This is a genomic window from Sphingobium yanoikuyae, from assembly GCF_034424525.1.
GTDB lineage: Bacteria > Pseudomonadota > Alphaproteobacteria > Sphingomonadales > Sphingomonadaceae > Sphingobium > Sphingobium yanoikuyae.
On sequence record NZ_CP139979.1, the window covers coordinates 3,978,236 to 4,035,906 of the forward strand.

The 57,671-nt window shown below is 66.3% G+C and carries 49 protein-coding genes (2 of these 49 running past the window's edge); 32 read left to right on the forward strand and 17 right to left on the reverse strand.

Translation table 11 applies throughout. From position 1 onward, the window contains the following. The 4 genes in view from U0025_RS18415 to U0025_RS18430 are tightly spaced (at most 51 nt apart) and all read left to right on the forward strand, a layout consistent with a single transcriptional unit that may run on beyond the window. Positions 1 to 118, forward strand: partial view of a nucleotidyltransferase family protein gene (locus U0025_RS18415; protein WP_004208946.1) — the 3' portion only. It extends 179 nt beyond the left edge of the window; 118 of the gene's 297 nt are visible here — the last part of the coding sequence; its start codon lies beyond the left edge, outside the window; it ends in the stop codon at positions 116 to 118. Next, positions 108 to 455: a HepT-like ribonuclease domain-containing protein gene (locus tag U0025_RS18420; protein WP_004208947.1), complete on the forward strand. Its 348-nt coding sequence runs from the start codon at positions 108 to 110 to the stop codon at positions 453 to 455. Before U0025_RS18415 ends, U0025_RS18420 begins: the two co-directional genes overlap by 11 nt. Next, positions 452 to 2,278 carry a cobaltochelatase subunit CobT gene (gene cobT, locus U0025_RS18425; RefSeq protein WP_004208948.1) on the forward strand — a complete coding sequence of 609 codons (1,827 nt, stop codon included), beginning with the start codon at positions 452 to 454 and terminating at the stop codon, positions 2,276 to 2,278. The genes U0025_RS18420 and cobT overlap by 4 nt, the downstream gene beginning before the upstream one ends. Before the next feature lie 51 nt (positions 2,279 to 2,329). Continuing rightward, positions 2,330 to 2,800: a GreA/GreB family elongation factor gene (locus U0025_RS18430; protein ID WP_004208949.1), complete on the forward strand. Its 471-nt coding sequence runs from the start codon at positions 2,330 to 2,332 to the stop codon at positions 2,798 to 2,800. Positions 2,801 to 2,896: 96 nt separating this feature from the next. Here U0025_RS18430 and U0025_RS18435 read toward each other — a convergent pair whose 3' ends face one another. The 3 genes from U0025_RS18435 to U0025_RS18445 all read right to left on the reverse strand — a co-directional run bounded on the left by U0025_RS18435 (position 2,897) and on the right by U0025_RS18445 (position 4,412). Beyond that, the gene (locus U0025_RS18435; RefSeq protein ID WP_004208950.1) at positions 2,897 to 3,388 is read right to left on the reverse strand and encodes a Dps family protein; all 492 of its coding nucleotides are present in this window, start codon (positions 3,386 to 3,388) and stop codon (positions 2,897 to 2,899) included. Between the two features lie 122 nt (positions 3,389 to 3,510). Continuing rightward, the gene (locus U0025_RS18440; protein WP_004208951.1) at positions 3,511 to 4,077 is read right to left on the reverse strand and encodes a TMEM165/GDT1 family protein; all 567 of its coding nucleotides are present in this window, start codon (positions 4,075 to 4,077) and stop codon (positions 3,511 to 3,513) included. Between the two features lie 11 nt (positions 4,078 to 4,088). Next, complete coding sequence (locus U0025_RS18445) at positions 4,089 to 4,412, reverse strand: hypothetical protein (protein WP_004208952.1); 324 nt, start codon at positions 4,410 to 4,412, stop codon at positions 4,089 to 4,091. Positions 4,413 to 4,613: 201 nt separating this feature from the next. Here U0025_RS18445 and rpmG point away from each other — a divergent pair, with 201 nt between their 5' ends. Continuing rightward, positions 4,614 to 4,781: a 50S ribosomal protein L33 gene (rpmG, locus tag U0025_RS18450; RefSeq protein ID WP_004208953.1), complete on the forward strand. Its 168-nt coding sequence runs from the start codon at positions 4,614 to 4,616 to the stop codon at positions 4,779 to 4,781. 135 nt (positions 4,782 to 4,916) lie between these two features. Here rpmG and U0025_RS18455 read toward each other — a convergent pair whose 3' ends face one another. After that, the gene (locus tag U0025_RS18455; protein ID WP_004208954.1) at positions 4,917 to 6,803 is read right to left on the reverse strand and encodes a PhoX family protein; all 1,887 of its coding nucleotides are present in this window, start codon (positions 6,801 to 6,803) and stop codon (positions 4,917 to 4,919) included. A 149-nt stretch (positions 6,804 to 6,952) separates the two neighbouring features. Further along, positions 6,953 to 7,315 (reverse strand): response regulator, encoded by a 363-nt coding sequence (locus U0025_RS18460; protein WP_004208955.1) that lies wholly within the window; start codon positions 7,313 to 7,315, stop codon positions 6,953 to 6,955. A gap of 68 nt (positions 7,316 to 7,383) precedes the next feature. Here U0025_RS18460 and U0025_RS18465 point away from each other — a divergent pair, with 68 nt between their 5' ends. The 5 genes from U0025_RS18465 to U0025_RS18485 are packed head-to-tail and all read left to right on the forward strand — an operon-like array spanning position 7,384 to position 10,618. Next, entirely contained in the window at positions 7,384 to 7,671 is a 288-nt protein-coding gene (locus tag U0025_RS18465) for a DUF3572 domain-containing protein (protein ID WP_004208956.1), read from the forward strand. Continuing rightward, a complete protein-coding gene (locus U0025_RS18470; protein WP_004208957.1) occupies positions 7,668 to 8,324 on the forward strand; it encodes a hypothetical protein in 657 nt (218 codons plus the stop codon). The genes U0025_RS18465 and U0025_RS18470 overlap by 4 nt, the downstream gene beginning before the upstream one ends. After that, the gene (locus U0025_RS18475; protein WP_004208958.1) at positions 8,321 to 8,788 is read left to right on the forward strand and encodes a RidA family protein; all 468 of its coding nucleotides are present in this window, start codon (positions 8,321 to 8,323) and stop codon (positions 8,786 to 8,788) included. Before U0025_RS18470 ends, U0025_RS18475 begins: the two co-directional genes overlap by 4 nt. Continuing rightward, on the forward strand, positions 8,781 to 9,488 hold the full coding sequence (locus tag U0025_RS18480) for a glycerophosphodiester phosphodiesterase family protein (RefSeq protein WP_072895177.1): 708 nt from the start codon (positions 8,781 to 8,783) through the stop codon (positions 9,486 to 9,488). The genes U0025_RS18475 and U0025_RS18480 overlap by 8 nt, the downstream gene beginning before the upstream one ends. Continuing rightward, entirely contained in the window at positions 9,485 to 10,618 is a 1,134-nt protein-coding gene (locus U0025_RS18485) for a GNAT family N-acetyltransferase (protein ID WP_004208960.1), read from the forward strand. The genes U0025_RS18480 and U0025_RS18485 overlap by 4 nt, the downstream gene beginning before the upstream one ends. On the opposite strand, the gene U0025_RS18490 is transcribed toward U0025_RS18485, so the two are convergent. After that, positions 10,619 to 10,915, reverse strand: coding sequence for an SEL1-like repeat protein (locus tag U0025_RS18490; RefSeq protein ID WP_004208961.1), 297 nt, complete (start codon positions 10,913 to 10,915; stop codon positions 10,619 to 10,621). It abuts the gene before it with no gap. Positions 10,916 to 11,152: 237 nt separating this feature from the next. Here U0025_RS18490 and U0025_RS18495 point away from each other — a divergent pair, with 237 nt between their 5' ends. Beyond that, entirely contained in the window at positions 11,153 to 12,424 is a 1,272-nt protein-coding gene (locus U0025_RS18495; protein WP_004208963.1) for a multidrug effflux MFS transporter, read from the forward strand. Positions 12,425 to 12,532: 108 nt separating this feature from the next. Here the strand turns inward: U0025_RS18495 and U0025_RS18500 are convergent, their stop codons facing one another. The 3 genes from U0025_RS18500 to U0025_RS18510 form a co-directional block, all read right to left on the reverse strand. Next, positions 12,533 to 14,701, reverse strand: a complete 2,169-nt coding sequence (locus tag U0025_RS18500; RefSeq protein ID WP_004208964.1) for a TonB-dependent receptor — start codon at positions 14,699 to 14,701, stop codon at positions 12,533 to 12,535. Positions 14,702 to 14,788: 87 nt separating this feature from the next. Further along, positions 14,789 to 15,187: a DUF2946 family protein gene (locus tag U0025_RS18505; protein WP_004208965.1), complete on the reverse strand. Its 399-nt coding sequence runs from the start codon at positions 15,185 to 15,187 to the stop codon at positions 14,789 to 14,791. Between the two features lie 127 nt (positions 15,188 to 15,314). Further along, positions 15,315 to 16,877 carry an amino acid permease gene (locus tag U0025_RS18510; protein ID WP_004208966.1) on the reverse strand — a complete coding sequence of 521 codons (1,563 nt, stop codon included), beginning with the start codon at positions 16,875 to 16,877 and terminating at the stop codon, positions 15,315 to 15,317. 152 nt (positions 16,878 to 17,029) lie between these two features. On the opposite strand from U0025_RS18510, the gene pgeF reads away from it, so the two are divergent. The 7 genes from pgeF (at position 17,030) to U0025_RS18545 (ending at position 25,587) form a co-directional block, all read left to right on the forward strand. Then, a complete protein-coding gene (gene pgeF, locus U0025_RS18515; protein ID WP_004208967.1) occupies positions 17,030 to 17,791 on the forward strand; it encodes a peptidoglycan editing factor PgeF in 762 nt (253 codons plus the stop codon). 44 nt (positions 17,792 to 17,835) lie between these two features. Then, positions 17,836 to 18,621 (forward strand): FadR/GntR family transcriptional regulator, encoded by a 786-nt coding sequence (locus tag U0025_RS18520; RefSeq protein WP_004208968.1) that lies wholly within the window; start codon positions 17,836 to 17,838, stop codon positions 18,619 to 18,621. 154 nt (positions 18,622 to 18,775) lie between these two features. Further along, a complete protein-coding gene (locus U0025_RS18525) occupies positions 18,776 to 20,863 on the forward strand; it encodes a PQQ-dependent dehydrogenase, methanol/ethanol family (RefSeq protein ID WP_004208969.1) in 2,088 nt (695 codons plus the stop codon). After that, a complete protein-coding gene (locus U0025_RS18530) occupies positions 20,863 to 21,534 on the forward strand; it encodes a CoxG family protein (RefSeq protein ID WP_004208971.1) in 672 nt (223 codons plus the stop codon). The genes U0025_RS18525 and U0025_RS18530 overlap by 1 nt, the downstream gene beginning before the upstream one ends. Next, a complete protein-coding gene (locus U0025_RS18535) occupies positions 21,531 to 22,400 on the forward strand; it encodes an FAD binding domain-containing protein (protein WP_004208972.1) in 870 nt (289 codons plus the stop codon). Before U0025_RS18530 ends, U0025_RS18535 begins: the two co-directional genes overlap by 4 nt. Continuing rightward, positions 22,397 to 22,876, forward strand: a complete 480-nt coding sequence (locus U0025_RS18540; protein WP_004208973.1) for a (2Fe-2S)-binding protein — start codon at positions 22,397 to 22,399, stop codon at positions 22,874 to 22,876. The genes U0025_RS18535 and U0025_RS18540 overlap by 4 nt, the downstream gene beginning before the upstream one ends. Beyond that, on the forward strand, positions 22,873 to 25,587 hold the full coding sequence (locus tag U0025_RS18545) for a xanthine dehydrogenase family protein molybdopterin-binding subunit (RefSeq protein ID WP_004208974.1): 2,715 nt from the start codon (positions 22,873 to 22,875) through the stop codon (positions 25,585 to 25,587). Before U0025_RS18540 ends, U0025_RS18545 begins: the two co-directional genes overlap by 4 nt. Here the strand turns inward: U0025_RS18545 and U0025_RS18550 are convergent. Continuing rightward, on the reverse strand, positions 25,584 to 26,708 hold the full coding sequence (locus tag U0025_RS18550; RefSeq protein WP_004208975.1) for a CaiB/BaiF CoA transferase family protein: 1,125 nt from the start codon (positions 26,706 to 26,708) through the stop codon (positions 25,584 to 25,586). The genes U0025_RS18545 and U0025_RS18550 overlap by 4 nt on opposite strands. After that, positions 26,705 to 27,811, reverse strand: coding sequence for an extracellular solute-binding protein (locus tag U0025_RS18555; protein ID WP_037490640.1), 1,107 nt, complete (start codon positions 27,809 to 27,811; stop codon positions 26,705 to 26,707). The genes U0025_RS18550 and U0025_RS18555 overlap by 4 nt, the downstream gene beginning before the upstream one ends. 109 nt (positions 27,812 to 27,920) lie before the next feature. On the opposite strand from U0025_RS18555, the gene U0025_RS18560 reads away from it, so the two are divergent. Genes U0025_RS18560 through U0025_RS18605 form a run of 10 tightly spaced genes read left to right on the forward strand, consistent with a single transcriptional unit; the run spans position 27,921 to position 38,415 of the window. After that, a complete protein-coding gene (locus tag U0025_RS18560; RefSeq protein WP_004208978.1) occupies positions 27,921 to 29,096 on the forward strand; it encodes a CaiB/BaiF CoA transferase family protein in 1,176 nt (391 codons plus the stop codon). Next, positions 29,093 to 29,539: a MaoC family dehydratase gene (locus tag U0025_RS18565; RefSeq protein ID WP_004208979.1), complete on the forward strand. Its 447-nt coding sequence runs from the start codon at positions 29,093 to 29,095 to the stop codon at positions 29,537 to 29,539. Before U0025_RS18560 ends, U0025_RS18565 begins: the two co-directional genes overlap by 4 nt. 3 nt (positions 29,540 to 29,542) lie before the next feature. Then, positions 29,543 to 30,559: a sugar ABC transporter substrate-binding protein gene (locus tag U0025_RS18570; protein WP_004208981.1), complete on the forward strand. Its 1,017-nt coding sequence runs from the start codon at positions 29,543 to 29,545 to the stop codon at positions 30,557 to 30,559. Next, positions 30,559 to 32,049, forward strand: a complete 1,491-nt coding sequence (locus tag U0025_RS18575) for a sugar ABC transporter ATP-binding protein (RefSeq protein WP_004208982.1) — start codon at positions 30,559 to 30,561, stop codon at positions 32,047 to 32,049. Before U0025_RS18570 ends, U0025_RS18575 begins: the two co-directional genes overlap by 1 nt. Then, complete coding sequence (locus U0025_RS18580) at positions 32,046 to 33,167, forward strand: ABC transporter permease (protein WP_004208983.1); 1,122 nt, start codon at positions 32,046 to 32,048, stop codon at positions 33,165 to 33,167. The genes U0025_RS18575 and U0025_RS18580 overlap by 4 nt, the downstream gene beginning before the upstream one ends. Beyond that, on the forward strand, positions 33,164 to 34,357 hold the full coding sequence (locus U0025_RS18585) for an ABC transporter substrate-binding protein (protein WP_004208984.1): 1,194 nt from the start codon (positions 33,164 to 33,166) through the stop codon (positions 34,355 to 34,357). Before U0025_RS18580 ends, U0025_RS18585 begins: the two co-directional genes overlap by 4 nt. Further along, positions 34,354 to 35,418, forward strand: a complete 1,065-nt coding sequence (locus U0025_RS18590; RefSeq protein ID WP_004208985.1) for a Gfo/Idh/MocA family protein — start codon at positions 34,354 to 34,356, stop codon at positions 35,416 to 35,418. Before U0025_RS18585 ends, U0025_RS18590 begins: the two co-directional genes overlap by 4 nt. After that, on the forward strand, positions 35,415 to 36,143 hold the full coding sequence (locus U0025_RS18595) for an SDR family oxidoreductase (protein WP_004208986.1): 729 nt from the start codon (positions 35,415 to 35,417) through the stop codon (positions 36,141 to 36,143). Before U0025_RS18590 ends, U0025_RS18595 begins: the two co-directional genes overlap by 4 nt. Further along, positions 36,143 to 37,351 (forward strand): SGNH/GDSL hydrolase family protein, encoded by a 1,209-nt coding sequence (locus U0025_RS18600; RefSeq protein ID WP_004208988.1) that lies wholly within the window; start codon positions 36,143 to 36,145, stop codon positions 37,349 to 37,351. The genes U0025_RS18595 and U0025_RS18600 overlap by 1 nt, the downstream gene beginning before the upstream one ends. A gap of 11 nt (positions 37,352 to 37,362) precedes the next feature. Beyond that, complete coding sequence (locus U0025_RS18605) at positions 37,363 to 38,415, forward strand: glycoside hydrolase family protein (RefSeq protein WP_257010958.1); 1,053 nt, start codon at positions 37,363 to 37,365, stop codon at positions 38,413 to 38,415. A gap of 235 nt (positions 38,416 to 38,650) precedes the next feature. On the opposite strand, the gene U0025_RS18610 is transcribed toward U0025_RS18605, so the two are convergent. Further along, positions 38,651 to 40,723, reverse strand: coding sequence for a beta-galactosidase (locus tag U0025_RS18610; protein WP_004208990.1), 2,073 nt, complete (start codon positions 40,721 to 40,723; stop codon positions 38,651 to 38,653). A gap of 96 nt (positions 40,724 to 40,819) precedes the next feature. On the opposite strand from U0025_RS18610, the gene U0025_RS18615 reads away from it, so the two are divergent. From U0025_RS18615 to U0025_RS18625, 3 genes are read left to right on the forward strand one after another with little or no spacing between them, the layout of a single operon-like run. Further along, a complete protein-coding gene (locus tag U0025_RS18615) occupies positions 40,820 to 42,670 on the forward strand; it encodes a beta-L-arabinofuranosidase domain-containing protein (RefSeq protein WP_004208991.1) in 1,851 nt (616 codons plus the stop codon). 2 nt (positions 42,671 to 42,672) lie between these two features. Further along, positions 42,673 to 43,941, forward strand: a complete 1,269-nt coding sequence (locus U0025_RS18620) for a ribulose-bisphosphate carboxylase large subunit family protein (protein WP_004208992.1) — start codon at positions 42,673 to 42,675, stop codon at positions 43,939 to 43,941. Then, positions 43,938 to 45,236, forward strand: coding sequence for a four-carbon acid sugar kinase family protein (locus U0025_RS18625; RefSeq protein WP_004208993.1), 1,299 nt, complete (start codon positions 43,938 to 43,940; stop codon positions 45,234 to 45,236). The genes U0025_RS18620 and U0025_RS18625 overlap by 4 nt, the downstream gene beginning before the upstream one ends. 22 nt (positions 45,237 to 45,258) lie before the next feature. On the opposite strand, the gene U0025_RS18630 is transcribed toward U0025_RS18625, so the two are convergent. From U0025_RS18630 to U0025_RS18645, 4 genes are read right to left on the reverse strand one after another with little or no spacing between them, the layout of a single operon-like run. Then, positions 45,259 to 46,530, reverse strand: a complete 1,272-nt coding sequence (locus tag U0025_RS18630; protein ID WP_004208994.1) for an MFS transporter — start codon at positions 46,528 to 46,530, stop codon at positions 45,259 to 45,261. Beyond that, a complete protein-coding gene (locus U0025_RS18635) occupies positions 46,527 to 47,195 on the reverse strand; it encodes an aspartate/glutamate racemase family protein (RefSeq protein WP_004208995.1) in 669 nt (222 codons plus the stop codon). Before U0025_RS18635 ends, U0025_RS18630 begins: the two co-directional genes overlap by 4 nt. 15 nt (positions 47,196 to 47,210) lie before the next feature. Further along, positions 47,211 to 48,812, reverse strand: a complete 1,602-nt coding sequence (locus U0025_RS18640) for an alpha-L-fucosidase (RefSeq protein WP_004208996.1) — start codon at positions 48,810 to 48,812, stop codon at positions 47,211 to 47,213. Further along, entirely contained in the window at positions 48,809 to 50,872 is a 2,064-nt protein-coding gene (locus U0025_RS18645; protein WP_037491820.1) for a beta-galactosidase, read from the reverse strand. The genes U0025_RS18640 and U0025_RS18645 overlap by 4 nt, the downstream gene beginning before the upstream one ends. A gap of 218 nt (positions 50,873 to 51,090) precedes the next feature. Here U0025_RS18645 and U0025_RS18650 point away from each other — a divergent pair, with 218 nt between their 5' ends. Next, complete coding sequence (locus U0025_RS18650; protein ID WP_004208998.1) at positions 51,091 to 55,125, forward strand: glycosyl hydrolase; 4,035 nt, start codon at positions 51,091 to 51,093, stop codon at positions 55,123 to 55,125. A gap of 435 nt (positions 55,126 to 55,560) precedes the next feature. On the opposite strand, the gene U0025_RS18655 is transcribed toward U0025_RS18650, so the two are convergent. After that, positions 55,561 to 57,671: the 3' portion of a TonB-dependent receptor gene (locus U0025_RS18655; RefSeq protein WP_004208999.1), read on the reverse strand. 481 nt of this gene lie beyond the right edge of the window; the window shows 2,111 of its 2,592 coding nt (coding positions 482–2,592); the start codon falls outside the window, past its right edge; the stop codon is at positions 55,561 to 55,563.

Genomic DNA, 57,671 nt, shown 5'->3' on the forward strand with positions numbered 1-57,671 from the left:
CGCGATCGGCGAAGCGGTGCGCGAGGCGCTGGGCGTCGCCGTCGACATGGTCACCGAACCGGCCCGCAAGGCACGACTGCAACACGAGATCGATCGGGATCGCGTCTGTGTCTTCTAGCCGCGAAGCCCAGAGGTTGCAGGATATTGTCGAGAATATCGACGCGGCCCGTTCCTATGTCGGCGACATGGCGATCGTGGCCTTCATCGCCGATCGCAAGACGGTGGATGCCTGCGAACGCTGCCTGCAACGGATAACCGAAGCGGTGATCAAGATCGGCGAGGACCGGATGGAGGAGATTGCGCCTGCAATCCCCGCCAGGGCCATTCGCGGCCTGGGCAATGTCCTGCGGCATGAGTATGATTCGATCGACCTCCGCTATATTCTCATCACGATCCAGCGTGACCTGCCGCCGCTGCGTGCGGCCTGCATCGCCGCGCTGAAGGACTTGCCATGACCGAACGTTCCCCCCTCGACGCCTTCAAGGATGTGCTGGCTGGTACTGCGCGGGCGATGACGCGCGACATGGAGGTGGAGGTGAGCTTCACCGCCGACACGCCGCACATGGTGGGCAAGGCGATCAAGGTGCCGACGCCCAGCCGCGCTTTGCCCGCCGATCAGGTGGCACTGGCGCGCGGTTTTGCCGACGCCAATGCGCTGAAGCTGCGCCACCATAATGCCAAACTGCACAATGCGATGGCGCCGGGCGAAGCGGTGGCGCGCGCGGTGTTCGACGCGGTCGAGCAGGCGCGGGTCGAGGCGATCGGTTCGCGGGCGCTGGATGGCGTGCGCGCGAACCTGAACGAGGCGCTGGCGATGCGCCTGAAGTCCGACCCGATCCGCCGGGCACGGGCGGCGGACGAGGTGCCGCTGTCGACCGCGCTGGCGCTGAAGGTGCGCGAGCGGCTGACCGGCCAGGCGGTGCCCGAGGAATTGCAGCCGGCGATGAAGCTGGTCGACCAGTGGATCGAGGACAAGGCCGGCACCGATCTGGATGCACTGGGGCTGGCGATCGACGATCAGCGCGCCTTCCAGAAGCTGACCCAGGCGATGCTGGAGCATCTGCAGCTGGTCGATGCCGACGTGCCGCCCGAAACCGACGATCCCGAGCCCGAGGATGAGGGCGAGGACAAGGAGGAAGAGCAGGAAGAAGGCGATTCCGGTCAGGAGGAATCGGGCGACAGCGACATGAACGCCGAAGCCCGGTCCGAGGATCAGGGCGGCGAGACCGAAGAGGGCGACACCGACTATAGCGAGGAGTTCGACGCCGACGCGGAAGACGGCGCCGACGACATGGGCGAGGAAGGCATGATGCCGGTGCGGCCCAATCGGCCGACATCCGACCTGCCCCCCGGCTTCGACTATAAATCCTATACCCAGAAGCATGACGAGGTCGTCACCGCCGACGACCTGTGCGACGAGGATGAACTGAATCGCCTGCGCGGCTTTCTGGACCAGCAGTTGGTGTCCTTGCAGGGCGCGGTGACCAAGCTCGCCAACCGGTTGCAACGCCGGTTGATGGCGCAGCAGCTTCGCTCCTGGGATTTCGACCAGGAGGAAGGGATTCTCGACGCAGCGCGGCTGGCGCGGATCGTGATCGACCCGACCCGGTCGCTGACCTACAAGATCGAGCGCGACACCGAGTTCCGCGACACCGTCGTCACCCTGTTGATCGACAATTCAGGATCGATGCGCGGCCGGCCGATCAGTATCGCCGCGATCAGCGCCGACATCATGGCCCGCACGCTGGAACGCTGCGGCGTGAAGACCGAAATTCTCGGCTTCACCACGCGCGCCTGGAAGGGCGGGCAGAGCCGCGAGGACTGGCTGGCGGCGGGGCGTCCGCCGATGCCGGGACGGCTCAACGACCTGCGCCACATCATCTACAAGAAGGCCGACGAACCCTGGCGCCGGGCGCGCAGGAATCTGGGCCTGATGATGCGCGAAGGGCTGCTGAAGGAAAATATAGACGGCGAGGCGCTGCTCTGGGCGCATGCGCGGTTGATCGCGCGGCCCGAGGAGCGGCGCATATTGATGGTGATTTCCGACGGTGCGCCGGTCGACGACAGCACCCTGTCGGTCAATAGCGGCACCTATCTGGAACGGCATCTGCGCCAGGTGATCGACTGGATCGAGAACCGGTCGCCGGTGCAACTGGTGGCGATCGGCATCGGCCATGACGTCACCCGTTACTATCGCCGCGCCGTGACCATCATGGACGCCGAACAATTGGGCGGCACGATGGTTGAACAGCTTGCGGGCCTGTTCGACGAGGATTGACCGGCCACCTCGGCCCATCGTCCCGCATTATTGAAATTCTGGAGAGGCAAGATGAGTGTCGCCTTTCGTCGCGAGAGCGACGATGAGCATATGGAGCCCAAGTTCGAGCTGCCGATCCCGCTGGGGCCGAACTGGGTCACGGCGCGCGGATTGCGGCTGACGCAGGAACAAGTGGCGGCGCTGGAAGCGATCGACACCGCAGCGATGGACGAGGAAGCTGCCAAGAAGCACAAGCGGGTGCTGCGCTACTGGCGCATGCGACTGGCGACGGCGGAACTGCGCCCGGCGGCCGATGGCGAGACGGTCGCGTTCGGGACGCGGGTGACCTATCGGCTGAACCGGCAGGAGAAGACCGTGGCGATCGTGGGCGATGACGAGGCCGATCCGCATGAGGGGCGGATCAGCTTTTCCGCGCCGCTGGCCCGCGCGATGATGGACGCCGAGATCGGCGAGGCGGTCGATTTTGCCGGCAAGGAAAGCGCGATCGAGATCATGGAGATCGGAGTGGTGGACGAGGCGTAGCGCTTTACGCTTCTCGACAGGCTCGAAGCGAACGGCTTTTGGGCAATCGCATATAGAAGGGCCTCCCGGTGACGTGCCGGGAGGCCCTTTTCAGATTCAGGCGCCGCGGGCGGCTTCGAACAGGAACCAGGCGCGCTGTTCGGCCTGGTCGGTCCAGTCGTCGACAATGCCTTCGGTCGCATTGTCGCCTGCCTCGGTCGCGGCGGCCTTCACCGCGCGGAAGGTTTCGACCAGCGCCAGATTGTCGTCGCGCAGTTCCTTGAGCATGTCGGCCGGGCTGACGAAATCGGCGTCATTGTCCTTCACGCTCTGGTGACGGGCGACGTCGCCGATCGAGCGCAGCGTGGTGTTGCCGGTCTTGCGCACGCGCTCGGCGATCAGGTCGGTCACGCCCAGAATCTCGGTCGCCTGCTCGTCGAACATCAGATGATAGTCGCGGAAATGCGGGCCGGAGACGTGCCAGTGGAAATTCTTGGTCTTGAGATAGAGGGCAAAGCTGTCGGCCAGGGCGCCGTTCAGCGCCTCTGCGACCGACTTGGTGGCATTGCTCTTGAGGTCGGTGGGCGTCTTGAGATCGGGGGCGGTCATGCATTGTCCTCCTGTTGGGGCGGAATTGATTTCGGACATATAATGATTGTCCGTCAATAAGGTGCCCCCGCAAGTGGGAAATCTTTGGGCAATTTATCGGTCAGGCTGATGAAGGGAATCGATCAGAGCCGCCCGATCGCGCTCATCGCCATGCCCGCACCCGCCAATATGGCGATGCCGCCGCCGACCAGCCGAATCGCGCGCACCGGCAGCACGGAGAGGAACCGGTCGCGCATCAGGATCACCGGCACGCTGGCGGCGATCACGCCGATCGCGCCGCCGATCGCGGCCAGCGCCGGGTCGGCCGTGCGGGTGGCGATGCCCAGGATCAGGAATTGCGGGCCGTCGCCAAAGCCGAGGATGAAGACGCCGAGCGCAGTGGTGAGGAACGGCCCGATGCGCCAGTCGTCGAGCGTGTCGGGCATCTTCACCGGCCAGAGCAGGCCGACGCCCAGGAACAGCAGCGACAGCGCCATGAACAGGAGGCGCGCGTCATGGCCGAGCATCGGCCCGATCCAGGCGCCCGCTGCCGCGGAAAGGGCAGCATTGGCGATGGCGGCAACGGCGACGCCGGCGATGATCGCCCCGTCACGCTGGTAACGATGGGCGAGCGCCAGCACAAGCAACTGCCCCTTGTCGCCGATTTCCCCGAACAGGCAGCCCAGCAGGGCGATCAACAAGGCGTCCATTCCAAATCCCGTCAGGCGTGCAGGCGATGCACCGTAGCGGGCGCGGCGGCCGGCGGCAAAATATTGTCGAGCGGCGGCAGTTCGTCGGCGATCGCGTCCCGCATCCGGTCGAGATAGGAGAGGACGACCGAATCGAGCCCGTCGAGCGAGAGGACCGACTGGAGCGTGGCGGCCAGGTCGCCGACGCTATCGACGCGGAAGGCGCGCGCGATATGGCGGATCTGGTCGACCTCGTCATGCAGGCGCGGCACCGACACATGGCCGCGCTGGGCGGCGAGTCCGTCGACCCGCCGCAGCAGGTCCGCCAGAATCGCCAGTTTCGGATCATGTCGCATGGAGCCATCTCCCTTCATCCGTGCCCCGCCTGGCAGCATGCGCGCATAGGGTTAAAGGGCCGTAAAGCCTGTTGCACAGCCTCCATTGGGCGCGCGAGCCTTGACATCGGGGCGAATCTGCCCCAAGGGGCACCGCTGAAACGGGGCGGTCCGACAGGGCCGCTTTTCTTTTTACGCTATTTCAAGACCAGGGACCAAGCCATGGCCAAGCCGGCAACTGTCAAGATCCGCCTCGTCAGCACGGCTGACACTGGCTTCTTCTACGTCACCAAGAAGAACCCGCGCACCACGACCGAAAAGCTGAGCTTCAGCAAGTATGACCCGGTCGTGCGCAAGCATGTCGAGTTCAAGGAAGCCAAGATCAAGTAAGCCGCAGCGGGCTTCGCGCCCGCGCGCCTGATCTTTCGGCACCGAAAAAGGCCCGTCCCTGTTGGGAGCGGGCCTTTTCCTGTTGGCATTCGCGCCGGAGAGGCCCCCGATCCGAAGATCGGGAGCCCGATGTCGTCAGTTGCCGACCGGCTGGCCGTCGGTACGACGCACCACGATGGTCGAGGAGCGCGGCTGCTGCCCCGCCACCGGCCAGTTGCCGGTCGGATGCTGGATGTTGATGAAGAAGTTCTTGAGGTCCGGCGTATAGGCGATGCCGGTGATCTCACAGCCCGCCGGGCCGACCAGGAAGCGCTTCGACTGTTTGCTGGTCTGGTCGATATAATACATCGAATTATTGCCGAAGGCGCCGGTCATGTTGGTGGCAGCACCGTTCAGCGTGCCGGCATTGCCGGTCAGATTATGGTCGGTCTGGACCCACAGGCGCCCCTGGGGATCGATGCGGATGCCATCGGGGCTGGAGAAATAGTCGCCGCTGATATTGCCCTTGAGATTATCCTCCGCGAGCGCGGGGTTGCCCGCCAGCAGGAAGATTTCCCAGGTGAAGGCGGTCGCCAGCGGCGAGTCGCCATTTTCGCGGAACTTGAGGATATGGCCATGCAGGTTGGTCACGCGCGGATCGGGCGCATCGGTGACGCGGCGGCCGCTATTGTTGGTCAGCGTGACGAAGATCGCCTGCTTGTTGGGCGCAACCGTGATCCATTCCGGACGGTCCATGATGGTACCGCCAGCGACGCGGGCGGCCGACTGGGTGTTGACCAGCACATCGGCCTGGTTGGTGAAATTGACCGTCGTCGGGGTCGGCGGCGTGGTCGACTGGCTGACATTGCCCGGATCCTGGGCACCCGCGACCAGACCATTTTGACCCTGGACCAGCGGACGCCATTCGCCCGTGCCGTCGGCATTGAAGCGCGCGACATAGAGGGTGCCATAATCGAGCAGGTCGGTGTTGGCGGCACGGTTGCTGCTGCTGAAGGCACGGTCCGGCACGAACTTGTAGACGCAGCCCGGCGTCGAATCGTCACCCATGTAGAAGGCGACGCGGTTGTTGGCGTCGGTCATGTGGGCGACATTTTCATGGCTGAAACGGCCGAGCGCGGTGCGCTTGGTCGCGGGGGCAAGTTCCTGGAACGGGTCAATCTCGACCACCCAGCCATAGCTGGTGTTGGGCTGGGTCGGATCGAGATAGTTGTTCGTCGTTTCCTCGCAGGTGAGGTAGGTGCCCCAGGGGGTGCGACCCGACGAGCAGTTGTTGAGCATGCCGCGGATCGTGCCGGGCAGGACGCCCGCAGCAGGGCCGCCGACGCGATAGTCGGTGTTGCCGCTGTAGCGCTTGTTATATTTCGAGCCGGCCTTGACCGCGAACTTGCCGTCCGTGCCCTTGGTCACTTCGACCACGGCGATGCCGACGGCCGAGAGCGCGATCGCCTTCTGATCGGCGGTGGCGGTCGATGCGTTATAGCTGCCGCTGGAGAAGAGGATATTATAGTCGGGCAGTTCGAAGTTGATCGCGAGCAGGCCGCCGCTGTTGGCGTCGGTGCCGGTCAGTTCGAAATATTCCATGCCGTCATGATTGCCGCCGGCCCAGGCCGCGGTCTGGCTGACGCTGGTCGGGAAGGTGCCGTTGGCAAAGGCGGTGCCGGCTTCGACCAGATCGCCGGCCTTGAGCAGCACATCGACAGTATAGCCCGACGGCACGGTCACGGTGTCGTTGGTGTTGATCGCGACCGAGGTGAAGTTGATGCCATAGCTGGGCGTCGGAGTCGGCGTGGGGGTGGGCGTCGGCGTCGGCGTGGGTGCCGGCGTGCTGTCGTCGTCATCATCGTCGCAGGCGGCGAGCGCGCCGAGCATCGGCAGCACGGACAGGCCCAGCAGGCCGTTCTTCAGGACGGAGCGGCGGCCCGGATTGGCCGCGACGATGGCTTCCAGGCTATCTTCGCCCGAAACAATCTTGGGCTGCGCATCGCGGAAGGCCGCGCGCGCCTCGTCGGTCAGATGAGACATGATAAAATACCCCTGTGCATCCGAGCGTCGGCATGACCGCCGCGCCCTTGGCGCGCATGACGTGACAGAGGAGGATGACGCGCAAACTGCGCTATGATGTCAGAGCAGCGACCGAATGATGACGCATCAGTGACGCTGTTGCCGGTGGGTTACAGCAGCGCGTTCACCTGCTCCACGAACCGCAGGACCGAAATCGGCTTGGACACATAGGCGTCGGCGCCGGCGGCGCGGATGCGGTCCTCATCGCCCTTCCCGGCATAGGCGGTGACCGCCATGATCGGCACCGCCGACAGGCTGTCATCGCCCTTGAGCGACACGATCAGGTCATAGCCGCTGACATGGGGCAGATGGATGTCGGTGATGACCAGGTCCGGCGCGAACTCGCGCGCCTGCGCCAGCACGTCGCGGCCGTCGCGCAGCGGCAGCACGTCATGCCCGTGCGCGCGCAGCAGGTCGCAAAAAAGTTTCAGATTGAGTTCGTTGTCCTCGACAACGAGCACGCGCTTTGCCACGAGTCACCCGCGTTCCAGAGAAGCCCCTTGGTGCGCGCCTATAGCCGCCCATTCCGCGAGAGCCAATCATGCGACCCGAGACCCAGAATGGCAAGCCGGATAGCGCCGCCGATGCCGAAATTTTGGCATTGATGGCAATGGGATGGACGCTGATCGATGGTCGCAGGGCCGATCGGCTGCTGGCGCTGACCGGACTGGATGCCGATGCGCTGCGCGCAGGCGTCGGCAATCGCGCGATCCTGGCCGCGGTGCTGGCCTTTCTGGCCGACCATGAACCCGATCTGGTTGCCTGTGCCGAGGCGATCGACAGCAGCCCGGCGGCCCTGATCGCCGCGAAGGAGAATCTGAGCCGATGAGCCGTCCGCTGATCATCACCGACTGCGACGAGGTATTGCTGCACATGGTCGTGCCGTTCCGCCACTGGCTGGACGAGACGCATGACGTGCATTTCGACATGCGCGAACAGGGTTTTGCCGAGGCGCTGCGCCACAAGAACAGCGGCATCCCGCTGGAACGCGAACTGGTGTGGGAATTGCTGATCGCCTTTTTCGATACCGAAATGGCGCGCCAGACCCCGATCAGCGGCGCGGTCGAGGCGCTGCACGGGCTGGCACAGATCGCCGACATCGAGGTGCTGACCAATATCGGCGAGCGCCACCACCAGCTGCGCATCAAGCAGCTCGCAAGCCATGGCCTGCACCTGCCGGTCCACTGGAACCATGGCGGCAAGGGGCGCAAGCTGGCCAATATCCTGGCCGAGCGCCAGCCGAGCTGCGCCCTGTTCATCGACGATCTGGGCGAGCATCATGCGTCGGTCGCGCGTCATGCGCCCGATGTGTGGCGGCTGCACATGGTCGGCGAGCCCGAGATCGCCGGCGACATCCCGGTCGCGGACAAGGCCCATGCCCGGATCGACGATTGGGCCAGCGCCGAAAAATGGATCATCGCCCGCCTGGCCGAAGGGCCGGCACCCGCTATTTCAACGCCCCTGAATGGAGCCATTGCATGAGCATCGACGCCCGCCTTGCCGAACTAGGCATCACCCTGCCCGCCGCCGCCGCGCCGGTCGCCGCCTATGTGCCGGCGGTCGAGGTGAACGGCCTGCTGCATATTTCCGGCCAGATCGCGCTGAAGGACGGGCAGTTGATGACCGGCCGCCTGGGCGAAGACCGCGACCTCGATTATGGCGTCGAAGCCGCGCGCGCCTGTGGCCTGAACCTCATCGCCCAGATGAAGGCGGCGCTGGGCGGCGACCTCGACCGGGTCGAGCGGATCGTCAAGCTGGGCGCCTTCATCGCCAGCGCGCCGGGCTTCACCGACCAGCCCAAGATCGCCAATGGCGCGTCGGAACTGATGGTCGCGGTGTTCGGCGAAGCCGGCAAGCATGCCCGCAGCGCCGTCGGCGTACCGGTGCTGCCGCTGGGCGCCGCCGTCGAGATCGACGCGATCGTGCAGGTTCGCCCCGCTGCATAAGCGGCCCGACTGGCTGACCGCCCGCCCCTTCGCCCATCGCGGGCTGCATCGGACGGGCATCAGCGAAAATGGCATGGCGGCGTTCGATGCCGCCATCGCCAGGGGACTGGGCATCGAATGTGATGTCCGGCTGAGCCGGGACGGCCGGCCCTTCGTCTTTCATGACGCCAGCCTGATGCGGATGGCCGGGCAAGCGGGCGCCATGGCGGATCGCGATGCGACAGAGCTGGACGCGCTGCGCCTGCCCGATGGCGGCGCGATCCCGCGCCTAACCGCACTGCTGGACGCCTGTATCGCGACGCCGCTGCTGATCGAGATAAAGGTCGAGGGACGCGATGTCGCGCCGATCTGCGCTGCGGTGGCAAGGGCGCTCGACGGCCGCGACCAGCCGGTGGCGGTGATGTCGTTCAACCCGCTGGCGATGCGCTGGTTTGCGCGACATCGGCCGGACATGGTGCGCGGGCTGGTGAGCAGCAGCCAGAACAAGGGGCGGCTGCGCGCGCTTTTCGACCGCACCCTTGCACTTTGGCTGGCCAATCCCGATTTTCTGGCCTGTGATATCCGTGACTTGCCCTTCCGCTTCGCCGCTGCCGCCCGTCGCCGGGGACTGCCGGTGTTGAGCTGGACGGTGCGCAGCGCGGCGCAGCGGACGATCGCTGCGGCCCATGTCGACCAGATCATCTTCGAGGGACCAGCATGAGCGAATTTGTCGCGCGCATCGCCGGTGGCGTCGCCGACCTGCCCAGGGCGCAATGGGATGCCTGTGCCGGCAGCGCCAATCCGTTCGTCAGCTGGGATTTCCTGACCGCGCTGGAACGGTCTGGAAGCGTCGGGCCGGGCACCGGATGGCAACCCTTGCCGATCGTCATCGACGGGCCGGACGGGACGATCGCGGCGGCCGCGCCGCTCTATGCCAAGACCCACAGCCAGGGCGAATATGTGTTCGACCATGGCTGGGCCGATGCCTGGGAACGGGCGGGCGGCCAATATTATCCGAAAATACAGATCGCCGCCCCCTTCTCCCCCGTGCCCGGCCCCCGATTGCTGCTGCGCGATTCGACGCTGGGGCCGGCGCTGATCGCGGGAATCGAGACTTTGGTCGAGCGCAACGCGCTGTCATCGGCGCATGCGACCTTCGTCGATCCCGAGCAGATCGCCCTGTTCGAGGCGGCGGGCTGGCTGATTCGCGAGGACAGCCAGTTCCATTGGCATAACAAGGGCTATGCCGGATTCGAGGATTTCCTGGCCGAGCTGTCGAGCGAGAAACGCAAGAATATCCGCAAGGAAAGGCGGCGTGCGGTCGAGGGGCTGGAGATCGTCCACCTGACCGGGCGCGACCTGACCGAGGCGCATTGGGACATATTCTGGGATTTCTATCAGGATACCGGCGCGCGCAAATGGGGCAGGCCCTATCTGACCCGGTCCTTCTTCTCGATCCTGGGCGAGACGATGGCGGACAAGATATTGCTGATGCTGGCGCTGCGCGACGGACAGGCGATTGCAGGCGCGCTGAACCTGATCGGCGAAGACACGCTCTATGGCCGCTATTGGGGATGCCGCGAGGACGTGCCCAACCTGCATTTCGAACTATGCTATTATCAGGCGATCGATGCGGCGATCGCGCGCGGGCTCGACCGGGTCGAGGCGGGCGCGCAGGGCGGCCACAAGCTGGCGCGCGGCTATGCGCCGCAACCCACCTATTCGGCGCATCATATTCCCAATGCGGGCTTTCGCCGGGCGGTGGCGGGGTTCCTCGACGCCGAGCGGGAGGAAGTGCAGCGCGACCGTATGTGGCTCAATGAAAGAACGCCCTTCCGCAAGGAAGGCTGATCAGGCGGCGCGGACTTCGGTCGCGACGATCCAGGCACGGGCCTGGCGCTGGGCCTCGGCAATCTCGCGCGCGGTCATTTCCTCGGCGATTTCGGCGCGCATGCTCTGGCCGGCTTCGCTGCCGCCACGGGCCGCAAGGTTGAACCATTTATGCGCCTCGACCAGGTCGATCGGCATGCCCCCGGTGCCGCAGCTATAGGCGACGCCCAGTTCGAAACAGGCCTCTGCCGAGCCGTGGGCCGCACCGGCCAGACGACTATCCATCAAAAACTGCGCACTTTTGAGACTATTTGCCATGATCTTCCCCTGTATCCCTAACCCAATGTTCCAACCTTTGGTTTGCGAGTGGGGGCAGAATGCCCGGCAGGCCGTAAAAAATGGTTAACGGCAAAATCGGCATATTTGCGCAGTTTGCCCGAAGCGGCTGGATGCGGCAGGGTTAATGCCCGGTGGGCGACGACAGGCGGGCGATGAGGGGCGGAAATAAGCGCGTTGGGGCTGGCGCCGCCGGGCGATTGTCCGCATAGGCCAGTGATGGCCGAAAATTCCCCCATGGGCGCGCAGCCTGCCGCAAAGGATATTCATTTCCGCGAGTTCGTGCTGCTGTGTGCGTGCCTGATGGCGATGAATGCGCTGTCGATCGACCCGATGCTGCCGGCCCTGCCCGACATTGGCCGCGACCTGCATATCGCCAACCCCAATGACCGGCAGCTGATCATCAGCTTCTATTTCATGGGGCTGGGCGTGGGATCGCTGCTGTTCGGCGTGCTGTCCGACCAGTTCGGGCGCAAGAAGGTGCTGGGCGGGGCGATGATCTTGTTCATCCTGTCCTCGATCGCCTGTGCCGGGGCGCACAGCTTCACTATGTTGCTGATCGCCCGCACCAGCGCCGGCTTCTTTGCCGGGGCGAGCCGCGTCATCACCGTCGGCATCATCCGCGACCGGTTCAAGGGCGACGCGATGGCGCGGGTCATGTCGCTGATCTTCGCGGTGTTCATGCTGATCCCGGTGATGGCACCCAGCTTTGGCCAGGCGATCCTCTGGATCGCGCCGTGGCGCTGGATCTTCTGGGTGCTGGCGATCCTGGCGACCGCGATCCTGGGCTGGATGGCGATCCGCCTGCCCGAGACGCTGCATCCCGACAATCGCATCCGCATCAATCCGCGCACCATCCTCCAGACGGTCGGCACGATCTTTCGCACGCGCAGCTCGATCGGTTACATGCTGGCGAGCGGCGTGGTGATGAGCGGCCTCATCGGCTTCATCCTGTCGGTGCAGCAGATCTTCTTCGACGTGTTCCATGCGCAGAAGATCTTCCCGCTCGCCTTTGCGACGATCGCCGGGAGCATGGGCATCGGCAGCCTGGTCAACAGCCGGCTGGTCTCGCGCTTCGGCGCGCGGCGGCTGAGCCAGAGCGCGCTGATCGCCTTCATCCTGATCGCGGCGGTGCATCTGGCGGTGATCCTGGCCGGGCAGGAAACGATCGTCACCTTCATGGTGCTGCAGGCGATGACGATGATGACGGTGGCGTTCACCGCGTCCAATTTCAGCGCGATCTCGATGGAGCCCTTTTCCAAGGGGGCAGGCGTTGCCTCGTCGTTCCAGGCGTTCCTGACGACTGCGGTGTCGAGCGCGCTGGGCAGCCTGGTCGGGCGCGCCTTCGACGGGACCACCCTGCCCTTCACGCTGGGGCTGCTGGTGTTCGGATCGGGATCGCTGTTGATCGTCTTCTGGGCGGAGCGCGGCAAGCTGTTCACCCGGCCGCACCTCAACGCGCTGCGCGAGGAATATGAGGCGATGCACTGACTTTCTGTTTGGAAAGTCCGCACCGGCCCACAGCCCCACCCGACCGCCCACAGAGTATATCCTGATTGGGAGGTCGGGCGCACCGACACGATGCGCCCGACCGGTTCGTCAGAAGCGCGTGCTGAGGCCCAGATTGATCGAGCGGCCCATACCCGGCACCGGGCGCAGCACGCCGGTCGCGCCATAATCGCCCAGCGACATGCCGCCGAGCGGCAGGTCATAGCCGGCATCGAAGAGATTCTTCGCCTCGACCGTCAGCTTCAGCCCCCTGGCCCAGAGCGGCAACGTATAGCCGGCGCGCAGGTCGACCAGGGCATAGCCGCGCGTGCGCGGTTCGTTGCGGGTGGCGTCGACGCGATTCTTGTCGGCGACAAATTCGACATCCGCGCCCAGTTCCAGCGCGTCGATGCGATGGGCGAGGCCCATCTTCAGGTCGAGCGGCATCTGGCGATAGAGCGGGCCGCCATCCGACAGATTCTGGCCATGGACGTAAGCAGCGCTGGCGGTGAAGCTGGTTTCGACATGGGCGCTGCGCTGGAGCGGCACACTGGCGCTGACATCGACGCCGTAAAATTCGGCGTCCTGATTGGCGAATTGCAGCTGCACGAAGCCGCTGGGCATGCCCATCATGTCGGTCAGATCCTGGAGATGGACCGCGTCGATATAGTCGTTCACGCGGGTATAATAGGGCGAGATCTTCAGCGTCGCCCCGCCCTTCGCGGTCAGACGCAGCGCAGCGCTGACCGTATCGGCCTGTTCCGACTTGAGGTCGAGATTGCCGACATAACCATTGCCGTCGCCATACCAGCCGATCATCTGGCTGGCCATCGCGCCCCGGCCCCAGGCATAGCGTTCGTAGAGATTGGGCGCGCGGCTCTTGTGCGCATAGCCGAGTTCAAAGGCGAGCAGGTCGGACGCCTGCCAGCTCGCCAGCGCGGTCGCGCTCCAGTTGTTGTCGGTGCGGCGATGGCTGCGCGCGTTGAAGGCTTCGGCCGCCATCGCGTCGGCCATGTTCATCATGCCGGTGCCATAGGGCTGGACGTCGCCAGTGTTCATCCGCACCCGATCGAAGCGCGCGCCGATCGAGGTGGAGAGCCGGTCGGTCCAGTGCGATTCCCATTCGCCGAACAGGCCGAGCCGGTCGCGCCGGCCATTGTTGATGTTGATATAGGGATTGGGGCCCATCATCATCGATCCGGCGACCGGCGGCCACCAGTCGTCCATGCCCTGATGCTGATAGTCCCCGCCCACGCGCAGCGTGTCGTGCGGGCCGACCGGCAGGCTCAGCTTCACCGCCGAAGTGAAGCTGTGGATCTGCGTGTTCATCGGCATGGAGCCCGGCTGCTTGTCGGCGAGGAAGTCCATCCGATGGGCGGTGTCGCGATAGCCGATGCTGGCATCGACATCGCCCCAGGCGAAGGTACCGCGATAGCGGCCGTTGAGGAACCAGGACCTGTTCGAGGTCATGTCCATATATTGGTTCGGGAAGCCCTCATAGGGCGAGAAATGATAGCCGCCCTTCAGTTCGAACAGGCCAAGGCGGGTCTGGGCGGCGAGCGCCAGTTGATGGTCGGTCTTGGCATATTCGGTCGAGCGGACCACGCCCCGGTTGCCGCCACCGTCATAGTTATCCGACTGGGTGTAGGAGCCGCTATAGGTGGCGCTGATCCGCTTGCCCGCGACCGTCAGCGTGACGCCGCCGCCAAAGGCGTCGCCATTGCTGCGATAGAAGCTGGATGCCTCCCCCGTGACCAGGGTGCCGCCATCGACGGCGAAGCGCGGCATCGCGCTTTCGACGGCAATGATGCCGGCGATATTGTCACCGCCCATGCTGACCGGCGAGACGCCCGGCACGACCGCGATGCTGCCGACCGTCTGCGGATCGGTATAGGAAAGCGGCGTGTTCATGTCGTTGGGGCAGGCGATATCGACCGGGATGCCGTCGAGCGTTATGCGAATCCGCTGTTCGGTCAGGCCACGCAGCGCCGGCATGGAGGAAAAGCCGCCGCCACCATTGGCCGCGACGCCGGGCAGGCTGGCGAGGATGGCGGCGGTGTCGCTGCTCGACACGGCACGACGGCGCAATGTGCCGCTGCCGAGCCGGGCGCCGTTGAGCGGCGCGCTGCCGATATCGAGCGCAGCCGCGTCGAAGCGGGTCTGGAGCGGCGGGGCCGCGTCATCGGCGATGGGGGTATCGGCCGGCAGGCTGTCCTGCGCGGCGACATGGGTGGGGAGCAATGCCAGCGATGCGGCGATTGCGACGAGAGATGTCTTCATCGGAAACCCTGTTTGCGCGCGCCTGCCTTCCCGGCAGGGGCGCTTGATCTGAAAGAAAGGCCGCGCGGCGGCACGGCCATGGTCAGATCAGGCGGGCGGTCCGCGTAAAGGGGGACGCAGATGGCTGATGCGCACAAGCGCGGGCGGCCGCACCGGCGCAAAGCCGAGCAGCAGTACGAAGGCGATCGCCAGCGCCAGGATCAGCGGATCGGCGCCGCCGAGCGAGGCCATCGAGAGCGCGCCATAGGGACATGTGCGCTTGGCCGCGTCGGCCGGCTGATGATCGGGATCGGCCTGCAAGGGCACGATCAGTTGCGAGGCGGTGCTGCCGATCGCGGCGTCATGGCAGAACTGGATGACCAGGGTGCGCTGTTGCTGCGCCAGCATGAAGCCGCCGGGCAGCAAGGCCTTCATGCACAGCGCCAGCAGGACAAGCGCCAGCGCTTGCCCCCGATGCTGCTGAAGATAGGCGCGCAGGCTCCCCATGGGGACGGCCTAGCCCGGCCCCCGCCCGCTGTCACCAAGACAAAAGGTCGCAGGGTTCGGGCCGGCAGCGGCACCCAAGAAAAAGGGGCGGTCGCCCGCCCCTTCCTTCCATCGATCGTCAGGCCGATCAGGCGTCCTGGCCGCCCGGCGTGTGCGCGCCCGGCAGCGGCGGCACCGGCTGGGGCGGGATGCCCGCGCCAGCCTCCGCCACATCGACAATCCCGCGGCCGACATGGCTGCGGCTGCGGCTATAGGCGAAATAGACGATCAGGCCGAGCGTCGCCCAGCCGACGAACATCAGCTTGGTTTCGACGCCCAGGCTCCAGAAGAGATAGGCGCAGCCGGCGATCGCGATCGGCGCGGTGACGTAGATGGCCGGGGTGCGGAACGGACGCTTGCGGTCCGCATCGGTCTTGCGCAGGCGCATCACCGCGATCGACACGGCGGCGAAGGCGAACAGCGTGCCCGAGTTGGAGATGTCCGCCAGGATGCCGACCGGGAAGAAGGCGGCGAACAGCGCCACGAAGATGCCGGTCAGGATGGTGATGACGTGCGGCGTCTTGTAGGTCGGATGCACCTTCGAGAAGAGTTCCGGCAGCAAGCCGTCGCGGCTCATGACGAAGAAGATGCGGGTCTGGCCGAACATCATCATCAGGATGACCGAAGGCAAAGCCAGGCCGGCGGCGAGGCCGAGCAGGTTGCCGATCTGGGGCCAGCCGATTTCACGCAGGGTCCAGGCCAGCGCTTCCTTCGAGCAGGTGACGGCTTCGGTGCCGGCAGCGGCCAGCGCGGCGCACTGCTGCGACAAAGCGGTCGAGCCGGGAGCCAGCACTTCGCCGGCCGGGCCATAGACCGGCTGCGCACCGACGGTGCCGATCACGCCGGCGGCCACCAGCATGTAGAAGATGGTGCAGATGGCGAGCGAGCCAATGAGGCCGATCGGCATGTTGCGCTGCGGATTCTTGGTTTCCTCCGCTGCGGTCGAAACCGCGTCGAAGCCGACATAGGCGAAGAAGATCGAGGCGGCAGCGGCCGACACGCCCGAGAAGCCGAGCGGCATGAACGGGGTGAAGCCCTTCATGTTCATGACCGGCACCGACAGGACGATGAACAGGGTCAGCGCCGACACCTTGATCGCGACCAGCACCGCGTTGACGGTGGCGCTTTCCTTGGTGCCGATGACCAGCAGCCAGGTGACGAGCGACGCGATCAGCATCGCCGGCAGGTTGACCATGCCGCCATCGAACGGCCCGCGCGTCAGCAGATCGGGTATGTCGAGATGGAAGGTATGTTCAATGAGGCCGACCACATAGCCGGACCAGCCCACCGACACGGCGCCGGCAGCGACCGCATATTCGAGGATCAGCGCCCAGCCGACCATCCAGGCGATGAGTTCGCCCATCACGGCGTAGCTATAGGTATAGGCCGAACCCGAGACCGGGACCATCGCCGCCATTTCGGCATAGCAGAGCGCGGCGACCGCGCAGACGAAGCCGGCAATGACGAAGGAGAGCATCATGCCCGGCCCCGCCTTTTGCGCGGCTTCGGCCGTCAGCACGAAAATGCCGGTGCCGATGACGGCGCCGATGCCCAGCATGGTGAGTTGGAATGCGCCCAGTGAGCGATGCAGTGATTTTTTCTCTGCCGTCGCCAATATGGCGTCGAGAGGCTTAACGCGCCCGAAAATCATCAATGAAACCCTTTATTGGAGTCTTCTGCCCGGGCGACGCGTTAGCCGCCCCCCCTTTTCTGTGGGACGGGAGACTATCGCCTAATCCGCCATGCGCAAGTATGTTGCGCTTCTGAGACATGCTTCTTCACTGAACGCGCGAAGGAAATTTTATGATCGAGTTGCTGCGGGCGCCCGCGCTGGGCGATGTCCCGCATGGCTTTGCCGGACGACAGGGGGGCGTATCGACCGGGGTGTGCGCCGGTTTGAATGTCGGGCTGGGGTCGGAGGATGACCGGCTGGCGATCCTGCGCAACCGCGATCTGGCGCGTGACGCGCTGCTGCCCGGCGCCACGCTGGTGACGGTGCGACAGGTCCATTCGCCCGATGTCGTGACCGTGACCGCGCCGATCGCCGAGGATGAACGGCCCGAGGCGGATGCGATGGTCACCCGCACGCCGGGGCTGATCCTGGGCATATTGACCGCCGACTGCGTGCCGGTGCTGTTCGCCGACAAGGAAGCCGGCGTGATCGGAGCGGCCCATGCCGGCTGGAAGGGCGCGATCAGCGGCGTCACCGACCGGACGATCGCGGCGATGGAGACGCTGGGCGCGACGCGCGCGGGCATTGCCTGCGCCATCGGCCCCTGCATCGGGCGTGCTTCCTACGAGGTGACTTTGGACTTTGCCGAACGGTTCGAGCGGGACGACGCGGACAATGCGCGATTCTTCAGCGCCGGGCGGCCCGGCCACTGCCAGTTCGACATCGCCGCCTATGTCGCGTCGCGGCTGCAGGCGGCGGGGATCGGGCGGATCAGCCTGCTGGACGAGGACACCTATAGCCAGGCCGATCGCTTCTTCAGCTATCGCCGGTCCTGCCATGCGCAGGAAGGTGATTATGGCCGGCAGATATCGATGATCGCCCTGCCCGGCTGAGGGGCTTCAAAAGCCGGGCAGAGTAGCGCATGAGAGGGGCTGACATGACCAGTTCTTCCCAGACCCTGCCGGACGTCGGCGATGGCAGCCGCCTTTATCAGCAACTCGCCCGGCGGTTGCTCGCGGACCTGGCGGGTGGCCGCTATGCCGTGGGCGACCGGCTGCCGCCCGAGCGCGAGCTGGCGATCGAGCATGATGTCAGCCGCCCGACCGTGCGCGAAGCGATCATCGCGCTGGAGGTGCAGGGACTGGTCGAGGTGCGGGTCGGATCGGGCGCCTATGTGGTGCGGATTCCCGGCACCGATCGCCAGGCGGCCGAGGCGCCGCGGTTCAGCATCACCGCCTTCGAACTGATGGAAGCGCGACTGGCGATCGAGGGCGAGGCAGCGGCGCTGGCGGCACTGCATGCCCGACCGGACGAGCTGGACGAACTGGACCGGCTGGTCGAACAGATCGCCAGCGAGAATCTGCGCGATGGCGATGCCTATGCCGTCGACCAGCAATTCCACATGCTGATCGCGCAGGCGACCCGCAACGCGGCGCTGGTCGACAGTGTCGCGCGGCTGTGGGAAATGCGGGCGAGCGCGCCGGAATCGCGGCTGCTGCTCGCCAAGGCCCGTGCCGCCAAGGTGACGCCGGTTGTCGAGGAGCATCGCGTCATCGCCCAGGCGATCCGGGCGCGTGATCCGGCGGCGGCGCGCGCGGCGATGCGCGGCCATCTGGCGGCGGTGATCGACCATCTGCTGTTCGCGACCGAGGAGGCCGCCGTCGAGGAAGCGCGCAAGGCGGCGCAATCGACCCGCGCCCGCTTCGCCCCCGGCGCGGACTGATCCCGACAGGGCAAAATTGACAGCGATGATGACAGCACCGGGGCGATGCCCGCGGGCGATGGCCTGCGCCTGCTTGACCGGCTGAGCGACAAAAACTAAACACCTGTTCAGTCAAACAGGCATCGCGGCAAGCGGGCAGGACGGGAGAGAGCGGATGCGGGGGACGCGCGGGCTGTTTCTGGTGCGGACGGTGGCGGGACTGGCGCTGGCGGCGTCGGCCGCCGGACTGGTGGCGCAGCAGGCGGCGCAGACCGGCACGGGGGCTGACTGGCCGGGCGTGGGCGGCAGCGCCGACGAGAGCGGCTATAGCCAGCTGAGCGCGATCAACACCGCCAATATCCGCAAGCTGGGCCTGGCCTGGTCGCTCGACCTGGAGGGCGAGGTATCGCTGGAGGCGACCCCGCTGGCGGTGAACGGCATCCTCTATTTCAGCGGCAGCTATGGCGCGGTCTATGCCGTCGACGGGGCGAGCGGCAGGCTGATCTGGAAATATGATCCGGAAATCTGGAAGGTCAATCCGACCCGGCAGGCGATGGGCATGGGGGTCAATCGCGGTGTCGCTTACGACAATGGCCGCATCTTCATCGGCGTGCTCGACGGCCGGCTGATTGCGCTGGATGCCAGGACCGGCGCGGTCGCCTGGAGCGTCAACACGCTGCCGCCCGGCACGATGCACAGCCTGACCGGCGCGCCGCGCACCTTCAACGGCAAGGTCATCATCGGCAATGGCGGCGCCGACATCGGCCAGCGCGGCTTCGTCACCGCCTATGACCAGAAGACCGGGGCGCAGGTCTGGCGTTTCTGGACGGTGCCGGGCAGCCCGGAGCAGAATGCCGGCGACCCGGTGATGGAAATGGCGGCCAAGAGCTGGAACGGTTCCTACTGGAAGACCGGCACCGGCGGCACGGTGTGGAACGGCATGACCTTCGATTCGGAGCTCAACCGCATCTATCTGGGCGTCGGCAATGCCGGCCCTTATGATCCGGAGAAGCGCAGTCCGGGCGGCGGCGACAATCTGTTCGTCGCCTCGATCGTCGCGCTGGACGCCGATAGCGGCCAATATATCTGGCATTATCAGCAGAACCCCCGCGAAAGCTGGGATTACAAGGCGACGGCCAACATGATCGCCGCGACGGTGACGATCGACGGCCGGCCGCGCAAAGTGCTGATGCAGCAGCCGACCAACGGCTTCTTCTATGTGCTGGACCGCGAGACCGGAAAACTCATCTCGGCCGAGAAGGTCGGCAAGGTGAGCTGGGCCAGCCATATCGACATGGCCACGGGACGCCCGGTGGAAACCGCCAACGTCCATTATCAGGAGGGGCCGGTCGACATCTATCCCAGCACATTGGGCAGCCATAACTGGCAGGCGATGAGCTACAGCCCGCAGACGGGTCTGGCCTATATCCCCTATATGCAGGCCGGCGCCCGCTACGCGAAGGCGGACAAGGGGTTCCTGGCCAGCATCACCGGGGCCAGCGCCAGCTTCATCACGCAAAAGCGCGACAAGGACGACCTCACCGGCGCGCTGCTCGCCTGGGATCCGGTAGCGCAGAAGGCGCGCTGGCGCATGGCACGGCCCCATCTGTGGAATGGCGGGACGCTGGCGACGGCGGGCGGGCTGGTGTTCCAGGGCACCGCCGACGGCTATGTCCGCGCGCATGATGCGGCGAGCGGCAAGGAAATGTGGCGCTTCAATGCGGGGCTGGGGATCATCGGTGCGCCGATGAGCTATGCCATCGGCGACACCCAATATGTGTCGCTGCTGGTCGGCTGGGGCGGCACCACGGCGGCGGCCAGCGAGATATTGAATGTCGGCTGGAAATATGGCGCCCAGCCCCGCCGCCTGCTGAGCTTCGCGATCGGCGGCAAGGCGCGGTTGGCGCCATCGCCACCGCGCGACATGGCGATCCATGCGCTCGACGATCCCAGCATCGTGCTGGACGAAAAGGCGGTGGCGGCCGGCAAGGAGATGGGCTTCATCTGCGGCGCCTGTCACGGCATGGCGTTCAAGGGGGCCGGCGCACCGGGACCGGACCTGCGCGAATCCGCCCTGTCGCTGTCGGAGGAGAATTTCTACCAGGTGGTGCAGGAAGGCGCGCTGGCCGAACGGGGCATGCCGCGCTTCCCGCTGGGCAAGGCGCAGATCCACAATATCTGGTCCTATCTGCGCGCCACCGCGCGCGAGGCGCTGGGCACGCGCAAGCCCGACACCGACACAGCGACGGCGGCGCGCTTCTGATGCGGATGACCGGCGAGGAGCGGATCGCCGCGCCGCGCGACGCGGTATGGCAGGCGCTCAATGATCCGGCGGTGCTGCGCCAGTGCATTCCCGGCTGCCAGTCGCTGGAACGCGACGGCGAGGACCGGCTGCGGGCCGAGATCGCGGTCAAGATAGGCCCGATCGGCGCGCGCTTTGCCGGCACCGTCACCCTGTCGGAGATCGACGCCCCCAATGGCTATCGCATCAGCGGCGAGGGCCAGGGCGGCACGGTGGGGCATGCGAGGGGCGGCGCGAAGGTGACGCTGGCCGCCGATGGCGCCCAAACGCGCCTGTCCTATGCGGTGGAGGCCGAGGTCGGCGGCCGGCTGGCGCAACTGGGCGGGCCGATCATCGACGCCACGGCAAAGCAGCTTGCGGGGCAATTCTTCCGCAACTTCAACGCGGTGGTCAGCGGCGGCACCGTGCCGGCGGAGGATGGTCCGGTCGCGGCGGTGCCAGCGCCGGTGCAGGCTCCGCCATCGGCGGGCGGCCATCCCTGGGGCTGGATCATCGCGCTTTTGCTGGCGCTGGCGACCGGGGTGCTGCTGGAGCGCAGCGGCGTGGCGGGCACCGGCATGGTGGCGATCGGCCTGTTGCTGGCGGTGACGGCGCTGGCCGGGTTCGAGGCCGGGCGCAGGGGGCGGCGATGAAGCCCGCGCCGTTCGACTATGTCCGCGCCACCAGCATCGACCATAGCTGCGCCCTGCTGGCCGAGGCCGGCGGCGGCGCGCAATTGCTGGCGGGCGGCCAGACGCTGATGCCGTTGCTGGCGCTGCGCATGAGCCAGCCCTTCATCCTGATCGACATCGGCCATCTGCCCGAATTGCAGGGCGTCGCCCCCCATGCCGGCGGCCTGCGGATCGGCGCGGCGACACGGCAGGCCGATGCGCTGGCCAATCCGCTGCTGGCGCGGGCCTTGCCCGTCTTCGTCACGGCGCTCGCCCATGTCGGCCATCACCAGACCCGCAATCGCGGGACGATTGGCGGGTCGATCGCGCTGGGTGAACCGGCGGCCGAGATGCCGGCGACGGCGGTGGCGCTGGGGGCCTCCATGACCCTGCGGTCGGTGCGCGGCGCGCGGACCATGGCCGCCGACGACCTCTATCTTGGTCCCTATGCGACCGCGATCGCGCCCGACGAGATGCTGGTGGCGATCGATTATCCCGCCTGGCCGGCGGATGCGGTGCCGCTGTTCCGTGAAGTGGCGCGGCGCCCCGGCGATTTCGCGCTGGTCGGGCTGGTCGGCGCGCTGGCGATCGCGGAAGGCCGGATCGAGCGGGCGGGCATCGCCTGGTTCGGCATGGGGCCGACACCGATGCGCGCGCGGCAGGCGGAGCAGGCGCTGGTCGGCCAGGCGATCGACCGGATCGATGTGCAGGCCATTGCCGATCTGGCGATCGCCGACAGCGCGCCGTTTGATGACGGCCATGCCAGCGCCGCCTATCGACGCAGCGTCGGCCGGCGCATCTTTGCCAGCAGCCTGGCGCAGGCGCTCGACCGGAGGCTGGCGGCATGAGCGAGCATCGCATTTCGATGACGGTGAACGGCCAGCAGCATCGCGGGCTGGTCGACGGGCGGCTGATGCTGAGCGACTGGCTGCGTGAGGCGGCGGGCTATACCGGCGTGCATGTCGGCTGCGAACAGGGGGTGTGCGGCGCCTGCACGGTGATCGTAGACGGGCGCGCAGTGCGATCCTGCCTGATGCTGGCGGTGCAGGCCGATGGATGCAGCCTGACCACGGTGGAGGGGCTGGCGGCGGCCGACGGCACGCTCCATCCGGTGCAGCAGGCGGTCAAGGATAGCCACGGCCTGCAATGCGGTTTCTGCACGCCCGGCATCGTCATGACCCTGGCCGCGCTGCGGGCCGATGGTGCCCGGCCCGACGAAGCGGCGATGACCGAGGCCATGTCCGGTCATCTGTGCCGCTGCACCGGCTATCAGGGGATACGCCGCGCGATCCGGCAACTGGCGGCGGAGGATGGCACGCCATGAACGCGCCGCCGATTTCCGCGCAGCGCTTCATCGGCCAGCGCGTGCCGCGCAAGGAGGATGGCCGGCTGCTGACCGGGCGCGGCAGCTTCGTTGATGATATCATCCTGCCCGGCATGCTGCACGCCGCCTTCGTCCGCAGCCCGATCGCGCGCGGCACGATCCGGTCGATCGACACCGATGTCGCGCGTGCCCAGCCCGGCGTCCATGCGGTGCTGACCCAGGCCGATCTGGCGCCGTTCGGCGTCACCATGCTGAGCTTCTTCCTTGGCCCGGTAGAGGTGGCGATGACGCCGCTGGCGGACGGGCGGGTTGCCTATGTCGGCCATCCGGTCGCGCTGGTGATCGCCGACGACCGCTATCTGGCCGAGGATGCCGCCAGCCTGGTGGTGGTCGATTATGCCGAGGAAGCGGCCGTCGTCACGCTGGACGATGCGCGCCTTGGCCCACGGGTGCATCCCGACACCGACGACAATGTCGCCGCGCTGATGGGCGAGGAGGAAGCCGATGCCGCGCTGGAAGCGCTGCTGGCGGGCGCGCCGCATCTGGTCAGCCAGTCGATCCGCCATCAGCGCATCGCCCAGTCGCCGATGGAGACGCGCGGCGTGGTGGCGAGCCTGCAGGGCGAGAGCGAATTGCTGGTCCATATCACCTGCGCCGGGCCGCAACTGGTGGCGCGCTGGCTGACCCTGGCGCTCGACCGGCCGGGGCTGAGCGTGCGGGTGATTGCCAAGGACGTCGGCGGCTCCTTCGGCCTCAAGAACCATCCCTGGATGGAGGAGGTGTCCGCCATCCTTGCCGCCATGCTGCTGCGCCGGCCGGTCAAGTGGATCGAGGACCGGATCGAGAATCTGACCGCCGCCAACCAGGCCCGCGAGCAGGAAATGACATTGCGCGCCGCCTTCGACACGGACGGGCGGCTGGTCGCCAGCCATGCCGATTATGCGCTCAACAACGGCGCCTATCCGATGGGGGCGGACGCCAATATCGCGGTCCATATGTTCCTGTGGGCGGCCTATAATATGCCCGCCTACAGCTTCGTGTCGCGCGGCTGGTACAGCAATACGCCGGGGTTGGCCGCCTATCGCGGCCCCTGGGCGATCGAAACGCTGGCGCGCGAGACCTTGCTCGACCGGGCGGCGCGGCAGATCGGCATCGACCCGGTGGAGATTCGCCGCCGCAATCTCTGCACCGCCGCCGACCAGCCGTCTGTCACGCCGCTCGGTATCCCGCGCGAGGATATCACGCCGGCGCAATGTCTGGAAAAGCTGCTGGAAGTGGTGGACGTGCCCGCCTTCCGCGCGGAGCAGGCGGCGGCGCGGGCGCAGGGGCGCTATCTGGGCCTGGGCCTCGCCGCCTATATCGAGCCGACCGGCGCGGCCGGCAGCATCGCGGTGATGACCGGGGAACTGGCGCAGCTGCGGATCGAACCGACCGGACGGGTGGTCGCGGTGATGAGCGTCCATTCGCAGGGCCATGGCACCCAGACGACGATGGCGCAGTGCATCGCCGATCAGCTGGGCGTGCCAATCGAGGACGTCACCATCTTCGATGGCGACAGTTCGCGCGGCGGCTTTAGCCCCGGCGCGGGTGGCAGCCGGCAGGGGGTGATCGGCGGCGGCGCGGCGATCCGGGCCGGGCGCCTGCTCGCCGACAAGGTGAAGGTGGTGGCCGCCCATCTGCTCAACGCCAGTCCGCAAGCGATCAGCCTGGCGGACGGGATGGTCCATGTCGCCGGTGCGCCGGAGATGCGGCGGACGCTGCGCGAGATTGCCGAGATCGCCTATGGCGAGCCGGGGCGATTGCCGCCGGGCATGGAGACGGGGCTGGAAGCGCAATATCGCTATGATCCGCCGCCCATGACCTTCACCAGCGCGGCCCATGCCTGCATCGTCGAGGTCGATGCCGATACCGGGTTCGTGACGATCCAGCGCTGGGTCAGCAGCGAGGATTGCGGGGTGATGATCAACCCCGCCGTGGTCGAGGGGCAGATTGCCGGCGGCCTGGCCCAGGCGATCGGCAGCGTGCTGCTGGAGGATGCCGCGCGCGATGCGCAGGGCAATCCGACGGCGGCGACCTTCAAGGATTATGCGCTGCCGACGATCTTCGACGTGCCCGATTTCGAATATGTCCATGCCGATACGCCGTCACAGGCCGAAGGCGGCTTTCGCGGCGTTGGCGAGGGCGGCTGCATCATCGGCCCACCCACCCTGGTCAATGCGATCGCCGATGCGCTTGCGCCGTTCGGGGAGGTGGCGGTGGACCTGCCGCTGACGCCGGACAAGCTGATGACCGTGATCGAGGGGCAGCCCTGGCCGGAACGCCCGGTGAGCCGCTTCCATCCCGACCATCGGGCGCCGGAGGTCAATACCCCTGCCCCGATGGCGCCCCCTCCCCCGCCGATCACGCCGGCCGCCCCGGTCGGGATCGACGGCGCATGGAAGCTGGTGCTCGCGACGCCGATGGGGCCGCAGCCTATGGTCGCGCATTTCCAGGTCATGGGCGACCGGGTGACAGGGCGGCTTGAGGCGGATCAGGGATCGCAGGAATTTGCCGGCACGATCGCCGGCAATCAGGTGGCATGGGAGATGAAGGTGACAAAGCCGATGGCGATCACCCTCAAATATGCCCTGCTGTTCGATGGCGACAGCGTGAGCGGCAAGTGCAAGATGGGGCTGTTCGGCACCGCCAAGGTGCGCGGCGAGAGGGCCTAGCCGAATTCGGCGCGTATCCGGGCGCCATGTTCGTCGACATGGGGCGCGGCCGAGGCACCGGCGGCACGCTGACCATCGATGCGCCAGGCTGCACGGGTCATCAGCATCGACCGGTCGCGCGTCGGCACCGATTGCAGCATGTCGAGACGGCGGAAGGCTTCGGCTTCCAGCAGGCCCGGCCAGTCCGCGACCGGCGCGCACCAGATATCCTGTGCGCGCAGCAAGGCGATCCATTGCGCACTGGTCCGTTGCGCCAGCCGGTCGGCCAGCACCGCCTGAAGCCGGTCGCGATCGCGAAAGGGATCACCGTCCAGCCGCACGTCGAGCAGCGCTTCGAGCCGGGGCAAGGGTGTCATTGCGAGCGCCAGCCAGCCATCGGCGGTGCGATAGACGCCATAGGGCGCGCCCAGATAGGCATGGGCGTTGCGGACCCGCGCCCGCTGCGGCGGACGGCCACCATCGTTGAGATGGGTGGTCAGCACTTCGAACTGGAAATCGACCATCGCCTCCAGCAGGCTGGTTTCGACATGGCCGCCCCCGCCCTTGATATTGCGCCGGACAAGCGCGGCCAGGATCGCCTGCGTCAATATGTGCCCTGCCAGCATGTCGGCGATCGAAAGGCCGAAGGGCACCGGACCGTCATCGGCGCTGCCATTGAGCCACATCGCTCCAGACAGCGCCTGGGCCAGCAGATCCTGTCCCGGCAGGTCGACCCAGGGCCCGCTGTCGCCATAGCCCGAGATGGTGCCGACGATGAGACGCGGATTATGGGCGCGCAAGGCGTCGGGACCGATGCCGAGCCGATCGGCGACACCGGGCCGGAAATTCTGGATCACCACGTCGGCGCGGGCGGCCAGGCGCAACAGCATCGCGCGATCCGCCGGCAGCTTGTAATCCAGCGCAATGCTCTCCTTGTTGCGGTTGATCGCGTGGAACAGGGTCGAATCGCCGCCGATATCGGTATCGGTCAGATAGAGGTTGCGGCAGATGTCGCCGCCGCCCGGCCGCTCCACCTTGATGACCCGCGCGCCCAGATCAGCCAGGCGCAACGCCGCCGACGGCCCTGACAGAAATTGGGCCATGTCCAGCACAAGCAGGCCATCGAGCGGCTGATCGCTCATGCCAGGCTGTCCCGGAAAAGCTGGTTGAGCGCGGCAATGACCGATGCTGCCGCCTCCCGCCCGCGCAGGGCCTGGTTGAGGCGATCGGACGCCTGCTGCTGGAAGCCCATATAGCCGTCATGCCGGGGTCGCAGCCAGGCGCGATCGAGCGTGGCCCGCGTCGCCCGATAGAAATCGCCGGTCCGGGCATTGAGCGCGGCATCCTCCCATGCCTGGGCATGGCCGGGCTGGCCGCCGGCAGGGGCATAGAGGTCGGCCTGGATGGTGCCGCTTGCCACCCATTGGGCAAAGGCTGCGGCTTCGGCGCAATGAGCGCTGGCCGCGGAAACGGCAAGGCCCGTGCCCCCGAGGGCGGAACCGGCTGGACCGGCCGGGCCGCAGAAGGGCAGGTCGTGGAAGGCGATGCGCATCGGGCGGAAGCCATCGAGCGCATAGCTGACATAGCCGTAGATCAGCGGCGAGCCGGCGATCACGCTGTCGGCAGCGCCCATGGCATCGAGCAGCGCGATCGGATCCTGATCATAGGCAACCGGATCGACCAGTTCTGCCAGTTGCAGCAACCGGTCATAGGCCGAGGCGGCAGCGGCAGGAAAGAGATCCGGGCCCTGCACGTCGAGTGGCACGCCCTCAAGCCCGCACAGCGAAAAGAGCGACATGAGCGAATGCGGCGCGCGCAACGGCAGCCCGAGCCCGCCGGTGCGGGCCAGTGCCAGCACATCGTCCCATGTGTGGAGCGGGCCGCCCAGGCGACCGGGCACCCAGGCCTGGACCTGCGTCGCGGCGTCGATCGGCAAGGCCCATTGATGCCCCTTCCAATGATAGCTGGGATAGGACAGGCCGACCGAGCCAGCCTCGATCGCCGCCAGCGCCTCCATGTCGCAGACGGTCTCCAACGGCAGCAGGCAGCCTGCATCGGCCACTTGTCCGACATGGGGATGGTCGATCACGATCAGATCATATTGGCGGGCCAGTTCCTCGACCGGGAAGGTCTCGAAATCCTGCAGCGAGCGCCGGTCCCACGCGATGGTCTGGCCGGTCTGTTCCTGCCACGCCCGCGATGCCGCCAACAGCGGATCGATCCCGCGGGGATGGTCCCATGTCATTCCGCGCACAGCATGCCTCTCCGTTACTCAGACAAATATGTTGACTCGTTCTGATGCGGTCCATAGCCTAAGAAAATATCATATTAAATGATAATTATGGAGAGGTGTGGTGGCGTCCGACAGCCTGAATGAGATGGTACGCCTGCCGCTTGCGGGCCTTACGGTGCTGGATTTCAGCCAGTTCCTGGCCGGACCATCGGCTGCCCTGCGGCTCGCGGACCTGGGCGCGCGCGTCATCAAGATCGAGCGCCCCGATGGCGGCGATGCCAGCCGGAGCCTCTATCTGGCGGACCTGCCCTTCGACCAGGACAGCGCGCTGTTCCATGCCATCAACCGCGGCAAGCAGAGCCTGACGGCGGACCTCAAAAATGCGGATGACCTGATGCGGGTCAAAGCCCTGATCGCGCAGGCCGACGTGCTGATCCACAATTTCCGGCCCGGTATCATGGACCGGCTGGGACTAGGCTGGGACGATGTCCGCGCGATCAACCCGCGCCTGATCTATGCCGGGGTCAGCGGCTATGGCCCGGACGGGCCTTGGCGCGACCGGCCGGGACAGGATCTGCTGGTGCAGTCGCTGTCCGGCATCGCCTTGCTGTCGGGCGATGGCAATGGCCCGCCAGTGCCCGCCGGCCTGTCGATCACCGACATGATGGCCGGTGCGCAGCTGGTGCAGGGGATACTGGCGCTGCTGGTCCGGCGCGGCGTCAGTGGCGACGGTGGCCGGGTCGACGTCAGCCTGATCGAGACCGCCATCGACCTGCAGTTCGAGCATCTGGCCGTCTATCTCAATCGCGGTGGCGCGATGCCGGCGCGCAGCGCTGTCGGCAACGCCAATCTCTATCTGGCCGCCCCCTATGGCATCTATGCCACCGCCGACGGCCATGTCGCGCTGGCGATGGCGCCGATCGACCGGCTGGGCGCACTGATCGGCTGCACGGAGATGGCCGACTTTCCGGCGGATCGCTGGTTTGCCGAACGCGACGCGATCAAGGCGATCCTGCGCGACCATCTGAAGCAACGGACAAGCGCGCACTGGCTGGCCATCCTGGAGCCGGCCGGCATATGGGCCGCCCCCGTGCTCGACTGGCCGGCGCTGACCGCCGATCCCGCCTTTGCCGCGCTCGACGCGGTGCAGCAGGTGCGTTCGCCCGATGGCGCGACGCTGCGGCTGACGCGATGCCCGATCCGCGTCGACGGCCAGATCCTCAAGAATGAACGCGCCGCCCCCCGGCTCGGCGCCGACAGCGACTTCATCCATAGCGAACTGGCAGGCGCAGCATGATCATCGAGCAATTTTTCGAAGACTATGACATTGGGGCGGAGCGCCAGAGTTTCGGCCGCACCATCACCGAGACCGACTTCGTCGTCCATGCCGGCCATAGCGGCGATTTCTTCCCCCATCATATGGACGCCCATTGGTGCGCGACCCAGGATATCGGCCAGCGCATCGCCCATGGCACGATGATATTCACCATCGGTATCGGCCTGACCGCGACGGTCATCAACCCGCACGCCATGTCCTATGGCTATGACCGGCTACGCTTCATCCGCCCGGTCCATATCGGCGACACGATCCGCACCATCACCCGCATCGCCGACAAGCGCGACCATCCCAAGCGCGCCAGCCATGGCGTGGTGACCGAGGCGGTCGACGTCCGCAACCAGCGCGACGAGACGGTGCTGGCCTGCGAGCATCTCTATCTGGTGGCGCGCCGGGACGCCTGACCGATGCGATTGCGGCCCCGCCATATCCTGACCGGCCTGTCGGTCGCGATCCTGATCGTCGCGATCCTGTCGCTATTGGCCGTGCGCCAGCAGGTGATGGCGCAGCGCCCGCCCGTCCCGGCTGCGCAGACAGGTGGGGAGCGCTATGGGCTGTCGACCGTCGGCCTGAGCTATCCCTTTGCCGCCGCCATCGCCAAGGGCTTTACCGAGGCGGCCCGGCGTGCGGGCGCCAACGCCGTGGTGCTGGACGCCAAAGGCGACGTGCAGAAACAGGCCAATGACATTGACGACCTGATCGCCCAGCAGGCGCGCGGCATCGCTATCATGCCGATCGACAGCGTTGTGGCGCAAGGCTGGGTCGACCGCATCGCGCGCCATGCCATTCCGGTCGCGTCGGTCGCCGCGCTGATCGGCGATCCGCGCAAGCGGTCGGTGCAGGACGTCTATCCCGGCCTCACCGCGCTGGTATCGCAGGACGAGGTGCTGGCCGGCACCGCCGCCGGGCAACTGGCCGCGCGCCTGTTGCCACCTGGCAAAACGGCCCGGATCGCGATCGTCGAAGGCGCAGCGGGCTATCCCGAGGTCGAGCAGCGTGCCCGCGGCTTTCGCCAGGCGCTCGATGCTGCCCATCTCCCGTATCACATTGTGGCGTCGCAGCCGGGCAACTGGTCGTCCGAAGGCGGCGAGGCCGCCTGCCAGAATATCCTGACCGCCCAGCCGCAGGTCGACCTGTTCTTCAGCGAGGCGGACGACATGGTGATCGGCTGTGCCCGTGCGGTCCGGGCGGCGGGATCGTCGGCGCGACTGATCGGTGTGGGCGGATCACGCCTTGCGATCGCCTCGATCAAGGCTGGCGCGGTCGACGGCACGGTCTGCTTCAAGCCGGAAGCGTTGGGGGCCCTGGCCTTTGACGCATTGCACCGGGCGGCGCGCGGAGAAAGGCGAACGGACCGATTCCTGACCTATCCGATCCCCGCCGTGACGCGGGCCAATGTCGATGCCTGTGTGGGGCAATGGTGATGCCGATCCTGACCCTGCAGGGGCTGACCAAGACCTTCCCCAATGGCACCATGGCGCTGAAGGGCGTGGAGATGGCGGTCGAGCCCGGCACCGTCCACGGCCTGCTGGGGGCCAATGGCGCGGGCAAGTCGACGCTGATCAAGATATTGGCGGGCGCGCTGGCGCCGACCGACGGCGCGATCGGCTGGCATGGCGAGGACCGCAACTGGACCGGCCCTGCCGGCCCCAGGGCCGCCGGCATCGCCACCATCTACCAGCATGTGCCGCTGGTCCCGACGCTGTCGGCGATCGAGAATATCCTGCTGGACCAGCGCGGCACATGGCGCAGCAATCAGGCCGAGCAGGCGCGGATCGAACGGATCGTCGCCGATCTGGGCAACCCCTTCGCGCTCGATGCGCTGGTGCAGGATCTGCCCATCGGCCAGCGGCAGATGGTCGCGATCGTCGCGGCGCTGGCGGCCGACGCGCAGCTCATCATCATGGACGAACCGACCGCATCGCTCGCCGGGCATGAGCGGGACAATGTCTATGCCACGATCCGGCGGCTGAAGGCCGAAGGGCGGACCGTGCTGTTCATCTCCCACTTCATCGACGAGATCATGGCCCTGACCGACCATGTCACGATCCTGCGCGATGGCCGGGCCGTGCTCGCCTCGCCGACGGCGGCGCTGGACGAGCAGGATATTGCCGACGCCATCGCCGGCCGGGCGGTGGCGGCGCTGGAGCGGAACGGCCATCGCGCCGCGCCGGGCAAAGCGGTGCTCGAATTGCGCGGGCTGGCCTCGCCAGGCCGGCTGGTCCCGACCGACCTGACCCTGCACGCGGGCGAGATCATTGGCCTTGCCGGCCTGCTGGGATCGGGGCGCAGCGAATTGCTCCATGCCATTTTCGGTGCCGATCCGCAGGCGCGCGGGATGGTGCTGCTGAACGGCGTACCGGTGCCGCGCCGTACCGACGAAGCAGTGATCGCCGGCCTTGCGCTGGTGCCCGAGGACCGGGCCGGCCAGGGCTATGTGCCGCTGCTGTCGATATCAGACAATATCGCCATGGGCGACGATCGGGGCCTGTTGCAGGCGCCGGCGCGCGAACGGGCGGAGGCGGACGCAGCGATCGCCCGGCTGGCAATCAAGACACCGGATGCCGACGCCCTGCCCACCCAATTGTCGGGCGGCAATGCGCAGAAGGTGGTGATCGCCCGCTGGCTGAAACCGCGCACCCGCGTGCTGATGCTGGACGAGCCGACCGCCGGTATCGACATTGGCGCGCGCACCGACATTTTGCGGCTGGTGCGCACCCTGGCCGATGACGGGCTGCCGGTGCTGCTGGTGTCGTCCGAGTTCGAGGAACTGATCGCTATTTGCGACCGCATCCTGGTGATGCGCGACGGTGCGGTGGTGCGCGAGCTGGACCCCGCCAGCACCAGCGAAACCGACCTCATTCTTGCCGCCGGCGGAAGCCGGGCGGACATTTCCGAAGGGATTGACGCATGAGCGCTCAGGACTGGCGCCGTATCTTCGGCCTGCGCGAGGCAGGCGTCTATTATGCGCTGGCACTGCTGGTCGCGGTGCTGGCCGGCATCGCCGCCAGCCGGGGCCTGCCCGCCTATATCAGCGGCCAGAATCTGGGCAATATCGCCTATCAGGCATCGCTGGTCGGAATCATGGGCGTGGCGATGACGGTGATGCTGATCACCGGCGCTTTCGATCTGTCGGTTGCATCGGTGGCGGCGCTGGCAGCAGCCGTGCTGATCGCGCTGGCAGGACAGATCGGCTTTCCCGCAGCCGCCCTCGCCGCGCTCTGCACCGCGGCGGCGATCGGCCTGCTGAACGGCATGATCGTGCAATTTGTCGGCATCAATGCCTTCATCGTCACGCTGGGCACGCTGACGGCGGTGCGGGGGCTGGTGCTGATCCTGACCGACGGGCGATCGCTGATGGTCGAGCAGCCCGCGATATTGGCGCAGATGCTGGCGTTCGAGAGCGCGCGCTTTGCCCCCTTCTGGCCGCTGATCGGCATTGGCCTTGGCTTGCTGGGCCTGGCGATCGCGCGGCGGCGCCCCTTCATCGGCGTTGGCGGCATCGCGCTGTTGGGCGGCGCACTGCTGACCGGGCGTACCTTCACGGTCGCTGCGCCGGTCCTCTATCTCACCCTGTTCGCCGGGCTGGTCTGGTTCGTCCTGCGCTTCACCGTGATCGGGCGGCGGGTCTATGCCGTCGGCGGCAATGCCGAGGCGGCGCGCCTGTCGGGCATCAATGTCCATGCCTATCGGATCGGCGCCTTCATGCTGTCGAGCGGCGCGGCGGGCTTTGCCGGAATCCTGTTTGCCTGCCGGCTGGGCGCGATCAACCCGACCGCGCTGCAGGGCGCCGAGCTGACCGTGATCGCGGCGGCCATCCTGGGCGGCACGTCGCTGTTCGGCGGGGCCGGTAGCGTGATCAAGACGGTGGTCGGCGCGCTGCTGCTCTTCACCCTGACCAATGGTTTCAACATCCTCAATCTGGGCGCCAATTATCAGGGCCTGATCGAGGGCATCGTCGTCGTCGCGGCGGCCGCCATCTACACCGTCGGCGCCGGCCGGGCGCGGCGCCCCAAGGGAGTATCGGCATGACCCGCCCCACGCTGCGCATCGCGGTGCGCCGCTTCGGCCCGTTCGAAAGCGCCATCGTCAAACAGTTCGCCGATTTCCGGGCGACGACCGGCATCGACGCCGCGATCGAGCCGGTCGCCATGGACCTCAATCCACTGCACGAGGCGATCATCGGCCAGCGCGGGCTGGCGACCGGCGATTGGGACATCGGCTTCATGGCGACCGACTGGCTGGCGCAGGCACAGGCCGAAGGCCTGCTGGAGGATCTGGCGCCGCACATGGCGCGCGTGCCGATCCCCGATTTTCCGCAGGCCTGGAGCCCATCGCTGACCAGCATGCAGCGCTTTGCCGGCGGCTATTGGGGGATGCCCTATCATGACGGTCCGGAATGCCTGGTCTATCGCAAGGATCTGCTGGCGGCGGCCGGGCTGGAGGTGCCGCAGACATGGGCCGATTTCCACGCCGCGGCGCGGGTGCTGCATCGCCCGGAGGAACAGCGTTACGGCACGGTGCTGGCCCAGTTTCCCGACGGGCATAACGGCTTCTATGATTTCTGCATCCATATCTGGTCGCGCGGCGGCGAGCCGTTCGACACGGCCGGCCGCCCCGCCTTCACCAGCCCGGCCGCTCATGCGGCGCTGGATTATCTGCGCGATCTCGCCGGCGACACTGGGGCTGTAGCGCCGGGCGGGCGCGACCTGGACAGCGTGGCGTCGGGCATGTTGTTCGCGCAGGGCAGGGTCGCGATGATGGCCAACTGGTTCGGCTTTGCCGCCTATGCCGACACGGCCGAGGACAGCCGGGTGCGCGGACTGGTCGATGTCGCGCCGCTGCCGGCGGGGCCGGGCGGTCGCAGCGTGTCGCTCAACGTCTTCTGGGTATTGGCGATCGGCGCGGGATCGCGCCACAAGGGGCTGGCCTGGGATTTCCTGCGCCATCTGGCGAGCGCGCCGATGGACCGGCTGACGACGATGGAAGGTGCGATCGGGGTGCGCCGGTCGAGCTGGACCGATGCCGAGATCAACGCCAAGATCCCCTATTATCACCGGCTCGACTGGCTGCATGACCATGCCCGCGAAATGCCGCTGACGCCGCATCTGGCCGCGATTTCCCATGTCGTCGACGAGATGCTGGGCCGGGCAATGACCAGCGACGCGCCGACGCCCGCCCTGCTGGCGCAGGCGCAGGCGGCGGTGGAGGCGCTGCTGTGAGCGGCCTGCGCCAGAGCTGGCCGATGCCGTCCGCCCCCCGGCCGATCGTCATCATCGGTGCAGGCGGGATCGTGCAGGACGCGCACCTGCCCGCCTATCGCAAGGCCGGTTTCCCGGTCGCGGGCCTGTTCGACACGAACCAGGCGCGCGCGACGGCACTTGCCGCCCAATGGGACGTTCCACGGGTCTTTGCGTCGATCGAGGAAGCCGCCGCGCAGGACGCGATATTCGACATCGCCGCGCCGCCGGTCGCCCATTGCGCCATCCTGAACGCCCTGCCCCATGGCGCGAGCGTGCTGTTGCAGAAGCCGATGGGCCTGACCCTGGCCGACGCGAGCGCGATTCGGGCCGCCTGCCGGGAGCGGGAACTGATCGCCGCGGTCAATTTCCAGCTACGCTATTCGCCGATGATGCTGGCGGTCGCCGATGCCGTCGCACGCGGCGATCTGGGCGAGCTGGTCGAGATCGAGGTGCATCTCAACCTGGTGACGCCCTGGCATCTGTTCCCGCATTTGAACGACAATCCGCGCGTCGAAATGGTGTCCCACTCGATCCATTATCTCGACATGATCCGGGCGCTGGTGGGCGATCCCCGATCGGTGTTCGCGCGCAGCTATGGCCACCCGTCCAGCCCGCTGGCCGACACCCGGACCAGCGCGATCCTGGACTATGGATCGACGATGCGCGTCACCCTGTCGATCAACCATCATCATGATTTCGGTCGCCGGTTCCAGGACGCTGCCTTCCGCGTCGAGGGCACGCACGGCGCGGCGATGGTGAAGCTGGGCCTGCTGCTCGACTATCCGATTGGCGAGGCGGACGAATTGTGGATCGCGCGCAAGGGCAGTCCATGGGCGCAGCAGCCATTGCAGGGCCGATGGTTCCCCGACGCCTTTGTCGGCCCGATGGCCAATCTCCAGCGCTTCAGCGCCGGCGAGGACGCGCGCCTTTCCACCCATGTCGAGGATGCCTGGCGCACCATGGCGCTGGTCGAGGCCTGTTACCAATCCAACGCACAGCCCGGCACCCCCCTGCCCGGCCTTGAGGAGACAGATACGTGATCGATCTTTCGGGCAGGACCGCCCTTGTCACCGCCGCCGCCCATGGCATTGGCCGCGCCTCCGTGCTGGCGCTGGTCGAGGCCGGCGCTCATGTCATCGCCACCGATATCGATGAGCGGTCACTGGCCGAGCTTCAGGGCGAGCGGATCGAGACCGCACGGCTGGACGTGCTGGACCGGGACGCGATCGACGCGGCATCGGCGCTGACGGCGCGGGCCGACATCCTGTTCAACTGCGCCGGCGTGGTCCATGGCGGGACCGTGCTGGAGGCGTCGGACGAGGATCTGGACTTTGCCTATGCGCTGAACGTCAAGGCGATGACGCGGATGGTCCGCGCCGTGCTGCCCGGCATGATCGCCCGTCGCGAGGGCGCGATCATCAACATGGCGTCGGTCGCCTCCAGCGTGAAGGGCGTGCCCAACCGCTTCGTCTATGGCGTGACCAAGGCAGCCGTGATCGGCCTGACCAAGGCGGTGGCCGCCGACCATGTGGGACAGGGCGTGCGTTGCAACGCGATCTGCCCCGGCACCGTGGACACGCCCTCGCTCAACGCCCGGCTGGCGGCGCAGGGCGATTATGACACGACCCGTGCTGCCTTCGTCGCGCGCCAGCCGATCGGCCGGCTGGGCCGGGCGGAGGAGATTGCAGATCTGGTCGTCTATCTGGCCGGTGCCACCTACACGACCGGGCAGATCCACAATATCGATGGCGGCTGGTCGATCTGATGCTGCGGCGATCGCTGTTCCTGCTGGCGACCTGCGCGCTCGCCACGACCGCCAGTGCAGAAAGCTGGGTGCCCGCCTGGTTCGCGCCGCCGATCGGCTATGAACCGGCGATCAAGGATGCGCTGGGTCGCCCCTACGACAATGAGACGGTGCGCCAGACCGTGCGGATCGGCAGCGACGGGGCGGTCATCCGCCTGCGCCTGTCGAACGAACTGGGCGATGCGCCGGTCGCGATCGGCGGCGCATCGATCCTGCGGCTGGATGCCGCAGGCCATCCGGTTGATGGCAGTCTGCGCAAGCTGATGTTTGCCGGCCAGCCCGGCGCCATCCTGCCGGCCCATGCGCCGATGCTGACCGACCCCCTGCCGCTGGCCGTGAAGGCCGGCGAGACCCTGGCCGTCAGCATCCATTATGCCGGGCCGGCGACCGTCGCCGCCCATGCGCAAATGGTCGACATTGCCGGACCAGGCGACTTTACCGACCGGACCGAATGGCCGGCGCCGCGCCGGGCGCGCGCGGGCGGCATCGTCAGCGCGGTCGAGGTGGAGAGCGCCAAGCCGGTCGTGCTGGTGGCGTTCGGCGATTCGATCACCGAAGGCGCCGGCGCATCGCCGGGCAAGGGCATGAGCTGGCCGGACCAGCTGGCAAGGCTGCTGGCCAAGGACAGGGCCGGGCAATGCTGGGCCATCGCCAATGCCGGGATCAGCGGCAACCGCCTGCTGCATGACGGACGCGGCCCCAATGCGCTGTCGCGCTTCGACCGCGACGTGCTGGCGGTGCCGGGCGCGACCCATGTCCTGATCCTGGAAGGGATCAACGACATCGGCAAGGTCAGCGACCCGGCCCGCCAGGATCAGCAGGTTTCGGCCGAGCGGATCATCGCCGCCTATCGGCAATTGCTGGCGCGGGCGAAGGCGCGCGGGCTGCGCGTCATCATCGGCACGCTGCTGCCCTATGAAGGCGCGGCCTATGCTGACGAAGCGGGCGAAGCGCGACGGCAGAGCGTCAACCGCTGGATCCGTGACAATGCGCGGCTGTTCGACGCCGTGGTCGATTTCGACGGCACGATGCAGGAGCCGGGCCAGCCCGGCGTGATGCGATTGTCCGACCAGATTGGCGACCATCTTCACCCCAATGATGCGGGCTATGGACGGATGGCGGCGGCCGCGCTGCCAGTCATCCTGGCACAGGGAGCATGCAGGCAATGACGGACAGGATCATGAACAGGCGCCATTTCATCGGCGCGGCGACAGCGGGCCTGGGTGCCCTGGCGGCCGATGGCGCGATGGCGCGGAGCGGCCGGGGCGATCCGATCGGCCCCTATCGCACCCCCTATAAATATCCCAAGCTGGTGCTGGCCGGATCGGGCGTGAAGGGCAGTTTCGACGAGAAGCTGGTCGACTGCCCCTTCGTCTTTTCGCACGAGGGGCGCTTCTGCATGACCTATGTCGGATGGGACGGCACCGGTTATCAGACCGGGCTCGCCGAGTCCGACGATCTGGTCAACTGGCGACGCAAGGGCATCATCCTGGCCCGCAATCCCGACGATCCGATCACCCGCTACAATATCGCGTCGGCATCCATCCTGCGCGAGAATGACCTGATGTCGCCGGGCCGGCTGATCAAGGTCGATGGCCATTATGTCTGCGCCTGGCACGCCTATCCGGGCACCGGCTATGAAGCCGGTCCGGCGGTCATCGGCCTCGCCTACAGCAAGGATCTGATGCACTGGGAAAAGACGCCGCCGATCCTGTTCCCGGACGGCGGCGCGCCCTGGGAGGAAGGCGGGCTCTACAAGCCCTATCTGATGAAGGTCGGGCGGACCTATTATCTCTTCTACAATGCCAAGACCAAGGGCGAGCCCTGGCATGAGCAGACCGGCCTTGCGACATCCACCGACCTGGAGCACTGGACCCGCCATCCCGCCAGCCCGCTGCTGCGCAACGGTCCCAAGGGCAGCTGGGACGACCGCTTCGCCAGCGATCCGGTGGTGCTGCGCCATGGCGGGCAATGGGCGATGTTCTATTTCGGCCTGTCGACCGACGGCAAGGCACGCGACCTGCTGGCGCTGGGCGACAGCCTGACCGATTTCCGCAAGGTCGACGAGATATTGGTCGATGCCGGCCCACCCGGATCAGTGGACGAGAAATTCGCCCACAAGCCCTCGATCATCCATGCCAGGGGCGCGCTCTATCATCATTATTGCGCGGTCAGCGGCAAATGGCCCAATGATGTGCGCGGGATCAGCGTGGCGCGGTCCATCCCCTGGTAGGCCATCCCCTGGTAGGCCATCCTCTCCAGATAGGAAAATCACCGCTTAACTTCGCACATTTCCCGCACATTTTGAAATTTCCGTACGCATGTTGGAAATTTCATGTCTGCGGGCGTCTGTCTTCCGGGACAGTTTAGTGGTCCGATTCTGACATTCGATACCGTTTGCGGCGACGTCGCGCTCGAATGTCAAAATCAATCCACTAGCATGACCGCCCCGGATAGGACAGCAGCCGTCAGCGCAGCCGGAACAGGGCCACGCCATGGGCCGCGATCTGGCCATCCTGCCAGTCGCCCTGTGCCAGCGTCGCGCCCGACGGCAGCGTGAGCGGCCGCGCCTGCGCGCCATGGTTGATGACGATCAGCACGCGCTTGCCCGCCCCTGCCCGCTCGCTGATTTCCAGGTCGGGATGGGCATCGGGCACCAGCGGTTGCAGCTTCGCCTCGCCGATCAGCCGATCGGCCAACTGGGCCATCGCCGCCGGCTCCAGCCAGGCCCCCAGATAGGTGATGCGCCCCTTGCCCACCCGACGCGACACCAAGGCCGGCTTGCCGTCGAGCCAGCCGCCCGGATTGTCATAGCTGGCGAGCACCTGCACATCGGACGCGGTCGGCCTGATCTCTTCCGCCCAGATGCTGGCGGTGCCGGTAACGGCGCCCTTGACCCCGACATTTTCGTCGAGCGCATAATATTGATCGATCTGTGCGCCCAGAAGATCGGCGAGCGGGCCGGGCTGGCGCTGCGGCCAGAGCGCATTGGCATCGTCCTTCATGCCCGAGCGCGCGCCGAGCAGCAGTTGCCCGCCATTGCGGACATAGGCCGCAAGCCTGTCCGCCTGCGCCCGGGTGATGACATTGAGATTTGGGGCGACGACCAGCGGATAGGCCGACAGGTCATCGTCCACCGACAGGATATGGACGCCCTGCGCTTCGGTGCGGAACGGGCGATAGCTGTCGGTAAAGGCCTTGATCGGATCGAACGCCTTGTTGTGCCGTTGCAGGTCAATCGCCCAGCGACTGTCATAGGAAAAGAGGAAGCCGATCCTGGCTGCGGGCTGGGTATCGGCCAGCAGGCCGGCGGCCGCCGTCATGTCCTTTGCCGTCCGGGCGATTTCGGCATGGATCGGATTAGGCTCGCCATCCTGGCCCAGCACGGCGCCATGATAGGTCTCCTGGCCGTTGGCGGCCGGCCGCCATTGCCAATAGAGCACAGCGTCGGCGCCATGGGACACCGCCTGCCAGGCCATTTCACGGGTCTGTCCGGGATCGAGCGCCCGGTTGACGGGCACCCAGTCGACCCGCCCCGGCTGCGTTTCCATCAACCAGAAATTGCGCCGCTTATAGCCGCGCACCAGATCATGATTGGCGCCATTGGCGACCCAGTCCGGGCGGCCATCCGGGATGTAATTGTCCCAGGATGCGATATCGAGATCGCGGTGCATCTGGAAATGGTCGAAGCCGGCATTCCAGAACATCGTGTTGGTGGTGATGAAGGCGCGGGAGTCGATCAGCGGGCGGATCGCCTGCGCCTGATTCTGGACATAGTCGGTCCAGGTCGCGCTGGTGAAATGCTTGAAATCGAGCAGCAGACCGGGATTTTGCTGACCGGTGGCGTGCAGCGGCACCTGGTCGAAGTCGTTATAATGCTGGCTCCAATATTGGGTGGTCCAGCGCTGGTTGAGCGTGTCGATGCTGCCGTAGCGGGCTTTCAGGAATCTGTGCCATGCCGCGACCGATTCAGGGTCGAAGCTGGGTGGGCCGACTTCATTGTCGATCTGCCAGCCGACGACCGATGGATCCCTGCCATAGCGTTTCGCCATTTCGACCGCGATGCGGCGGGAAAAGTCGCGATAGCGCGCGCTGGCGAAGGAGAAATGGCGCCGACCTCCATGCCCCGCGCGGGTGCCATTTTCGTCGACGCGCAGCGTGTCGGGATATTTTTGGCTAAGCCAGGCCGGTGGCGCGGCGCTGGGCGTGCCGATGACGATCATGAAGCCGTGGCGCTTAGCCGCGGCGATCGCGCGATCCATCCAGGCGAAATCGAACTGCCCCTCGGCTGGCTCCATCGCGCTCCAGGCAAACTCGCCGATCCGCACGACATTGAAGCCGGTCGCCTTCATCATGGCGAGATCGACATCCCAGCGCTGTTCGGGCCATTGTTCGGGATACCAGGCAACGCCGACCGCGATCGCCGGCTTGTCGGCAAATTGGGTGGCGCGGGATTGATGGACGGCCGGTTGCGCGCCAAGAGGGGAAGCCGCGATCGCCAACCCCATGAGCGACGCCGCCCAAAGCCCCTTCATCATCATCCCTCCGCTCCTCTTGCAATTTATCATATGATATTGTTAAATCGCCTCATAGCGCAAGTCTGCGCATGACGACAACAATGGAAACGGGGATTGAGGATGAGCCAGGGGCTTCATGACGGGCGCGTTGACGGAAGTGGTGACGGTTCGGGCCTGTCCCGGCGCGGCTTCATCCATTGCGCCGCCTGTGCCGGCACCGCCGCTGGCGCGATCGGCACCCCGGCCATGGCCTTTGCCGCTGCCACCGGCGCGCGCGGCACCGAGGTACTGAAGGAATTTCCCTATGGTGCGGTCCAGCTGACCGGTGGCGTGGTCAAGGATCATTATGACCATATCCACGCCCATTATCTGGCCCTCGACAATGACCGGGTACTCAAGGTGTTTCGCCAGCAGGCCGGCCTGCCCGCCCCCGGCCCGGACATGGGCGGCTGGTATGACCGCGACGGCTTCGTCCCTGGCCTCGCGTTCGGCCAATATATGTCGGGCCTGGCGCGGATCGGCGCGACCACCGGCGACAAGGCGGTCCATGCCAAGGTCGCGGCGCTGGTGCAGGGCTTTGGCGAATTCATCACCAAGACCAGGAACCCCTATGCCGGTCCCAAGGCGCAGGACCAGTGGGCGGCCTATACGATGGACAAATATGTCGTCGGCCTGATCGACGCCTATCGCCTGTCCGGGGTGGAGCAGGCCAAGACATTGCTGCCGATCACCATCGAGAAATGCCGCCCCTATATCTCGCCCGTGTCGCGCGACCGGATCGGCAAGGTCGATCCGCCCTATGACGAAACCTATGTGCTGTCGGAAAACCTGTTCCACGTCGCCGATATCACGGGCCAGGACAAGTACCGGCAGATGGCGATCCATTATCTGCTGAACAAGGAATGGTTCGATCCGCTGGCCGCCGGGCAGGACGTGCTGCCGACCAAGCACGCCTATAGCCACACCATTGCGCTGAGTTCCGGCGCGCAGGCCTATCTGCATCTGGGCGACGAGAAATATCGCAAGGCGCTGGTGAACGCCTGGACCTATATGGAGCCGCAGCGCTTCGCATCGGGCGGCTGGGGGCCAGAGGAGCAGTTTGTCGAACTGCATCAGGGCAAGCTTGCCGCCAGCCTCAAATCGTCCAAGGCGCATTTCGAAACGCCCTGCGGCAGCTTTGCCGACATGAAGCTGGCCCGCTATCTGGTGCGCTTCACCGGCGAGCCGGTCTATGGCGACGGGCTGGAACGGACGCTGTACAACACGATGCTGGCGACCCGCCTGCCCGACAGCGACGGCGGATATCCTTATTATTCCAACTATGGGGCGGCGGCCGAAAAACTCTATTATCACCAGAAATGGCCCTGCTGCTCGGGCACCCTGGTGCAGGGCGTCGCCGACTATGTGCTGAACCTCTATTTCCATGACGACAATGCGCTGGTCGTGAACATGTTCGCGCCGTCCACGGTGAAGTGGGACCGCCCCGGCGGCGCGGTACAGGTGGAGCAGCAGACCAATTATCCGGCGGAGGACACCACCCGCCTGACCGTGACCGCGCCGGGCAATGGCCGCTTCGCCATGAAGCTGCGCATCCCCGCCTGGGCGAAGGGCGCGCAGTTGCGCGTCAATGGCGCGGCGCAGGGCGTGCAGCCGGGGACGTTGGCCGTGATCGACCGGACGTGGAAGGCGGGCGACATGGTGGAACTGACCCTGCCGCAGGCCCTGCGGACGCTGAGCATCGACGACAAGAACCCCGATATTGCCGCGGTGATGCGCGGGGCGGTGATGTATGTCGGCCTCAATCCCTGGACCGGGGTGGAGGATCAGCCGCTGGCGCTGCCCGCATCGCTGAAGCCGGTGCCGGGATCGAGCCTTAATTACGCGATGGAAACCGGCGGCAGGAACCTCGTCTTCATCCCCTATTTCAACGTGGGGCTTGAGCGGTACAACACCTATTTCAAGATTGCCTGACCATGAGCGACCGGGTTTTTGCCACTTACGAGATCGAGACGGCCTTTCCGCTGGAACAGGCGGCGGCGACGATGGCGGGCGAGCAGTCGACCGGCACCTTCGTCCGCGTGCCGGGCGAGACGGACGCGCTGCGCGAGGCCCATGCGGCGCGGGTCGAGGCTTTGGAGGAATTGGGCGAGGTCAGCGCGCCATCTTTGCCGGGATCGGGTTTGCCCAAGAACGGCGGCGACGGCAAGAGGCGGCGGGCGCGGGTGACGCTGTCCTGGCCGACATCCAATTTCGGCCTGTCGCTGCCCAATCTGCTGGCGACGATCAATGGCAATCTGTCGGAGCTGAAGGCCTTTTCCGGGCTGCGGCTGGTGGACGTGACGCTGCCCCCCGCCTTTCTGACCCGCTATCAGGGGCCGCAATTCGGCGTTGCAGGGACGCGCAGGCTGGCGGGCGTTTATGACCGGCCGATGATCGGCACGATCATCAAGCCGAGCGTCGGCCTGTCGCCCGAGGCGACGGCCGAGCAGGTGCGGGCGCTGGTCGAGGCCGGGGTCGACTTCATCAAGGACGACGAATTACAGGCGGACGGGCCCCATTGCCCGTTCGAAGCGCGGATCAGCGCGGTGATGCGCGTCATCAACGATCATGCCGACAAGACCGGCAAGAAGGTGATGTTCGCCGCCAACCTGACCGGCGAGATGGACGAGATGCTGGCGCGGCACGACCATGTGCTGCGCGAAGGCGGCACCTGCATCATGGCGAGCATGAACAGCATCGGCCTGCCGGCGATGAAGATGCTGCGCGCCCATGCCCAGTTGCCGATCCACGGCCACCGCAATGGCTGGGGCATGCTGGGGCGGTCGCCCGCCATCGGCATGAGCTATATCGCCTTCCAGAAATTGTGGCGGCTGGCCGGGATCGACCACACCCATGTGAACGGCATCGACAATAAATTCTGCGAGAGCAACGAGAGCGTGATCGCGTCGGCCCGCGAATGTCTGACGCCGATGTTCCCCGCGCCTCATGCCGGGTGCGAGATCATGCCGGTCTTCTCGTCCGGCCAGTCGGCGCGGCAGGTGCCGGCGACTTTCGCGGCGCTGGGATCGACCAACCTGATCTTTGCGGCGGGCGGCGGCATCATGGCGCATCCGGGCGGACCGGGCGCGGGCGTGCGCGCCCTGCAACAGGCCTGGGAAGCAGCGGTGGCCGGGGTCGACCAGGCCGAAGCGGCAAGCCAGGCGCCCGAACTGCGCGACGCGCTCGCCGCCTTCGCTGGATGACGGACCTGCTCTACGCCTTTTACGGCGATGATTTCACCGGATCGACCGATGTGCTGGAACAGCTGGCAGAAGGAGGCGTGCCCGCCATCCTGTTCCTGCGCCAGCCTGATGTGGCGCTGCTGGCCCGTTTCCCCGATGTCCGGGCGATCGGCATGGCCGGCGACGCCCGCAGCCGCTCGCCTGGATGGATGGACCGGCACCTGCCTCCGGCCTTTGCCGCGCTGAGCGCCAGCGGCGCGCCGATATTGCACTATAAGACCTGCTCCACCTTCGACAGCAGTCCGTCGATCGGATCGATCGGCCGCGCGCTGGATATCGGCCGGCAGGCGCTGGGCGGGATCGTGCCGATCCTGATCGGCGCGCCGCATCTGGGCCGTTACCTGATCTTCGGCAATCTGTTCGCCGCGGCCGGTGGCGTGGTGCATCGCATCGACCGGCACCCGACCATGGCGCGCCATCCGGTGACGCCGATGGACGAGGCCGACATGCGGCTGCATCTGGCGCGCCAGACAGCAGCGCGGATCGCGCTGGCGCCGATCGACCGGATCCAGGCGGGCGAAGCCGACAGGCTGTTTTGCGAGGCGAGCGACGCGGGGCTGGAAGCGATATTGTTCGACGGCATGGACGAGGCGAGCCTGGCCGCCGTCGGCACTGTCCTGCTGGCGCATCAGCGCGATCGGTTCCGCTTCGCGGTCGGCAGTTCGGGCGTGACCCGCGCGCTGATCCTGGGGTGGCAGGCGGCGGGCATCGTGCTGCCCGCGCCCGCCCTGCCCCGCGCCGGCACCGTCGACCGGTTGCTGGTGATGAGCGGCAGTTGCTCCCCCGTGACCGCAACACAGATCGCCACCGCGCGCCAGGGCGGCTTTGCCACGGTGCAGGCCGACGTTGCCGCACTGGTGGCCGGCAACCTGGCGGAAGAGGAGCGGCTGGCGCGGACCGCGATTGCCCGATTGGCCGACACGGGCCGGGTCGTGGTCCATTCGGCCGAAGGGCCGCTGGGGCAGGATGTGCCCGCCGCCGGCGCCGCCATCGGCGCGGCGCTGGGCCGGGTCAGCCGGACGGTCGTGCGGCAGAGCGGGATCGGGCGGCTGCTGTTCGCGGGCGGCGATACGTCCAGCCATGGCGTCGCGCAGATGGGGCTGGATGCCCTGGCCTGGGCCGCGCCACTGGAACGGGGCGCGCCGCTGGTCCGCGCCTTTGCCGCCGAGCCCGAACTGGACGGGCTGGAACTGGTGCTGAAGGGCGGCCAGATGGGCGCACCCGACTTTTTCGAAACGGTGCGGCGCGGCGGATAACCACCGCGCGCGCCCTTTCCATTCAGACCGCAACCGGAACCGGCACCTCCGCCGGCGCGGCCTTCTGGTCGAAACCGCGGGTGCAATCGATCCGCGCGAACAGGATCGCCGCGATCAACACCATCAGCGCCACGCCCTGAACCGGCAGGTCGTAATCGCCGGTTGCGCCGATCATGTAACCGATCACCACGGTGCAGACGAAGCCACCCAGATTGCCGGCGGTGTTCATGACCCCGCTCGCGGTGCCGCCGTAGCGGCCGCCGATCGACATGCACATCGCCCAGGCCGAAGGCAGCATCAGGTCCATCACGCCAAAGGCAGAGGCCGCCAGGACGACGACCAGCAGCTTGCTGGTCGCAAGGCTCATCAGCACCAGCAGCACGGCGGTCGCCGCCAGGCAGAGGCTGGCGATGCGGCTATAGGCCTTGCGAATGCCGATCCGTTCGGCGAGGCGGTCACACAGCACGCCACCGGCGAGATTGGCGACGATGCCGAGCAGGAAGGGAATGGAACCATAAAGGCCCATTTCCGCCACGCTGAAATGGGCGCCATTGACCATCCAGGTCGGGAACCAGTTGAAGAAAAACCAGCTGCCAAAGGCATAGAAGCAATAGGCCAGCGCGATCAGCCAGAGCTGAGGCAGCGAGAGCAGCTTGCGCCAGGGCGTGCCGCTGTGCCCGCCATGCTCGTCGCTGCCGATCTCCGCGACCTCCGCCGCAGTAATGCCGGGCTGTTGCGCCGGGCTATCATGATAGAAGGCCCGCCAGGCCAGCGCCCAGCCCAGGCCGATCACGCCCAGCGCGATAAACACCGCGCGCCAGCCGAACTGCGCCTGCAGCGGCACCAGCAGCAGCGGCGCGAGCGCGCCGCCAAGCCGGCTGGCGGCCCAGATCACGCCCTGCCCCCGCGCCCGTTCGCGCGCCGGCAGCCAGCGATAGAGGACGCCCGACATGTTGGGATAGGCGCCCGCCGCGCCCAGGCCGAACAGAAAACGCGCGCCGGTTAGCTGCCAGAAATTGCGGCAGAAGGCGGTGGCGGCGGTGAAGAAGGACCACCACAGGGTGATGCGGGTCAGTTCCTTGCGATAGCCATGCCTGTCACCCAGCGCACCCGAGGGCACTTCGAACACGGCATAGGCGATGACATAGGCGCCCAGCACCCAGCCCCATTGCTGCGGCGTGATGCCCAGTTCCTTCTGCACCGACGGCCCGGTGACCGCGATCGCCATGCGGTCGAGGAAGGTGATGACCGAAAGGACGCCGAGCAGCCCGACGACGGCATGGCGCTTTTTCACTGGCGCAGGTCCGCGAGCACGTCGCGCGCACGCTCCACCCCCAGTTCCGGGCTGGTGAAGACGGGCGCCGACACGGCACCGTCCGGCAGTGCGGCAAGCGCGCGGGCCATCGACGCCTGGGCGAACAGGATGGTATCCATGCCCGCCATCCGGCCGGTCAGCGCTTCGCCGACGATCCGGTCATGGGTGGCACCATCGCCCGCCATGACGGCATCGAACGCGCCTTCGCAGACATGTTCGACGATCTCGATCTCGCGGCCGGCTTCCTCAGCGACGCGGCGGACAAGGGCAGCGGTCGGCGCCAGGGTGGTCGACAGGGTGGCCAGCACGCCGACCCTGTTACCCGCCGCAACCGCCCTTTCCGCCATCGGGCGATCGACGCGCAGCACCGGCTTGTCATGCAGCTGGGCGGCGATGTCCACCGCCGGCCCGATCGACGAGCAGGTCACCAGCGTGGCATCCGCGCCGGCGTCGAAGGTCGATCCGACCAGGTCGATCAGTCGGCGCATGGTCGGCTTTTCCAGCCGACCGGCGGCGATCGTGTTCTTGATCAGGCTTTCGTCCACGAAATGGAGTATGCGCACGCCCGGCAGGATCCGCGCGGTCAGTTCGTTGAACAGCGGGCTGAGCGTCGGGCTGGTATGGAGCAGGGCAAGGGTCTGCATGGAGTCTCTCCGGTCTTATTTCTTGAAGCTGATGCGCAGCGCGTATGGCATCGCATCGGCGCCGCTCTGCGGCAAGGTGATGCTGAGCCCCTTGGCGGTCTGCTGCCATGTGACCGCGCCGCTGCCGAGCAATTCTATGCGGTCAATCTGTCGGTCGAGATAGGGCGTGCCGGCATAGAGCGTCTTGACCAGCACGGCGCCATCGGCCGGCCGCTCCAGCCCCAGCGCATAGAGATGGCCGTCCTTCGTCGTGAAGCGGATATCCTCGCGCGTGAAGCTGGTGACATTCTTCTCGGTGAACTGCCCGACCTGGCGGACATGACCGGACTTGGTCGGCCCCTCGCCGAAATAGAGGAAGGGCCGCGTGCCGTAGATCGCCTCGCCATTGACCTTGAGCCAGGCGCCCATGCCCTGCAGCACGGTCGCGATCTCCTGCGGGATGGTGCCGTCCGCCCTGGGGCCGACATTGAGAAGGAGATTGCCGTTCTTCGACACGATGTCGATCAGGTCGGCAATCAGCGACTTGGGCGTGCGATAGCTGTCATTCTGGGCATAGCCCCAGCTCTTGATGCTGACCGAGGTGTCCGACTGCCACGGCGTGAGTTTCAGCGCATCGCTCTTGCCGCGTTCCAGGTCGAACATGGCGCTGCCCTCGGCAAACTGCGAGCCCTTATAGGCGATGATGCCGGGCGCCTTCCATTCGGCCGAGCGGTTATAATAATAAGCGGCGGTGTCGCGCATCAGCGGTTCGAACAGCGGCGAGGATGTCCACCAGTCGAAATAGATGAGTTCGGGCTGATATTTGTCGATCAGTTCCGACGTGCGCGCCATCCAGTCGTTCAGGAACTCCTTGTTGGGCGGGCTCCAATTCTGGAGCAGGTCGCTGTCGGGCCAGTTGTCGGGCTTGTCGGCCGGCAGGCCGGTGGGCGCGGCCGGGCCATAAAGGCCCGCATATTTCGGGTCGTTGACGTCGGAATCATAGGTGCGCCCCTTATGATACCACCACCAATGTTCGGCGCGGTGCGACGACAGGCCGAAATGCAGGCCGCTGGCACGGGCCGCCTTCGCGATCTCGCCGGTGACGTCGCGCTTTGGCCCCATGTCGGCGGCATCCCATTTCGTGAAGGACGACTGGTACATGGCAAAGCCGTCGCAATGTTCGGCAACCGGCACGACATAGCGCGCGCCCGCATTCTGGAACAGCTTCACCCAGGCGGCGGGATCGAACTTCTCCGCCTTGAACATCGGGATGAAGTCCTTGTAGCCGAACTTGTTCTGCGGCCCGTAGGTCTTCACATGATGGTTGTAGGCGTCGTTGCCCGGCACATACATGTTCCGCGAATACCATTCATTGGCATAGGCCGGGACCGAATAGACGCCCCAATGGATGAAGATGCCGAACTTGGCATCCTGGAACCAGGCCGGCGTCTTGAAGCCGCGCAGCGAATCCCAGTCGGGACGGAAGGGGCCTTCGTTGACGCCCTGTTTGACCTTGGCGAGCTGCGCCTCGACGGGCGCGGCCTTGTAGGCCATCGGCCAGGGCGAGGCCTGCTGGGCGAGCGCCGGCGCGGTCATGGCGGTGAGCGCGCAGAGCGCCGCGATCAATCTTGTCTTCACTTGTCGGTTCCCCGTTGCAGCACGGCGACGCCTTCGGCGCCCAGGGTGACGGCCTGCTTGGTGCCGCCCTCCAATATGTCCGTCATGGTTTCGGGCAGGGTGACGCTGCGCGCTTCCTTGCCATGGTTGATGAGGATGACGATGGACCGGCCATCGCCTTGGCGGGTCATGAGTTCGACGTCGGCGGGCACGGCAAAGTCGCGGGCGACGCCGGCCCCCTTGAGCGCATCGTCGATCAGCGTCTTCATCAGATCGGGGTCGATCAGGGCGCCGACATAGGTGATGCGGCCCTTTCCGACTTGGCGCGTCAGCGCGGCGGCATGGCCATCAAGCCAGCCATTAGCCTTGCCATAGCGCAGCAGCACCTGGGTATCGGGGGCCTTGGCGGTCAGGTCTTCCGCCCAGATGCGCGCCGTGCCGGTGCCGACCGCGACCGGTTCGTCGAGCGCGTAAAATTGTTCGACCTGTCCGCCCAGAAGGTCCGCGAGCGGGCCGGGCTGGCGACGCGGCTGGAGCCGGTCATAGGCATCGCGCTGGCCCGAACGGGGGCCGAGGATCAGATGACCGCCGGCCTTCACGAAGGCGCTCAGCCGGGCCGTCATGTCCGGGGTCAGGATGGCAAGATTGGGCGCGACCACCAGCTTGTAGCGATCAAGCGACCCGTCCGCCTCGACAATGTCGACGCTGCCCAGTGCATCCTTGAGCGGCGCATAATAATCGAGCAGCACGCCGATCTGGTCATAATCCTTGTGATGCGGCTGGAAATCGATGGTCCAGCGGCTGGGATAATCCTGCAGGATAGCGACCGGGGAGACGGGCGCGGTGCCGGCCAGCACGGGCGTCGCCCTGGCCATTTCGCGGCCGATCCGCACCACTTCGTCATAGACCGGCAGCGGCTTGCCGTCCGGGCCGAGGATCGAGCCATGCATGGTTTCCTGGCCATTGAGCGCATTGCGCCATTGCCAGTAGAGAATGCCGTCGGCGCCATGGCCGATCGCCTGCCAGGCCATCGCGCGGGTTTCGCCGGGATAGAGCATGTTGCTGACTGGCGCCCAGTTCACGAAGCCGGGCTGGATTTCCATCACCCAGAAATTCTTGCGCTTCCAGCCGCGCACCAGATCATGGCTGGCGCCGTTGCGATAGGGCTGGAGATGGCCGGTGCCGACATAATTGTCCCAGGATGCGAAATCGAGATCGCGGTTGATGGCATAGCGGTCGAAGCGGTTGGCCCAGCCAAGGCCGCCGAGATTGGTGGTGATGAACTGTGCGGGCAGCGCATGGGCGCGAATGGCATCGATCTGGTTCTTCTGGAACGCCACCCACTGGCTGGTGATGTAGCGCTTCTGCTCCAGCATCAGGCCGGGATTGCCCTTTTCCGTGTTGAACGGCACCTGGTTCCAGTCGCTGTAGGTTTGCGACCAATATTGGGTGGTCCAGGCATCGTTGAGCTTGTCGAGCGTGCCATAGCGCCCCTTGAGCCAGTCCATCCAGCCGGCCTTTGCAGCGGGGTCATAGCTTTCGTCGGTATATTCATTGCCGATCTGCCAGCCGATGACATTGGGCTCATGGCCCAGCGCCTGTGCCATGCGACTGACGATGTCGCGGCTGAGCTGGCGATAATGGGGATCGGAGATGGAGAATTGGCGGCGGCCGCCATGGCCGAGGCGCTTGCCGTCGCCATCGATGCGCAGCACCTCGGGATATTTCTGCGTCATCCAGGCGGGCGGCGTGTCGGTGGGCGTGCCGATCACCACCTTGATGTCATATTTCGCCGCCAGCCGGACCGCACGGACCAGCCAGCCCAAGTCATAGGCGCCTTCGGTCGGCTCCATCGCGCTCCAGGCGAATTCGCCGATGCGCACGACATTGGCGCCATGGGCCTGCATCAGGCGCAGGTCTTCGGCCCAGCGCTCCTCGGGCCATTGTTCGGGATACCAGGCGGACCCCAGATAGAGTTTGCGGAACTGTTCCTGCCCGTTGGCGGCGCTCGCGCCGGGCGCGGTGGTTGCGGCGGCCGGCATGGCCGATGGCAGCGCAAGCAGCAGGGCGGATCCGATCAACGCGGCCTTCCACCGACCGGACTGCCTGGAATTGCGCGGATTCATGCCCCTCTCCATATGCTCCAACTCAATTAGTATTATTTTATGATATTTCCTTGTTCCTGGCTATTAGTATGACTAAACCGAGTCAACCGATTTCGCGGCAGGACCAGGGGGAACGCACCATCAGCCTTCCCCGGACTGCTGCGAAAGACAGATGAGACAAGGGAGTGGATGGGATGAAGGGCGCATTTCTGGCGAGGCTGGCCAGCGGGGTCGCGATCGCGGCCATGGGCACTGCACCGATCACGGCGCAGACATCGACCCCTGACGCCGACAGCTTCCGCAATCCGCCCGCCGACAGCCGTCCCCAGACGCTCTATTTCTGGATGAACGGCAATGTGACGCAGCAGGGCATCGATGCCGACCTGGATGCGATCGCCAAGGCCGGGCTGGGCGGCGTGCTGGTGTTCGATGGCAGCGACGACGTGCCCAAGGGGCCGGTCGACTATCTGAGCCCGCAATGGCTGGGCCTGATGACCCACATGATGGGCAAGGCGGGCAGCCTGGGCCTGCAGGTGGGGATGCATAATGCGCCGGGCTGGTCGTCGAGCGGCGGCCCCTGGATCGCCCCGGCGCAGGCGATGCAACAGATCGTCTGGACCGAAACCCGCGTAACCGGTGGCCAGCGGGTGCGCACCACCCTGCCCCGCCCCTATACCAAGCTGGACTATTATCGCGATGCCGCGGTGATCGCCTATCCCGCATCGGACGGCGACGAGAGCCATTATCGCGACGCCGTCGCCTCGATGCGCACCGGCAGCATCGTCGATGCCGCGCAACTGACCGATCGCGACCTGCACAGCAGCACGCCGGTCGGCCCCGATGCGCCGCTGGTCATCGGCATGAAGGCGCCCTTTTCCGCCCAGGCACTGACCCTCTATGCCGAAAAGGAAAGCCCGGCCTTTTCCGCGACGCTGGACTCCTCCGACGACGGCCGGAACTGGACAGCGGTAGGCAAGGTGAGCGTCGCGGTGGAGCGCGGGATCGAGGCGCCGGGATCGATCAATTTCCCCGCCGTCACCGCCCGCTATTTCCGTATCACCCCATCGGCCAAGGTGAAGCTGGCCGAGGCGCTGCTCTATGCCACGCCGCGGATCAGCGACTGGGACGTGAAGGGCGAGCATGGCTTTCGCATGGGCGCGATCACCAAGGGGCCGGACCAGGCGCCTGCGGGCGCTGTCATCGATCCCCTCAAGGTGATCGACCTCACCGCCAAGGTCGATGCGCAGGGCCGGCTCGACTGGACCGCGCCGGCCGGACGCTGGACCATATTGCGCCTGGGCCACACGCCGACCGGCAAGCTGAACGTCGCCGCATCCGACGCGGGGCGCGGGCTGGAGGTCGACAAGCTGAACATCGCCGCCGTCGATCACCAGTTCGACAGCAGCGTCGGTCGCGTCGTGAAAGCGGCCGGACCGATGGCCGGCAAGGCCTTCGCCAATCTGGAGATCGACAGCTATGAGGCGGGTCTGCAGAACTGGACGCCGACGCTGCTCGCCGATTTCGAGAAGCGCAACGGTTACAGCCTGTTGCCCTGGCTGCCGACGCTGACGGGCCGGATCGTCGGCGACGCCGGCCGATCGGACAAGATATTGTTCGATTTCCGCCGTACCCTCGCGGACCTGATGGCCGACAATTATTATGGCCGGATGCAGGACCATGCCCATGCGGCGGGACTGCGCTTCTACACCGAAGGCTATGGCCCCGGCCCGTTCGATGCGCTGCAGGTCAGCGGCCGGGCGCAGGTGCCGATGACCGAATTCTGGAGCCGCACGCCCTGGACCGACAACCGCACGGTCAAGATGGTGTCGTCGGCCGCCCATGTCTATGGCAAGAGCGTGGTCGCGGCCGAGGCCTTTACCGGCGAGGCGCAGACCAGCCGCTGGATGGACTATCCCTATTCCATGAAGACGCTGGGTGACCAGATGTTCGCGCAGGGCTTCAACCAGATCTTCTTCCACCGCTATGCCCACCAGCCCAATGTGCTGGCCGAACCGGGCATGGTGATGGGGCCATGGGGCATCAATCTGGATCGCACCAATACATGGTTCGCCCAGTCCCGACCCTGGATGGAATATCTGACGCGCAGCCAGTTCATGCTGCGCCAGGGGCATAATGTCGCCGACATCCTGTTCTTCGTCGGCGAAGACAGCCCCAACCAGTCGGAAAATGTGCGGCCTGACGTGTCCGCCGACGCCAATCCGAAGATCGGCCAATATTTCACGCCGCTGATCCCGGCAGGCCACAGCTATGATCTGGTCAATGCCGAAGTGCTGCTGACCCGCGCCAGCGTGCGCGATGGCAAGGTCGTGCTGCCCGACGGCGCCAGCTATGCGATGCTGGCCCTGCCGGAGGGCATGACCGGCATGACCGCACAATTGGTCGCACGGCTGCGCAGCCTGGTGGAGCAGGGCATGATATTGCTGGCCCCGCGACCGACCCGTTCGCTGGCCATGGGCGGCACGGACGCGCAATTCGACAAGGATGTCGAGGCGCTCTGGGGACCGGCCGCCATCAGCGGGCCACGCGCGGTGGGCAAAGGGCAGGTCTTTGCCAGCGGCACGATCGCTGATGCCTTGGCCGCCGCACAGACCGGCCCGGATGTCGAATGCGCCACCGCCACGCCCGACGGTCAGGTCAACTGGCTGCACCGGCAACTGGTCGATGGCGACGTCTATTTCATTGCCAACCGGCAGCGGCGCAGCGAACGGGTGACGTGCAGCTTCCGCGTCAGCGGCCAGACGCCCAGCCTGTGGGATGCGGAAACCGGCACGGTCAGCCAGCCGGCCTTGTTCGATGCGTCGGGCGGGCGCACGCGGGTCGCGTTCGACCTGTCGCCGGCCGGATCGACCTTCGTCCGTTTCCGCCCGGCCATGGCCGGCGCCGCGCCGATCAGCTGGGCCGCCAAAGATGGCGTGCGTTTTGCCGATCTGGCGCTCCGGACCCCGGTCGTGCAGGCGCCGTCGGACAGCTTCACCCTGTCGCTATGGGCCAAGCCCGACCTCGACCTGCGCCTGATGCCGCAGGAGGGGGTGAAGGGGCGGATCAACGAGACCGGAAAAAACTATCTGATCAACGCCCGCTCCGGCCGCGACATTCATGGCGAAGGGACGGCGATCGCCGGGTTGGCGGTGGGGCGCAACGGCGCCTTCGTGATCGAACGCGCGTCGCCCGACGCCGTGCCGGCGGTGCTGGTATCCCACCAGCCGATCGCGGGCTGGAGCCATTTCGCGCTGGTCTATGACCAGGGCGTGCCCAGCCTCTATATCAACGGCAAGCTGGCACGCACCGGCCAGAAGAGCGGGCGCACCGTCTTTGCCGGCGGTAGCGATCCGGCCGCGCCCAATGGCGCCACCTATTTCTTCGAGGGCAATTTCACGCCGCTGCGCACCGACGCGCGCGCACTGGCGGCGGACGAAATCGCCAGGGTAGCGGCGGCCGGGCCGCCGATGCCGACGTCCAATGCCAGCCCGGCCGACATCGTGCGCACCGCGAATGGCGGCCTGCGTCTGACGGCATGGGAGAGCGGGAAATATAGCGGCAGTGGCGGACAGGAGGTGCAGGTGACGTTGCCCGCGCCACGCATTGTCGAAGGGCCCTGGCAGGTGCATTTCCAGTCGGGTCGCGGCGCGCCGGCAGCGATCACCCTGCCCGCGCTCCAGTCGCTCAGCCACCATGCCGATCCGGCCGTGCAGCATTTTTCCGGCACCGCCACCTATGAGCGGACGATCGACATTCCGGCCGCCGCGCTGAAGCAGGGCCTGCGCATCTGGCTGGACCTGGGCCGCGTGGAAGTGCTGTCGGGCGTGCGGGTCAACGGCAAGGATCTGGGCGTGCTGTGGAAGGAACCCTATCGCGTCGACATCAGTGATGTCGTGCATGCCGGGCGAAACCAGCTGTCGCTGTCGGTGACCAACTTGTGGGCCAACCGGATGATCGGCGATGCCGCCCTGCCCGAGGAGGGCCATTTCGTCGACAATGCCGACTGGACGATCGGCGAGAAGCCGGGCCCCGACGGCAAGATGACACCGGTGATGGCGCGCAAGATCACCGCGCTGCCTGACTGGTACAAGGCCGGCGAGGCCAAGCCGGAGGGCGGGCGCGTCACCTTCACCCCCTGGACCTTCTTCCAGCCGGGCGAGCCGCTGCTCGATTCCGGCCTGCTGGGCCCGGTCCGCCTGGTCTATGCACGCGAGGTCGACTTCCAATAGACGGCAAGCCCGCGGAAAGCCGGGGATGGGAGCCAGAGGGCGCCCGTCCCCTTTTTTTGAGCGATGGGGCTCCGCGCAGACCGCTCATGCCCTGAAGGCCAGTTGGAATGACTGACATGGGTGGGAACAAGACATTCCTCCCCGGCACGGGGAGGGGGACCGCTCGCGTAGCGAGTGGTGGAGGGGCACAGGCCGGATAGCGCAGCGCCAAGAGGCACCTGCCCCTCCGTCAGCGCTTCGCGCTGCCACCTCCCCGTTCCGGGGAGGAATGTTCACTTCTGGTCGCTTGCGGACCATCCTCCCTTTACAGCGGAGCATCTGGGAACGGCAGCAATTGATCGGAGCCGATCCAGCCCCTCCACACAGAAAAAATCCCCGCGGGTGCAGCCGCGGGGATCAAGGGAGGATGGGATTTTTTCTTGGGGAGGGAGAGGGTCAGAAGGTGACGCGAACGCCGCCAAGCACCTGGATGTCGTCCTGTTCCAGATTGCCGACCAGCGTTTCGCGACCATAATAGGTATGGGTCTTGCTGCGGGTCAGGTTGCTGCCTTCCAGCGACAGGGTGACATTCTTGGTGACGTCCAGGTTGATCGAGGCGTCGAGCCAGCCATAGGCCTTGCGATAGACCGGCAGGCCGGTGACGACATTGTTGGTGAACAGGCCGGTCAGGAACTTGTCGCGCCAGTTATAGGCCAGGCGCGCCGACAGCGGCCCCTTTTCATAGATGGCGCTGACGTTGAAGCTGTGCTTCGACAGGTCGGTCAGCGGCGTGCTGAGCCCCGCGATCGACGTGCCGGTCGAGCTGTCGACGAAGGTATAGTTGGCCTGGACGCCAAAGCCGCTGAGCAGGCCGGGCAGGAAGTCGAAGAAGGTCTGGCCGCCGACTTCGACGCCCTTGATCTTGCCCTGATTGCTGTTGGTCGGCGCCGAAATGCTATATTCGATGCCGTCGATGTTGCGCAGGACCGTGCCGGTCAGGATGAAATTCTGCACATTGCGATAGAAGCCGGCGAGATAGAGCGAGCCGGTCGGCGAGAAATAATATTCGAGGCTGGCGTCGAGTTGATCGGCCTTGAGCGGACGCAGGTCGGGATTGCCCGAAGAACCGGTATTCTGGGCCGGCACCAGCGTCAGCGTCGGCGCGAGCTGGCCGAAACCGGGGCGGGTCAGAACCTGCGAGGCGGACAGGCGCAACTGCAGTTCGTCGCTCAGCTTGAAGCGGATGTTCGCGCTGGGCAGGACGCTCATATAATTGCTGTCCATGTCGATCGGCGTCGGCACGGTCTGGCCGGCATCGAGCCGGTTGCCCGTCACATTGAGGCCGGTGCGGATCACGCGGACACCGATATTGCCGTCGACCGGCACGCTGCCGAGATCGAAGCCATATTTCGCCATCGCATAGCCAGCCAGCGTGGTTTCATCGATGCTGTAGATGCCCGGCGCGCTGACGCCCACCTGGGCGGTGATGCCCAATTGCTGGCGAATGGCGTTGAAGCTGTCCATCGAGCGCAGGGCATCGGGATCGGCGACCAGGAAATCCTGGTTGATGTTGCCCGAACCGCTGAACATGCTGTTGAGCGGATTGGCCATGAACAGGTCGGCATAGGGGGCGGCATTAAGGCGTGCGGCGGCCGTGCCCGGCGTCTGGAAGAAGCGGACCGGGGTAAAGTCCATGCCCCGCTTGGCCCAGCGCAGGCCGAAGTTCAGCGATTTGAGGATCGGGCTTTCGATGTCGAAGGACGCGTCGCCCTTGATCGCCCACATGTCACCCTTGAAATAGTTCTCGTTCCGCGTCATCGCGCCGATCGTGTAACTGGCGATATTGTTGAGATCGATGCCACTGAGCAGCATGCTCGGCACGGAACCGCTGACGGTCTGCTGCGCCAGCGGCGCGACGCCGGTCAGGTCGAGTTCGGAATAATAGAGCGTGTTCTTCGACGTCGAATAGCTGGCGTCGAGATTGAAACGAGCCTTGTCCGTTTCATATGTCACGCCACCGGAATATTGGAAATTCTCGTCATAGGTGTCGCGCGCCACGCCGAAGGTGCTGAACGAGACATTATTATAGGAGATGGATTCGACGTCCTTGGTGCCGTCGAACAGCGTCGCGCTGCCCGGCACGGCCGTGCGGCCATTGGTCGGGATGTTGAGGCCGAACTGGGTCTGGATCGAGCGGAAATCCTGATAGCTGACCTGGCCATAGAATTCGAGTTCGGGGGTCGGCTTCCACTGCACGATGCCGTCGACACCGATGCGGCGGCGATTGCCCTTGATCGCGGGCTGGTAGGAACCGTTGGGCGTGTTGACCGTCTGGCCGGCGATGATGTCGCTGCGGCCATTGGGCGCGCCAACATTGATGATGTCCGTGGCGAAGGCGCGTTCCTGATAGGCGGCGCTGACCAGGATGCCGAATTCGCCGGCGTCCGTATCCCAGCTGTTGCTGACCAGCACCGAGGCCATCGGCTTCACGTCATCGGCGAGATCCGAATAGCGGCCACGCGCACTGGCGCTGAAGGTGAAGCCCTTCTTGTCGAGCGGCTTGCGGG

Bases quoted from the DNA above. Each gene is read 5' to 3' on its own strand.
- U0025_RS18510 (WP_004208966.1), bottom strand. From the start codon at position 16,877: ATGATTTTCGGGCGCGTTAAGCCTCTCGACGCCATATTGGCGACGGCA.
- U0025_RS18535 (WP_004208972.1), top strand. From the start codon at position 21,531: ATGAAGCCCGCGCCGTTCGACTATGTCCGCGCCACCAGCATCGACCAT.
- U0025_RS18525 (WP_004208969.1), top strand. From the start codon at position 18,776: ATGCGGGGGACGCGCGGGCTGTTTCTGGTGCGGACGGTGGCGGGACTG.
- U0025_RS18430 (WP_004208949.1), top strand. From the start codon at position 2,330: ATGAGTGTCGCCTTTCGTCGCGAGAGCGACGATGAGCATATGGAGCCC.
- U0025_RS18485 (WP_004208960.1), top strand. From the start codon at position 9,485: ATGAGCGAATTTGTCGCGCGCATCGCCGGTGGCGTCGCCGACCTGCCC.
- rpmG (WP_004208953.1), top strand. From the start codon at position 4,614: ATGGCCAAGCCGGCAACTGTCAAGATCCGCCTCGTCAGCACGGCTGAC.
- U0025_RS18500 (WP_004208964.1), bottom strand. From the start codon at position 14,701: ATGAAGACATCTCTCGTCGCAATCGCCGCATCGCTGGCATTGCTCCCC.
- U0025_RS18650 (WP_004208998.1), top strand. From the start codon at position 51,091: ATGAAGGGCGCATTTCTGGCGAGGCTGGCCAGCGGGGTCGCGATCGCG.
- U0025_RS18505 (WP_004208965.1), bottom strand. From the start codon at position 15,187: ATGGGGAGCCTGCGCGCCTATCTTCAGCAGCATCGGGGGCAAGCGCTG.
- U0025_RS18610 (WP_004208990.1), bottom strand. From the start codon at position 40,723: ATGATGATGAAGGGGCTTTGGGCGGCGTCGCTCATGGGGTTGGCGATC.
- U0025_RS18490 (WP_004208961.1), bottom strand. From the start codon at position 10,915: ATGGCAAATAGTCTCAAAAGTGCGCAGTTTTTGATGGATAGTCGTCTG.
- U0025_RS18605 (WP_257010958.1), top strand. From the start codon at position 37,363: ATGAACAGGCGCCATTTCATCGGCGCGGCGACAGCGGGCCTGGGTGCC.
- U0025_RS18440 (WP_004208951.1), bottom strand. From the start codon at position 4,077: ATGGACGCCTTGTTGATCGCCCTGCTGGGCTGCCTGTTCGGGGAAATC.
- U0025_RS18495 (WP_004208963.1), top strand. From the start codon at position 11,153: ATGGCCGAAAATTCCCCCATGGGCGCGCAGCCTGCCGCAAAGGATATT.
- U0025_RS18470 (WP_004208957.1), top strand. From the start codon at position 7,668: ATGAGCCGTCCGCTGATCATCACCGACTGCGACGAGGTATTGCTGCAC.
- pgeF (WP_004208967.1), top strand. From the start codon at position 17,030: ATGATCGAGTTGCTGCGGGCGCCCGCGCTGGGCGATGTCCCGCATGGC.
- U0025_RS18565 (WP_004208979.1), top strand. From the start codon at position 29,093: ATGATCATCGAGCAATTTTTCGAAGACTATGACATTGGGGCGGAGCGC.
- U0025_RS18445 (WP_004208952.1), bottom strand. From the start codon at position 4,412: ATGCGACATGATCCGAAACTGGCGATTCTGGCGGACCTGCTGCGGCGG.
- U0025_RS18435 (WP_004208950.1), bottom strand. From the start codon at position 3,388: ATGACCGCCCCCGATCTCAAGACGCCCACCGACCTCAAGAGCAATGCC.
- U0025_RS18455 (WP_004208954.1), bottom strand. From the start codon at position 6,803: ATGTCTCATCTGACCGACGAGGCGCGCGCGGCCTTCCGCGATGCGCAG.
- U0025_RS18620 (WP_004208992.1), top strand. From the start codon at position 42,673: ATGAGCGACCGGGTTTTTGCCACTTACGAGATCGAGACGGCCTTTCCG.
- U0025_RS18635 (WP_004208995.1), bottom strand. From the start codon at position 47,195: ATGCAGACCCTTGCCCTGCTCCATACCAGCCCGACGCTCAGCCCGCTG.
- U0025_RS18475 (WP_004208958.1), top strand. From the start codon at position 8,321: ATGAGCATCGACGCCCGCCTTGCCGAACTAGGCATCACCCTGCCCGCC.
- U0025_RS18625 (WP_004208993.1), top strand. From the start codon at position 43,938: ATGACGGACCTGCTCTACGCCTTTTACGGCGATGATTTCACCGGATCG.
- U0025_RS18600 (WP_004208988.1), top strand. From the start codon at position 36,143: ATGCTGCGGCGATCGCTGTTCCTGCTGGCGACCTGCGCGCTCGCCACG.
- U0025_RS18550 (WP_004208975.1), bottom strand. From the start codon at position 26,708: ATGAGCGATCAGCCGCTCGATGGCCTGCTTGTGCTGGACATGGCCCAA.
- cobT (WP_004208948.1), top strand. From the start codon at position 452: ATGACCGAACGTTCCCCCCTCGACGCCTTCAAGGATGTGCTGGCTGGT.
- U0025_RS18555 (WP_037490640.1), bottom strand. From the start codon at position 27,811: ATGACATGGGACCATCCCCGCGGGATCGATCCGCTGTTGGCGGCATCG.
- U0025_RS18585 (WP_004208984.1), top strand. From the start codon at position 33,164: ATGACCCGCCCCACGCTGCGCATCGCGGTGCGCCGCTTCGGCCCGTTC.
- U0025_RS18615 (WP_004208991.1), top strand. From the start codon at position 40,820: ATGAGCCAGGGGCTTCATGACGGGCGCGTTGACGGAAGTGGTGACGGT.
- U0025_RS18530 (WP_004208971.1), top strand. From the start codon at position 20,863: ATGCGGATGACCGGCGAGGAGCGGATCGCCGCGCCGCGCGACGCGGTA.
- U0025_RS18540 (WP_004208973.1), top strand. From the start codon at position 22,397: ATGAGCGAGCATCGCATTTCGATGACGGTGAACGGCCAGCAGCATCGC.
- U0025_RS18465 (WP_004208956.1), top strand. From the start codon at position 7,384: ATGCGACCCGAGACCCAGAATGGCAAGCCGGATAGCGCCGCCGATGCC.
- U0025_RS18575 (WP_004208982.1), top strand. From the start codon at position 30,559: ATGCCGATCCTGACCCTGCAGGGGCTGACCAAGACCTTCCCCAATGGC.
- U0025_RS18520 (WP_004208968.1), top strand. From the start codon at position 17,836: ATGACCAGTTCTTCCCAGACCCTGCCGGACGTCGGCGATGGCAGCCGC.
- U0025_RS18580 (WP_004208983.1), top strand. From the start codon at position 32,046: ATGAGCGCTCAGGACTGGCGCCGTATCTTCGGCCTGCGCGAGGCAGGC.
- U0025_RS18570 (WP_004208981.1), top strand. From the start codon at position 29,543: ATGCGATTGCGGCCCCGCCATATCCTGACCGGCCTGTCGGTCGCGATC.
- U0025_RS18545 (WP_004208974.1), top strand. From the start codon at position 22,873: ATGAACGCGCCGCCGATTTCCGCGCAGCGCTTCATCGGCCAGCGCGTG.